This window comes from Pseudolabrys taiwanensis (assembly GCF_003367395.1).
Taxonomy (GTDB): Bacteria; Pseudomonadota; Alphaproteobacteria; order Rhizobiales; family Xanthobacteraceae; genus Pseudolabrys; species Pseudolabrys taiwanensis.
Genome location: NZ_CP031417.1, coordinates 2372144 through 2429814, shown reverse-complemented (window position 1 = coordinate 2429814; position 57671 = coordinate 2372144). Strand labels below are relative to the sequence as shown.

Annotated in this window: 52 protein-coding genes, 1 tRNA gene, 1 pseudogene and 1 riboswitch (2 of these 55 running past the window's edge); of the genes and pseudogenes, 36 read left to right on the top strand and 18 right to left on the bottom strand. The window is 65.2% G+C overall.

Annotated elements, in window-relative coordinates; all coding sequences use genetic code 11:
• Positions 1–748, bottom strand: partial view of a helix-turn-helix domain-containing protein gene (locus DW352_RS11660; protein ID WP_115691413.1) — the 5' portion only. It extends 212 nt beyond the left edge of the window; the window shows 748 of its 960 coding nt (coding positions 1–748); its start codon is at positions 746–748; the stop codon falls past the left edge of the window.
• A gap of 16 nt (positions 749–764) precedes the next feature.
• The gene (locus tag DW352_RS11655) at positions 765–1757 is read right to left on the bottom strand and encodes an NADPH:quinone oxidoreductase family protein (protein ID WP_115691411.1); all 993 of its coding nucleotides are present in this window, start codon (positions 1755–1757) and stop codon (positions 765–767) included.
• 249 nt (positions 1758–2006) lie between these two features.
• Here DW352_RS11655 and DW352_RS11650 point away from each other — a divergent pair, with 249 nt between their 5' ends.
• Genes DW352_RS11650 through DW352_RS11640 form a run of 3 tightly spaced genes read left to right on the top strand, consistent with a single transcriptional unit; the run spans position 2007 to position 5646 of the window.
• On the top strand, positions 2007–2861 hold the full coding sequence (locus DW352_RS11650; protein ID WP_115691410.1) for an FAD binding domain-containing protein: 855 nt from the start codon (positions 2007–2009) through the stop codon (positions 2859–2861).
• Entirely contained in the window at positions 2858–3340 is a 483-nt protein-coding gene (locus DW352_RS11645; protein WP_115691408.1) for a (2Fe-2S)-binding protein, read from the top strand. Before DW352_RS11650 ends, DW352_RS11645 begins: the two co-directional genes overlap by 4 nt.
• Entirely contained in the window at positions 3337–5646 is a 2310-nt protein-coding gene (locus DW352_RS11640; protein WP_115691406.1) for a xanthine dehydrogenase family protein molybdopterin-binding subunit, read from the top strand. Before DW352_RS11645 ends, DW352_RS11640 begins: the two co-directional genes overlap by 4 nt.
• A gap of 119 nt (positions 5647–5765) precedes the next feature.
• Here DW352_RS11640 and DW352_RS11635 read toward each other — a convergent pair whose 3' ends face one another.
• The 6 genes from DW352_RS11635 to DW352_RS11610 form a co-directional block, all read right to left on the bottom strand.
• Complete coding sequence (locus DW352_RS11635) at positions 5766–7265, bottom strand: tripartite tricarboxylate transporter permease (protein WP_115691404.1); 1500 nt, start codon at positions 7263–7265, stop codon at positions 5766–5768.
• Positions 7266–7273: 8 nt separating this feature from the next.
• Positions 7274–7738 (bottom strand): tripartite tricarboxylate transporter TctB family protein, encoded by a 465-nt coding sequence (locus tag DW352_RS11630; RefSeq protein ID WP_115691402.1) that lies wholly within the window; start codon positions 7736–7738, stop codon positions 7274–7276.
• Positions 7739–7781: 43 nt separating this feature from the next.
• Positions 7782–8753, bottom strand: a complete 972-nt coding sequence (locus DW352_RS11625; protein ID WP_115691400.1) for a Bug family tripartite tricarboxylate transporter substrate binding protein — start codon at positions 8751–8753, stop codon at positions 7782–7784.
• Between the two features lie 54 nt (positions 8754–8807).
• Positions 8808–9770 (bottom strand): ABC transporter substrate-binding protein, encoded by a 963-nt coding sequence (locus DW352_RS11620; protein ID WP_115691398.1) that lies wholly within the window; start codon positions 9768–9770, stop codon positions 8808–8810.
• 174 nt (positions 9771–9944) lie between these two features.
• Positions 9945–10364 (bottom strand): PaaI family thioesterase, encoded by a 420-nt coding sequence (locus DW352_RS11615; RefSeq protein WP_115691397.1) that lies wholly within the window; start codon positions 10362–10364, stop codon positions 9945–9947.
• Positions 10361–12013, bottom strand: a complete 1653-nt coding sequence (locus DW352_RS11610) for a class I adenylate-forming enzyme family protein (RefSeq protein WP_115691395.1) — start codon at positions 12011–12013, stop codon at positions 10361–10363. Before DW352_RS11610 ends, DW352_RS11615 begins: the two co-directional genes overlap by 4 nt.
• A 173-nt stretch (positions 12014–12186) precedes the next feature.
• Here DW352_RS11610 and DW352_RS11605 point away from each other — a divergent pair, with 173 nt between their 5' ends.
• The 9 genes from DW352_RS11605 (at position 12187) to DW352_RS11565 (ending at position 23094) form a co-directional block, all read left to right on the top strand.
• A complete protein-coding gene (locus tag DW352_RS11605) occupies positions 12187–12888 on the top strand; it encodes a class II aldolase/adducin family protein (protein WP_115691393.1) in 702 nt (233 codons plus the stop codon).
• A gap of 51 nt (positions 12889–12939) precedes the next feature.
• Positions 12940–14352: an FAD-dependent tricarballylate dehydrogenase TcuA gene (tcuA, locus tag DW352_RS11600; RefSeq protein ID WP_115691391.1), complete on the top strand. Its 1413-nt coding sequence runs from the start codon at positions 12940–12942 to the stop codon at positions 14350–14352.
• Entirely contained in the window at positions 14339–15469 is a 1131-nt protein-coding gene (tcuB, locus tag DW352_RS11595) for a tricarballylate utilization 4Fe-4S protein TcuB (protein WP_115691389.1), read from the top strand. Before tcuA ends, tcuB begins: the two co-directional genes overlap by 14 nt.
• A gap of 162 nt (positions 15470–15631) precedes the next feature.
• On the top strand, positions 15632–16843 hold the full coding sequence (locus tag DW352_RS11590) for a pyridoxal phosphate-dependent aminotransferase (protein WP_115691387.1): 1212 nt from the start codon (positions 15632–15634) through the stop codon (positions 16841–16843).
• Positions 16844–17013: 170 nt separating this feature from the next.
• Positions 17014–17487, top strand: coding sequence for a formate dehydrogenase subunit gamma (locus tag DW352_RS11585; RefSeq protein WP_115691385.1), 474 nt, complete (start codon positions 17014–17016; stop codon positions 17485–17487).
• On the top strand, positions 17484–19037 hold the full coding sequence (locus tag DW352_RS11580; RefSeq protein ID WP_115691383.1) for a formate dehydrogenase beta subunit: 1554 nt from the start codon (positions 17484–17486) through the stop codon (positions 19035–19037). Before DW352_RS11585 ends, DW352_RS11580 begins: the two co-directional genes overlap by 4 nt.
• A gap of 147 nt (positions 19038–19184) precedes the next feature.
• Positions 19185–22061, top strand: a complete 2877-nt coding sequence (gene fdhF, locus DW352_RS11575) for a formate dehydrogenase subunit alpha (RefSeq protein ID WP_115691380.1) — start codon at positions 19185–19187, stop codon at positions 22059–22061.
• Positions 22062–22064: 3 nt separating this feature from the next.
• Positions 22065–22889 (top strand): formate dehydrogenase accessory sulfurtransferase FdhD, encoded by an 825-nt coding sequence (fdhD, locus tag DW352_RS11570; protein WP_115691378.1) that lies wholly within the window; start codon positions 22065–22067, stop codon positions 22887–22889.
• Positions 22873–23094, top strand: coding sequence for a formate dehydrogenase subunit delta (locus DW352_RS11565; protein ID WP_115691376.1), 222 nt, complete (start codon positions 22873–22875; stop codon positions 23092–23094). Before fdhD ends, DW352_RS11565 begins: the two co-directional genes overlap by 17 nt.
• Here DW352_RS11565 and selD read toward each other — a convergent pair whose 3' ends face one another.
• The 6 genes from selD to DW352_RS11535 all read right to left on the bottom strand — a co-directional run bounded on the left by selD (position 23095) and on the right by DW352_RS11535 (position 27689).
• Complete coding sequence (gene selD, locus DW352_RS11560; RefSeq protein WP_210209966.1) at positions 23095–24159, bottom strand: selenide, water dikinase SelD; 1065 nt, start codon at positions 24157–24159, stop codon at positions 23095–23097.
• Between the two features lie 15 nt (positions 24160–24174).
• Complete coding sequence (locus DW352_RS11555; protein WP_115694371.1) at positions 24175–25329, bottom strand: cysteine desulfurase family protein; 1155 nt, start codon at positions 25327–25329, stop codon at positions 24175–24177.
• A 15-nt stretch (positions 25330–25344) separates the two neighbouring features.
• Positions 25345–25587 (bottom strand): sulfurtransferase TusA family protein, encoded by a 243-nt coding sequence (locus DW352_RS11550; protein WP_115691374.1) that lies wholly within the window; start codon positions 25585–25587, stop codon positions 25345–25347.
• A gap of 58 nt (positions 25588–25645) precedes the next feature.
• Positions 25646–25945: a hypothetical protein gene (locus DW352_RS11545; protein ID WP_115691372.1), complete on the bottom strand. Its 300-nt coding sequence runs from the start codon at positions 25943–25945 to the stop codon at positions 25646–25648.
• A 120-nt stretch (positions 25946–26065) separates the two neighbouring features.
• Positions 26066–27166: a transglutaminase-like domain-containing protein gene (locus DW352_RS11540; RefSeq protein ID WP_115691370.1), complete on the bottom strand. Its 1101-nt coding sequence runs from the start codon at positions 27164–27166 to the stop codon at positions 26066–26068.
• Positions 27153–27689, bottom strand: a complete 537-nt coding sequence (locus DW352_RS11535) for a TlpA disulfide reductase family protein (RefSeq protein ID WP_115694370.1) — start codon at positions 27687–27689, stop codon at positions 27153–27155. Before DW352_RS11535 ends, DW352_RS11540 begins: the two co-directional genes overlap by 14 nt.
• Before the next feature lie 442 nt (positions 27690–28131).
• On the opposite strand from DW352_RS11535, the gene fdnG reads away from it, so the two are divergent.
• The 16 genes and pseudogenes from fdnG (at position 28132) to DW352_RS11460 (ending at position 45837) form a co-directional block, all read left to right on the top strand.
• Positions 28132–31206 (top strand): formate dehydrogenase-N subunit alpha, encoded by a 3075-nt coding sequence (gene fdnG / locus DW352_RS11530; protein ID WP_115691368.1) that lies wholly within the window; start codon positions 28132–28134, stop codon positions 31204–31206.
• 12 nt (positions 31207–31218) lie between these two features.
• Positions 31219–32166 (top strand): formate dehydrogenase subunit beta, encoded by a 948-nt coding sequence (gene fdxH, locus DW352_RS11525; protein WP_115691367.1) that lies wholly within the window; start codon positions 31219–31221, stop codon positions 32164–32166.
• Positions 32163–32831: a formate dehydrogenase subunit gamma gene (locus tag DW352_RS11520; protein WP_115691365.1), complete on the top strand. Its 669-nt coding sequence runs from the start codon at positions 32163–32165 to the stop codon at positions 32829–32831. The genes fdxH and DW352_RS11520 overlap by 4 nt, the downstream gene beginning before the upstream one ends.
• A gap of 85 nt (positions 32832–32916) precedes the next feature.
• Positions 32917–33831, top strand: a complete 915-nt coding sequence (gene fdhE, locus DW352_RS11515; RefSeq protein ID WP_115691363.1) for a formate dehydrogenase accessory protein FdhE — start codon at positions 32917–32919, stop codon at positions 33829–33831.
• 8 nt (positions 33832–33839) lie between these two features.
• A complete protein-coding gene (gene selA, locus DW352_RS11510; protein WP_115691361.1) occupies positions 33840–35258 on the top strand; it encodes an L-seryl-tRNA(Sec) selenium transferase in 1419 nt (472 codons plus the stop codon).
• A complete protein-coding gene (locus tag DW352_RS11505; RefSeq protein WP_115691359.1) occupies positions 35258–36055 on the top strand; it encodes a tetratricopeptide repeat protein in 798 nt (265 codons plus the stop codon). Before selA ends, DW352_RS11505 begins: the two co-directional genes overlap by 1 nt.
• Positions 36052–37884, top strand: a pseudogene (selB, locus tag DW352_RS11500) (selenocysteine-specific translation elongation factor); the annotation flags it as partial. The gene DW352_RS11505 and the pseudogene selB, both read left to right, overlap by 4 nt.
• Positions 37885–38001: 117 nt before the next feature.
• Positions 38002–38097, top strand: a tRNA-Sec gene (locus DW352_RS26770).
• Positions 38098–38114: 17 nt separating this feature from the next.
• Positions 38115–38570 carry a hypothetical protein gene (locus DW352_RS11495; RefSeq protein WP_115691356.1) on the top strand — a complete coding sequence of 152 codons (456 nt, stop codon included), beginning with the start codon at positions 38115–38117 and terminating at the stop codon, positions 38568–38570.
• Positions 38557–38955: a DsrE family protein gene (locus tag DW352_RS11490; protein ID WP_245434409.1), complete on the top strand. Its 399-nt coding sequence runs from the start codon at positions 38557–38559 to the stop codon at positions 38953–38955. Before DW352_RS11495 ends, DW352_RS11490 begins: the two co-directional genes overlap by 14 nt.
• Before the next feature lie 152 nt (positions 38956–39107).
• The gene (locus tag DW352_RS11485; RefSeq protein WP_115691352.1) at positions 39108–39548 is read left to right on the top strand and encodes a biotin/lipoyl attachment domain-containing protein; all 441 of its coding nucleotides are present in this window, start codon (positions 39108–39110) and stop codon (positions 39546–39548) included.
• A 96-nt stretch (positions 39549–39644) separates the two neighbouring features.
• Positions 39645–39743: riboswitch (glycine riboswitch) on the top strand.
• 150 nt (positions 39744–39893) lie between these two features.
• On the top strand, positions 39894–41177 hold the full coding sequence (locus tag DW352_RS11480) for a D-amino acid dehydrogenase (RefSeq protein WP_115691350.1): 1284 nt from the start codon (positions 39894–39896) through the stop codon (positions 41175–41177).
• Between the two features lie 200 nt (positions 41178–41377).
• Positions 41378–42610, top strand: a complete 1233-nt coding sequence (gene egtB, locus DW352_RS11475; RefSeq protein WP_115691348.1) for an ergothioneine biosynthesis protein EgtB — start codon at positions 41378–41380, stop codon at positions 42608–42610.
• A 22-nt stretch (positions 42611–42632) separates the two neighbouring features.
• Positions 42633–43625 (top strand): L-histidine N(alpha)-methyltransferase, encoded by a 993-nt coding sequence (gene egtD / locus DW352_RS11470; RefSeq protein WP_115691346.1) that lies wholly within the window; start codon positions 42633–42635, stop codon positions 43623–43625.
• A 166-nt stretch (positions 43626–43791) separates the two neighbouring features.
• Positions 43792–44667 (top strand): fumarylacetoacetate hydrolase family protein, encoded by an 876-nt coding sequence (locus DW352_RS11465; RefSeq protein WP_115691344.1) that lies wholly within the window; start codon positions 43792–43794, stop codon positions 44665–44667.
• A gap of 198 nt (positions 44668–44865) precedes the next feature.
• Entirely contained in the window at positions 44866–45837 is a 972-nt protein-coding gene (locus tag DW352_RS11460; RefSeq protein WP_115691342.1) for a Bug family tripartite tricarboxylate transporter substrate binding protein, read from the top strand.
• 21 nt (positions 45838–45858) lie between these two features.
• Here DW352_RS11460 and DW352_RS11455 read toward each other — a convergent pair whose 3' ends face one another.
• Positions 45859–46479: a nuclear transport factor 2 family protein gene (locus tag DW352_RS11455; RefSeq protein ID WP_115691340.1), complete on the bottom strand. Its 621-nt coding sequence runs from the start codon at positions 46477–46479 to the stop codon at positions 45859–45861.
• Positions 46480–46603: 124 nt separating this feature from the next.
• Between DW352_RS11455 and DW352_RS11450 the strand changes: the two genes are divergently transcribed.
• The 5 genes from DW352_RS11450 (at position 46604) to DW352_RS11430 (ending at position 51086) form a co-directional block, all read left to right on the top strand.
• A complete protein-coding gene (locus DW352_RS11450) occupies positions 46604–47362 on the top strand; it encodes an SDR family NAD(P)-dependent oxidoreductase (protein WP_115691338.1) in 759 nt (252 codons plus the stop codon).
• Between the two features lie 169 nt (positions 47363–47531).
• Positions 47532–48590: a gentisate 1,2-dioxygenase gene (gene gtdA, locus DW352_RS11445; RefSeq protein ID WP_115691336.1), complete on the top strand. Its 1059-nt coding sequence runs from the start codon at positions 47532–47534 to the stop codon at positions 48588–48590.
• Positions 48591–48732: 142 nt separating this feature from the next.
• Entirely contained in the window at positions 48733–49521 is a 789-nt protein-coding gene (locus DW352_RS11440) for an alpha/beta fold hydrolase (RefSeq protein ID WP_115691334.1), read from the top strand.
• 148 nt (positions 49522–49669) lie between these two features.
• Positions 49670–50455 carry a hydroxypyruvate isomerase family protein gene (locus DW352_RS11435; RefSeq protein WP_115691332.1) on the top strand — a complete coding sequence of 262 codons (786 nt, stop codon included), beginning with the start codon at positions 49670–49672 and terminating at the stop codon, positions 50453–50455.
• A gap of 70 nt (positions 50456–50525) precedes the next feature.
• Positions 50526–51086: a hypothetical protein gene (locus DW352_RS11430; RefSeq protein ID WP_115691330.1), complete on the top strand. Its 561-nt coding sequence runs from the start codon at positions 50526–50528 to the stop codon at positions 51084–51086.
• Between the two features lie 333 nt (positions 51087–51419).
• Here DW352_RS11430 and DW352_RS11425 read toward each other — a convergent pair whose 3' ends face one another.
• Positions 51420–52301: a metallophosphoesterase family protein gene (locus tag DW352_RS11425; RefSeq protein ID WP_115691328.1), complete on the bottom strand. Its 882-nt coding sequence runs from the start codon at positions 52299–52301 to the stop codon at positions 51420–51422.
• A gap of 128 nt (positions 52302–52429) precedes the next feature.
• Positions 52430–53389, bottom strand: a complete 960-nt coding sequence (gene mbfA / locus DW352_RS11420) for an iron exporter MbfA (protein WP_115691326.1) — start codon at positions 53387–53389, stop codon at positions 52430–52432.
• A 152-nt stretch (positions 53390–53541) separates the two neighbouring features.
• Here mbfA and DW352_RS11415 point away from each other — a divergent pair, with 152 nt between their 5' ends.
• The 3 genes from DW352_RS11415 to DW352_RS11405 all read left to right on the top strand — a co-directional run bounded on the left by DW352_RS11415 (position 53542) and on the right by DW352_RS11405 (position 55370).
• Entirely contained in the window at positions 53542–54018 is a 477-nt protein-coding gene (locus DW352_RS11415; RefSeq protein WP_245434408.1) for an NUDIX domain-containing protein, read from the top strand.
• The gene (locus DW352_RS11410) at positions 54015–54620 is read left to right on the top strand and encodes a Crp/Fnr family transcriptional regulator (RefSeq protein ID WP_210209965.1); all 606 of its coding nucleotides are present in this window, start codon (positions 54015–54017) and stop codon (positions 54618–54620) included. Before DW352_RS11415 ends, DW352_RS11410 begins: the two co-directional genes overlap by 4 nt.
• Before the next feature lie 66 nt (positions 54621–54686).
• The gene (locus DW352_RS11405; protein WP_115691322.1) at positions 54687–55370 is read left to right on the top strand and encodes a hypothetical protein; all 684 of its coding nucleotides are present in this window, start codon (positions 54687–54689) and stop codon (positions 55368–55370) included.
• Positions 55371–55428: 58 nt separating this feature from the next.
• Here the strand turns inward: DW352_RS11405 and DW352_RS11400 are convergent, their stop codons facing one another.
• Positions 55429–57671: the 3' portion of an EAL domain-containing protein gene (locus tag DW352_RS11400; protein ID WP_115691320.1), read on the bottom strand. It continues 655 nt past the right edge of the window; 2243 of the gene's 2898 nt are visible here — the last part of the coding sequence; its start codon lies off the right edge, out of view; its stop codon occupies positions 55429–55431.

Here is a 57671-nt window from a genome sequence, read left to right as displayed (position 1 = left end):
CGACGCGCACGTTGGGCTCGCCGCCGAGGCGGAAGGGGCTGAGCACCAGGATCTTGCGGTCGGGCTGGCGGAAGAGCTGGAAGCCCGAGTGCGGCAACGTATCGGTGACGATACCGATCTGCACGCCGATCGGCGGCTCCTCGAGCAGGTTGGCGAAGTGCTCGATCTCGGCGCGCGCCAGCGCCTTGCGCTGCGCCACGACATCCTCGGGCAGGCCGCTGCGGCCGATCAAGCCGTGATGCAGGAAGCGCTCGATCTCCATCGCCGACATCAGGTTGACGATGTTCGGGCGCCGGCGCCGGTACATTGCCTTACGCTCGCGCAAGATCTGCATGATCTTGGGAATGTCGGCCAGCGCGCGTTCGCGGTTGACGACGTTCTTGGTGACGTTCTCGGTCAGAACCTCTTCGAGCGTCGCCTCGAAGTTATCCGATGCGAGCAGGAACGAGATCGGACCGGACAACACCATGAGGTGCTCGGCCGTTTCCTCGATCTGCCGCATGCGCTCGAAATAAGTGACGGCGGAAGGGATGTATTCGATGCCGACGCCGAGCAAGGACGGGATCGACACGCCGAGCAGGTCGGCGAGGCGCTCGAGCGTCTCGATCTTGGCGAGTTCGCCCTTCTCGAAGCGATAGAGCGCCGTGCGCGAAATGCCGAGCTTGTGCGCGATCTCGTCCGCACTCAGGCCAGAACCGAGACGATAGGCCTTCAACCGGTTGCCGATCTCGTCGTAACGGAAAGCCATCGCCGTCTCCCAGGTATCAAGGGTTAGGCAGCAGCACGATGCGGCCGCTGACGCGCCTATCTACAATGTCCTGCAAGGCCTTCGCAAACGCGTCCAGCGGATAGGTGACCGTCGCCGCGGGCTTGAGTTTCCCCGCTTCGTACCAGGCGAAAATCTCTTTGAGGCACTGTGCCATCAGCTCAGGCATGCGCTTACGGTAGTCGCTCACCTGGAGGCCGCTCACCTCGATGTTCTTGACCAGGAGGTAGTTGACCTTGACGGTCGGGATGCGGCCGGCGGCGAAGCCGATGACGACCAGGCGGCCGCGCCAGGCAAGGGCGCGCAGCGCCGCGTCGAAGGGATCGCCGCCAAGCGGGTCGATGACGATATCGACGCCCTTGCCGCCGTTTTTGGCGAAGACCTGCTCACGCAGCGAATCGCGCAGATTGTCTTGGGACAGGTCGATGATGTCGTCGGCGCCGGCCTCCAGCGCCAAAGGCGCCTTGCTGGCATTGGATACGCCGGCGAGCACCTTGGCGCCCATCGCCTTGGCGAGCTGGACCGCGGCAAGGCCGACGCCGCCGGTGCTGCCGAGCACCAGCACGCTGTCGCCCGCTTGGATGCGCGCGCGTTCGCGCAGCGCAAACCACGAGGTATCGTAGACCAGCGCCATCGACGCGGCGTCGACGAAGCTCATCGCGTCGGGGAGCTTGAAACACTGCTTGGCGTCGACCGCGACCTGCTCGGCATAGCCGCCTTGTTCGGCCAAGGTGAGCACGCGGTCGCCGACCTTGAGCGTCGTGACGCCACTGCCGACGGCGCTGACAATGCCGGCCGGCAGCTTGCCCGGCGCAAAGGGTCGCTCAGGCAGGAATTGGTATTTGCCGGTGACGACGAGGCTGTCGACATAATTGACGGCCGTCGCTTTGATGGTGACGAGGACCTCGCTGGGCCCAGGCTGTGGGGTCGGCAGGTCGCCGACGGTGTGGCTGAGGATGGGCCCGAATTCTTTGACGACGGCGGCGCGCATGAGGTCCTGGGGTCTCGGGAAACGACTATCTCATTTTTAGTACAGTGGCCCCGATGGCGCAACATAAACACACGTCAGGGATGCGTCGGCTCAGACCAATCTGACAAATAGATTAGGAAATATGGTGCTTTACCGGAGTTTAGAAGTGTGCGACGTTAGTCCTCGGAATTTGTCTCAATAAGTGTACAGACGGCGCCAAAGCGGCTCTGGCCGGCATGGCGCTGTCTGCCGCACATTAAAGTCCGCGCCATGAAACCTGCCTCCTTCAATTATCACGCGCCGCGCTCGGTCGACGAAGCGGTCGCGCTGCTGGCCGAGTTCGGCCCGCAGGACGGGCGCGTCCTCGCCGGCGGCCAGAGCCTGGTGCCGACCATGGCGTTCCGCATGGCGCGGCCGACCCATCTCATCGACATCAACGGCATTGCCGAATTGGCCAGGCTGACGGTCGACGGCGACCGGCTCAGCATCGGCGCCTGCGTGCGCCACGCCGCGTTCGACAGCGATACGGTGAAAGGCGCGACCGGCGACCTCCTGCGCAAGGTCGTGCACAACATCGCGCATTATCCCATTCGTACGCGTGGCACGTTCTGCGGCAGCGTCGCCAATGCCGATCCGGCTTCCGAATGGTGCTGCGTGATGGCGGCGCTCGACGGCATCGCCGTGCTGCGCAGTCAGCGCGAGACGCGCCGCGTGCCCGCCGCCGACTTCAATCAGGGTGTGATGATGACCGATTTGCAGGAGGACGAGATGGTCGTCGCCTGCGAATTGCCGCTCCTGCCGGAAGGCACGCGCAGTGGCTTCGTCGAGTTCAGCCGGCGCAAGGGCGATTTCGCCATTGCCATGGCGCTGGTCGCCTACCGGCTCGAGAACGGTCTGATCGTCGAGCCACGTGTGGCCGTCGGCGGCGCCGAGCCGCATGCGCGGCGCATCGCCGAAGCCGAGGACGCGCTGCGCGGACAGGCGCCCGGCGCGGATGTTTTCGCGGCTGCGGCGGAAGTGGCCGCGCAAGTGGTCGATCCCATGGAAGACATCAACAACACGGCCGCCTATCGTCGCGGTCTGGTGCGGACGCTGACCGAGCGTGCGCTGGAGAGCGCAGCATGAGCGACCGGCGCGAGATCACGCTGACCATCAACGGCACGGCCCATAATGTGACGGTCGAGCCGCGGCGCACTTTGGCCGATGTGATTCGCGACGATTGCGGCCAGACCGGCACGCATATCGGTTGCGAGCATGGGGTGTGCGGCGCTTGCACGGTGCTGGTCGACAACGAGCCGGTGCGCTCGTGTCTGATGTTCGCGGTGCAGGCGGAGGGCCGCGCCATCCGCACGGTGGAAGGTCTGCAACAGGGCGACAAGCTGCATCCGATGCAGGAAGCCTTCATGCGGCATCACGCCTTGCAGTGCGGCTTCTGCACGCCGGGTTTCCTGATGCTGGCGGTCGGCGCCTTGGAGAAGAAGCCGGACCTCAGCGACGAAGAGCTGGTCGATATTCTCTCGTCCAATCTTTGCCGCTGCACCGGCTATGAGAACATCATCAAGGCGGTGCGCGCGGCCGCCGCGGACATGAAGGCAACAGCGTGAGCGCCAAGCCGGCATCCTGGATCGGCGCTTCGGTCGAGCGGCTGGAGGACCGGCCGCTGGTCACGGGGCAGGGCCGCTTTGCCGGCGACGTGTCGTTCCCGCATCAACTGCACATGCGCATTGTGCGGTCGGCCTATGCGCATGGCCGGCTCCGCGCGATCGACACGGCGCAGGCGCGCGCGTTGCGCGGCGTCGTCGCCATTTGGACCGCCGCGGATATCGCGGATCTGTCGCCGATCGATTTTCGCGAGGGCCCCAACGAGAAATTGGCGCCGTTCCGCCAGCCGGTGCTGGCCAGGGACATGGTGCGCTATGCCGGCGAGCCGGTGGCGGCGGTGTTCGCGACCGACCCTTACGTCGCAGAAGATGCAGCCGACCTGGTCGAGGTCGATATCGAAGAGTTGGACGCCGTCACCGATGCGTCGCTGCCGGTGAGCGAGTTCGCAGCTGGTCTGACCACCGAGCCGACCATCTGCCGCCAGGGCTATGGCGATATCGCCGATGCCTTCAAACAGGCTGCGACCGTTGTCGAGCTCGACCTTTCGGTCGGCCGCCATTCCGGCGTGCCTCTCGAAACGCGCGGTGCCATCGGCCGCTACGACGCGGCGCGCGACGTGCTGGAGCTGCACGGCGCCGCCAAGGTGCCGCACAAGAACCGCGAGTCGCTGGCGCGCATGCTCGGGCGCAGCACCGCCGGCATCCACCTCTATGAGGGCCATGTCGGCGGCGGCTTCGGCATTCGCGGCGAGATCTATCCGGAAGACATCCTGGTGCTGGTGGCGGCGATGCGGCTCGGCCGTCCGGTCAAATGGCTGGAGGACCGCCGCGAGCACATGATCGCGGCCAACCATTCGCGCCAGCAGCGTCACCGGATCCGCGCCGCGGTGGACGCCGAAGGCCGGCTCATAGGCATCGACGACGACTTCTTCCACGACCAGGGCGGTTATATCCGCACGCATGGCACGCGTATCGCCGACACCGCTTGCGGCATTCTGCCGGGGCCTTACCGCTTGCCGCATTTTCGTGTGAACGGTCACTTCCGTCTCACCAACAAGACGCCGGCGGCGACCTATCGCGCGCCCGGCCGCTACGAGACCAATTTCGTGCGCGAGCGTCTAATGGACGCGATTGCGCGTGAGCTCGGCCTGTCGCGCATTGAGGTGCGCCGGCGCAATCTCATCAGCCCGGACGAGATGCCGTATGAGCGACCGCTGGTCGCGCTGGGTGACGAGGTCGTGCTCGACTCCGGCGACTATGCCGGCCTCCTCGACAAGGCGCTGGACCGTTGCGGCTGGGACGAGCTCGAACGCAAGGTGCGGGCGCGGCGCGAGGCCGGCGAATATGTCGGCCTTGGTCTCGCGATGTATGTCGAGAAGAGCGGGCTCGGGCCGACCGACGGCGCCCGCGTCAATGTGCATACCAGCGGCGAGGTCGAGGTCATCACCGGCGGCGCTTCCGTCGGTCAGGGCTTCGAGACCGTCATTGCCCAGGTCTGCGCGGACACACTCGGCGTCGACTACCGGCGCGTGCGTGTCGTGCACGGCCGCACCGACCGTATCGAATACGGCATCGGCGCGCATGCGACGCGCGCGACGGTGATGACCGCCAATGCAACGGCGGTTGCGGCGGCGAAGGTGCGCGACAAGGCGCTCGACATGGCGGCGCAGCTTCTGCAGGCGGATGCCGCGCAACTCACCATCGCCGACGGCAATGTCATGCGTCGGGATGGCGCCGGCGCCACCATCGGTCTCGGCGAGCTTGCGCACCATCTGCGTCCGGTATCGCCGACGCGTGGCGAGCGTGATCCCGGTCTCGCGGCCGAAGGCTGGTTCACCACGGATCACATGACGTATCCTTACGGCGTGCAGATCGCGCAGGTGGCGCTCGATGCCGGGACCGGCGCCGTGCGCATCGAGAAGATGCTGATCGCTTTCGACGTCGGCCGCGCCATCAATCCGATGCTGGTGCGCGGTCAGCTCGTCGGCGGCTTCGTGCAGGGGCTTGGCGGCGCGCTGTTCGAGGAGTTTCAGTATGACGAGCGCGGCCAACCGTTATCGGTGACCTTCGCCGACTATCTGATGCCGACGGCGCATGAAGTGCCGGAGGTCGACATCCTGTTGGCCGAGGATGCGCCGAGCACCTGCAATCCGCTCGGCATCAAGGGCGCGGGCGAGGGCGGCGTCGCAGCCGTCGGCGCCGTGATCGCTTCGGCGGTCGACGATGCGCTGGGCGGCAAGGGATTGATCACGCAGATTCCGATCACGCCGCAGGCCGTCAAGGCGATGATCGACGCACAGCGCAACTAATTGTAATCCGCGAGAGCCGAAACATACTCCGCTCATTCCCGCGCAAGCGGGAATCCAGGGCGGCATTTGCCCATGGAGTCAGCGCTGGGTCCCCGCTTTCGCGGGGACGAGCGGTGAAATTACTCCTGCATCGCTTCGTCGCGCGTTTTGCGGATCGCCGGGAGTGCGATGACCAGCAAAAGGCCGAGCGAGGCGATCAGGAAGGCGAGGCTGATCGGCTCCTGAAGGAAGACCATGAAGTCGCCGCGCGAGATCAGCAGCGTGCGGCGCAGGTTCTCTTCCATCATCGGGCCGAGCACGAAACCGAGGATTAGCGGCGCCGGCTCACATTCGAGTTTGACGCAGATGTACCCAAACGCTGCAAAGAAGGCCATCACGTAGACGTCGAACAGGTTGCCGTTCACCGAATAGGTGCCGATGCAGCAGAATATGACGATGGACGGAAACAGCATCCGGTACGGGATGCGCAGCAGCTTCACCCACATGCCGACCAGCGGCAGGTTGAGGATGACCAGCATGAGGTTGCCGATCCACATGCTGACGATGAGGCCCCAGAACAGTCCGGGACGGTCGGTCATCACGCGGGGGCCGGGCGAGATGCCGTGGATCATCATGGCGCCGATCATCATCGCCATGGTCGGGTTGGACGGAATGCCAAGCGTCAGCATCGGGATGAATGAAGTCTGCGCGCCGGCATTGTTGGCGGATTCCGGCGCCGCGACGCCGCGGATATCGCCGTGGCCGAAACGTCGCGGCTTCTTCGCCACCTTCTTCTCCAACGTGTAGGCGGCGAAGGCGGCGAGCAGCGCGCCGCCGCCGGGCAGCACGCCGAGAATCGAACCGAGGCCGGTGCCGCGCAAGATCGCCGGGATGCAGAACTTGATGTCCTCCCAGCTCGGCCAGACATTGCCGATCCGCTTTTCGACCTGCGCCTCGTCTTCCTTCTTCTCAAGATTGATGGCGATGTCGGCGAGGCCGTAGATCGCCATGGACAGCGCGACGAATTCGATGCCGTCCGCCAGCCCGTTGAAGCCGAAATTGAAGCGGCGGATGCCCGAATTGATGTCGGTGCCGACGATGCCGAACAGCAAGCCGAGAACGACCATGCCCAGCGCTTTGACGACCGATCCGTGCGCAAGCACGATCGCGGCGATGAGGCCGCAGACCATCAGCGAGAAGTATTCGGCCGGCCCGAAATTCAGCGCGATCGACGCAAGCGGCGGTGCGGCGACGACGATCAGCACTGTGGCGACACAGCCGGCGAAGAACGAGCCAAGCGCGGCGATGCCGAGGGCAGGGCCGGCGCGGCCGGCGAGCGCCATCTTGTGGCCGTCGATGGTCGTGACGACGGACGAAGCTTCGCCGGGAATATTGACCAGGATCGCGGTGGTCGAGCCGCCGTACTGGGCGCCGTAATAGATGCCGGCCAGCATGATCAGCGCCGACTCGGGCGGCAGCGTGAACGAGAAGGGCAGCAGGATCGCGACGGTGGTGACCGGGCCGATGCCCGGCAGGACGCCAACGAGAGTGCCGAGCAGCACGCCGCCGAAGCAGTAAACGAGATTGACGAGGGTCAGGGCGACGCCGAAGCCCGCCGAGAGGTTCGCGATAAAATCCATCGATGGTTTCAGCCGGCAGCAGTGAGGAAAGAAGGCAGGATCGGCAGCGGCAATTGCAGCGCGTAGTAGAAGACGCCGACCGACAAGGCGGCGAGGCCGACCGCGAGTATGACGGTCTCGATCAGCTTCGTCTCGCGGCTCGCCAGCGCCGCGATCGCCAGCGTCAGCAGCAGCGACAAAACGAGCCCGAGCGGTTGGATCGTGACGCCGAAGGCGATGACGGCGATAGCGAGAAACAACAGCGGCCGGATCGAGAGATTCGGCAGCTTTTCGTCGCCTGTCACGAGCGCCCGCACGACGAGCAGCAGGCCGAGCAGGCCGAGAACGATCGCGAGCAGGATCGGGAAGTAGCCCGGGCCCATCTTGCCGGCGGAGCCGAGCGAATAGCCCCGGGCGATGTAAAGTGCGACCGCGGCGAAACAAAGAAACATGACCCCGGACCAAAAGTCCTTACCGGTCTTGACCTTCAGCATGGGTATTGTCCCAATTTTTCGCCGCAGCGGGATTATGGTCGGACTAGAGCTTGATCTTGCCGTCGACGATGACCTTCTTCCACTTCTCGAAGTCGGCCTTGACGAAGGCGGCGCCTTCTTCCAGCGACGTGCCGCGCGGCGTTACGCCGACCTTGGCGAAAGCGGCCTTCAGTTCGGGCTTCGCCAGCGCCGTCTTGATGGCCTCGTTCAGCTTGGCCTTGACCGGCGCGGGAACGCCGGCCGGCGCGAAGACGGTCAGCCACAGGTCGACGCTGAAGCCCTTGATGCCGGCTTCCTGAACGGTCGGCTTGTCCGGGTAAACTTCGCTGCGCTTGTCGCCGGTCGTGGCCAGCGGAATGACGCGGTTGTCTGTGGTGAAGGGCAGGGCGCCGGCGATGCTCGAGAACGCGAACTGAACTTTGTTCGCCATCATGTCGGTGTAAGACGAGCCGATGCTCTTATAGGGCACGTGCGTCGCGACGATGCCCGTGGCCTGCATGAACATTTCGCCGCCGAGATGCGGCGTGGTGCCGACGCCGGCGGACGCGAAGTTGAGCTTGCCGGGGTTGGCCTTGCCGTAGGCGACGAATTCTTCGAACGTCTTGACGCCGAGCTGCGGCGAGACGACCAGCACTTCGGGCGAGGAGGAAACCACGGAAACCGCCTCGAGCTGCTTGAAGAGGTCGTAAGGCACGCTTTCCTGCAGCGTCGGGTTGATGACGATCGCGGGATCCATCAGCAGCAGCGTATAGCCGTCGGGAGCCGAGCGAGCGACCGTGTCGGTGCCGACGATGCCGCCCGCGCCGGGACGATTTTCGGCGACGACCGGCTGGCCAAGCGCATCGCCGAGATGCTGTGCGAGCGTGCGGCCGACATAGTCGACGATGCCGCCGGGGCTGTAGGGCAGGATCAGTCTGACCGGTTTCGTCGGAAAGGACTGCGCGAAGCTGGCAGTGGAGAACAGCGTCAGGCCGATCGCCGCGGCGATGGCCGACAGTCGCATTTTTACGGTCATGGCTGAGTTCCTCGTTTCAATCTCGATGTGGGTTCGCGGCGGATCAAATGGCGGTCAGGGCTTTGGCGGAATCTGAATGAGTTCGGACAGCTGTTGCTGGGACAGTGGCGCGGCCAAGGTCTTGAACGTGACGGCGTCGGCCATGATCGCGTCGGTGCCCGACACTTTTTCCGGCGACATGACGGCCTTTGGCATGAACGTGTCGCGAATCTGGACTGCCAGGGCTTCGGGCACCTTGCTGTATTCGGAGAAGACGCGAACGCCGCGGGGATCGGTGTAGAGGAACTCATAGCTTTCGCGATATGCGGCCATGAAGCGCTTCATGACATCGGCCCGCTGCTTCAGCGCATTGGCATTGACGATGTGCACCCGCACGGTCTGGTTCACCATCGACGGCGCGTCGTTGCCCCGCGCGATCAGGCGGATTTTGCCGTCCTGTAATTGCTGCAGCCCGAAAGGAGGCGAAGCCCAGCCGACATCGATCTGGCCTGACATCACCTGCGTCAACGTCACCGCGCCGGCGCCTGTCGCCACGGCCTTGGTCGTGGTGCCAAAGTGCTTGATGAGCGCGAGCAGCGCGATGTGCGTTGAAGCGCCGACCGTCGAGAAACCGGCGGTCTTGCCGTTCGTGTCCTTGAACGACTTGATCGGCGAATCCGCCGGCACATACCAATAGAGATCGCCGGCGCCGGTGGTGCCGGCCGCGAGGATGCGGACCGGCGCGCCTTTGGCGAAAGCGCCCATCACCGCCTGCGTACCCGCCGCGATGCCGATATCGACGCTGCCGGAGATCACGGCTTGCATCGTTTCGCCGCCGCCTTGCGTATAGAGAATGTCGAGCTTCAAACCATGCTTGGCGAAGATGCCGGCGCGCTGCCCGATCTCCGGTATCGACGTGTCCCAATTATTCGGCGCGCCGACAGCGAGGCGAAGCGTGTCTTCGGCCTGTGCCAGATGCGGGGTTGTCGCCAGCGCTATTGCGCCGAACAAGACTCCGAGGAAGCGCGAAACGGACATTCCCAATCCCCCCTCACGCGACAGGCTGCCTGTCGCGGACGTACCAATAACGTTGCACTGTACCAATATAAATACAGTTCGATTTTAGTAGCAAGCGAAGTGCTGCGTAAATGCGCGGCAGAAGGAGAGCCACGCTGCACCAATTTTGGTGCAATGCACGTAATCGAGGCGACGTCAGGCAGTGCTGAAGGTACCACGCCCCAGGGCGACAGTTCGATCCTTCGTGTCGCGCACGTCGATATCGACACGCGCGACGGATCGTCCCGCTTTGAGCAGTCGGGCATGCGCGAACAATGCGTCGCCTTCGGCCGGACGCATGTAGTCGATGCGCAGATCGATCGTCGGCGCCATCCGTCCGATTTTCACCGCGGCGGCGGCGTGACCGGCGAGATCGATGAGCGACGCAATGACGCCGCCATGAAAGGCTTTATCGCCTTTCGCGCGCGCGAGTTCATCGCGAAACGAGAGCTTGATGGTGACGGTGCCGGTGTCGGGATCGGCGTCGACCGGCTCGGGCCGCAGGAGGTGATGGAAAGGCGGGCCTTCCATCTCCTCGCGAAGTCGCGCAAGTGCTTGGTTGCGCGCCTCGCTCATCCGGCCTTGGCCTGAAAGCGTACGGCTTCCGGCTTGACGCGGCCTTCGGCGATCCAGTCGGCCACGTCGCGCTTGCGCACTTTACCGCTTGCGGTGAGCGGGATCTCGTCGACGCGCAGGAAGAACTCGGGCATGTCGTATTTCGACAGGCCGACATCGTCGAGGTGCTTGAGAATGTCCTGCGGCTCGATCGACATGCCCGGACGCACCATCACCGCGAGGCAGACGCGCTCGCCGAGGCGCTGATCCGGAACAGGGACCGCCGCGACACGCTGAATGGCGTTGTGCGTCGAAGCCAGCGCCTCGATCTTTGCCGGATAAATGTTGTGACCGCCGCGGATGATGACATCCTTCTTGCGGCCCGTGATGCGCAGATAGCCTTGCTCGTCGACCCAGCCGAGATCGCCGGTCATGAACCAGCCGTCGCGGTTGAAGGACTCTTCCGTCGACTTCTGATCGTCGAAATAGCCGAGCATCAGGCTGGCGCCGCGGCCGCCGATCTGGCCGATCTGCCGCGGCGGCACCTCGCGGTTCGGATCTTCGCGGTCGAAGATGCGGATCTCGTAGCCCGGGCAGGAGCGGCCGCAGCTTTCGACGATCAGCTTCGGATCGTCGTTGGGCAACGTGTATTGATGCGAGCAGGTCTCGGTCATGCCGTAGCCGCTCTGCGGGATGATGCCGCGCGCGATCAGCTCGGCCACGAGTTCCTGCGGCGCCTGCGCGCCGGAAATGCGGAAGCCCTGCAGCTTGCCGATGCCGGACAGGTTGCGCGCTTTCACTTCGGCGAGCAGATCGATCGCGTGCGTCGGCACGCCGACGAGGAACGTTGCCCCGGTGTCGATCAGGCGATCGATCAGGCTGGCGCCGCGCGGCAAATCGTGAATGACGATCTGGCCGCCCATGCCGAGCGCCATGATCATCGCGCCAAAGCCGAGATTGTGGCTGAGCGGGCTGAGCGAATAGACGACGGATGTTTCGTTGATGCTCCAGTCGGCCGAGAGCGCGCGCGCATTGGCGAGTAGCGTATTGTCGCTGTGCATCACGCCTTTCGGCGTGCCGGTCGTGCCCGAGGTGAACGCAAGATAGAGAATGGTATTGGGATTGCCCTTCGGCGGCGGCGCCGGCGTTGCAGCCGGCGCGACGATGGCGTGCGTGCGGCCGGCCGCGCTCTTTTCCAGGCGATAGATCTTGCGCAAGGTTTCGACTTCGCCGAGCCGCGCGAAGAGGTCGTGCTTGTTGGCGTCGGCGCCGTAGCCCACCTCGGCGACGATGGCCGCGGCGCGCATGCGGTTCAGAAGATCGAGGATGTCGCCGACCGTATGGTCGCGATGCAGCGACGGGCAGCAGATATAGCCGTTCCGGCTGCAGGCGAGCAGGGCGACGATCGTTTCCGGCCGGCTCGGCAGCCACACCGCGACGCGCTGGCCTTGCGCAAGTCCGGCTGCGGCGAGGTCGTCGGCGAAAGCGTCAACGAGCTTAATGAGCTCGCCATAGCTGATATCGCCGGTGCCGCTGCGGACGGCGATGCGATCCGGCGTGCGCCCGGCGTGGGCTTGCACCAGATCGTAGAACGTCTCGTCGCGCCAGAAGCCCGCGCGGCTGTAGTCCTCGAGGCGGTCGGTGTTGAATAGCGTCAGGAGCGTATTCATGCGCGCTTGCCCGCGTCGCGGGCATTTCCACTTTCGATACAGTGGTCCGGGGGCATTTGGACCAATATCAGAGGCTCCTATGGGCAGGCGGGCCAATCCACAGGAGAAGGTGTTCCATTTTTTATACATTGCTCTATAAGATTACAAGTCGGTCAGTTTCGATTGTCCCCCGCATGTCACCTGATAGTCCGCAGACGCTGGTCTCCCTTGCCAACCGCATGCTCGCGCGGGAGGGCGTGTTGGATGCTTTCGGCCATGTCAGCATGCGGCATCCGGCGGACCCGACGCGGTTCTTTCTGTCGCGCTCGCTGGCGCCGGAGCTGGTGAGCGAAGCGGACGTGCTCGAATACGACCTTTCAGGCGAGCCGGTCGTCGCGACCAAACAGGCGCTTTATTCGGAGCGTGTCATTCACTCGGTGCTCTACCGCATGCGGCCGGACGTGAACGCGATCTGTCATCATCATGCGGCCTCCACGATGCCGTTCTGTCTCGCCGACCTGAAGCTGCGCGTCGTCACGCAACTGGGGGCGAGCATCGGCAAGACCGTGCCACTCTGGGATCAGCGCGACGAATTCGGCGCGACCAACCATCTCGTCACGCGCGACGCCGAAGCGATATCGTTGGCCAAATGCCTCGGCGCCAACAACATGGTGCTGATGAAGCGCCATGGCGTGACCGTCGTGGGCGCCACGCTGCGCGAGCTGGCCTTCCGCTCGATCTATAGCTGCCGCGACGCCGAACTGCAGTTGCGCGCGATGAGCCACGGCGACATCAGCGTCTTCACCGACGAGGAGATCGCGCTCGCCGAGAAGTTCCCGGAGGCCACATTGGCGCGCGCCTGGGACTACTGGCGTTCGCGATTGCCGAATGCTTAAAAGCCGCGCGAAGCAAACAAGACGCGCCAACGCGCGAAACCTGGGGGAGTGATGGCCGAGCTGAGTAGTTTCGACCCGACGCAGCAGTACGACGTGCTGGTGGTCGGCGGCGGCAATGCGGCGCTGTGCGCGGCGATTGCGGCGCGGCGTGAGGGTGCGTCGGTGCTGGTGCTGGAAGGCGCGCCGAAGTTCTATCGCGGCGGCAACACGCGCCACACCCGCAACATCCGCTGCGCGCACGACAGCGCCACAGAGACCCTGACCGGTCCCTACAGCGAGGAAGAGCTGTTCGAGGATCTTTTGCGCGTCACCGGCGGCAAGACGGACGAGCCGCTCGCCAAGCACATGATCCGCGAGTCGAAGGAAGTGCTGGTGTGGCTCACCGAACAGGGCGTGCGCTATCAGCCTTCGCTCGGCGGCACGCTGACGCTCGGCCGTACCAACGCATTCTTCCTCGGCGGCGGCAGGGCGATGCTCAATGCGCTCTACCGCACGGCCGAGGAACTCGGCATCGACGTCATGTACGACGCGCCGGTCACCGCGCTCGAGATCGACAACGGCATGTTCGTGTCGGCGACGATGACGCATGGCGGCGCGTCGCATCAGGTGCGGGCGCGCACGCTGGTTGCGGCGGCCGGCGGTTTTGAATCCAACATCGAATGGCTGAAGGAGTATTGGGGCGAGGCGGCCGAGAACTTCCTCATCCGCGGCACGCCGCATAACCGCGGCACCGTGCTCAAAATGCTGCTCAATGCCGGCGTGCAGGAGACCGGCGATCCGACGCAGTGCCACGCGGTGGCGATCGACGCCCGCGCCCCGAAATACGACGGCGGCATCATCACGCGGCTCGACTGCGTCGTGTTCGGCGTCGTCGTCAACAAGAACGCCGTGCGCTTCTACGACGAAGGCGAGGACATCTGGCCCAAGCGCTACGCCATCTGGGGCCGCCTCGTCGCGCAGCAGCCGGACCAGATCGCCTACATCATCTTCGATGCCTCGTCGCTGAAGCTGTTCATGCCGTCGCTGTTTCCGCCGATCACGGCGCCGACCATCCGCGAACTGGCCGGCAAGCTCGAGCTCGATCCTACCGTGCTGGAGAAGACCATCGGCGATTTCAACGCCGGCGTGCGGCCGGGCACGTTCAACCACGCCGATCTCGACGACTGCCGCACCGAGGGCGTGACGCCGCCGAAGTCGCATTGGGCGCGCAAGATCGAGGCCGCGCCGTTCTATGCCTATCCGGTGCGGCCGGGTATCACCTTCACCTATCTCGGCGTGCGCGTGAATCTCGAGGCGCGCATGCTGATGCAGGACGGCACGCCGGCCGCCAACATGTTCGCCGCGGGCGAGATCATGGCCGGCAACGTGCTGACCAAGGGCTATGCCGCCGGCATCGGCATGACGATCGGCAGCGTCTCCGGGCGCATGGCGGGACGGGGAGCGGCCAAGAATGCGCGCAATTGACATGCACACGACGACGACGCATCCGACCGAGGCGTTGCGCGAAGCCGACCGGCTGATGGTGGTCTGCAACTCGTGCCGCTACTGCGAGGGCCTGTGCGCGGTGTTCCCGGCGATGGAGCGGCGGCGGCTGTTCAACGACGGCGACCTCAACTATCTCGCCAATCTCTGCCACAGCTGCGGCGCCTGCTATTCGGATTGCCAGTTCTCGCCGCCGCACGAGTTCGCCGTCAACGTGCCGAAGACCTTGGCGCAGGTGCGCGGCGACTCGTACCGCGCTTATGCCTGGCCGGGCGCGCTGTCCGGCCTGTTCGCGCGCAACGGCCTGGCGATCAGCCTGATCGCGGCCTTGAGCGTGGCGCTGTTCGTGCTCGGCTTTGTCGCCTATCGCGATCCGGATGTGCTGTTCGGCACGCATGCCGGGCCCGGCGCGTTCTATAAGTTGATGCCGCACAATGCGATGGCGGCCTTGTTCGGGGCCGTGTTCGTCTATGCGGTGCTGGCGCTGACCTTGTCGATGCGCGCCTTCTGGCGCGACATCGCCGGCAACACACCGGCTGGCGGCCTCGCGGCCTTCTTCCAGGCGGCGAAGGATGCCGGGCGCCTGCGCTATCTCGACGGCGGCAAGGCCGGCTGCATGAACGACGACGCCGAAGCCCCGACGGACCGGCGCAAGCATTATCACCACGCGACGTTCTACGGCTTCCTGCTTTGCTTTGCCTCGACGTCGGTGGCGACGCTCTATCACTATCTGCTCGGGCGCGAGGCGCCGTATGCGTGGTGGGATCTGCCGGTGGTGCTCGGCACGCTGGGCGGCATCGGCCTCGTCGTCGGCCCGATCGGATTGCTGGCGGCGAAGTTCAAGCGCGCGCCGGAGCTGCTCGACGAGAACCGCTTCGGCATGGACGTGGCCTTCATCGTCATGCTGCTGCTGACCAGCGTCACCGGGCTCGCGCTGCTGCTGCTGCGCGCAACACCGGCAATGGGCATTGTGCTCGCCATCCACCTCGGCGTCGTCTTCGCGCTGTTCCTGACCTTGCCCTACGGCAAGTTCGTGCATGGCCTCTATCGCTTCCTCGCACTCGTCCAATACGCGCGCGAGAGCAAGGCGGGGCATTAAGGCGCGCTTAGTTCGCAGCCCTGCGAAGCATGATCGGGAAGCGGGCGACGGGCCCGCTTCGCGGCCAATATTGACGCGGCACGGGTGATTGGGCACATGCTTCGGCACGTTGGAGTGACGAAGTTCTGGCGCCCAACAAATATTCCAACCGTGCAGGCCGCTATGTCGACGAATGACAGGTTTGACGCTCTCGCTACCGATTTCGCTCCCGGTCAGGAGGTGCGGCAAGGTGAGGGCAATATTCGCGGCCTCATGCGCGGAGATGTGATCCCCGGCCGGCTCGTCGATTTTTCGCATGGCGATGTCGATGCGTTCACGCCGACGCCGGGATCGTTCGAGCTGTTTTCGGAGGCCGTTTCGGCCGGCGGGCGCCAAGCCTATACCGAATACAGAGGATCGGCCGACATTCGCGCCGAACTTGCCGACAAGCTTGCGCGCTTCACCGGTGTGCCGGTCAACGCCGAGGACGGCACAATTCTCACGCCGGGCACGCAAGGCGCGCTGTTCCTCGCCGTCGCGGCGGTCGTGAACCAGGGCGACAAGGTTGCGATCGTTCAGCCGGATTATTTCGCCAATCGAAAGCTGGTCCAGTTCTTCGGCGGACAGGTCATGCCGGTTGCGATGGACTACATGGCTTCGCAGGCGGATGCGGGCCTCGATCTCGCACAGCTTCGCGCCGCCTTCGAGGCCGGTGCCAAGGTTTTCCTGTTCTCGAATCCGAACAATCCGACCGGCGCCGTCTACTCCGAACGCGAGATCAAGCAGATCGCCGCGCTGGCGAAGGAGTTCGGCGTAACGATCATCGCCGACCAGCTCTATTCCCGTCTGCGCTATGAAGGTGAGTCCTACACGCATATGCGGGCCGCCGGTCTGCCCGACGATCAGGTCGTCACCATCATGGGTCCGTCAAAGACGGAGTCGCTGAGCGGTTACCGGCTCGGCGTGGCGTTCGGTTCGCCGCGCGTCATCGCGCGGATGGAAAAGCTGCAGGCGATCGTGACGCTGCGCGCGCCCGGTTATAATCAGGCCGTCTTGCGGTGCTGGTTCAGTGAGCCGGCCGGCTGGATGGACGAGCGGATCCGGCTGCATCAAGCCATTCGCGACGACCTGATGACGATCTTCAGCGAGGGCGGCTTCGCTTGCCGCACGTCGCAGGCCGGCAGTTATGTGTTTCCGAAGCTACCGCCGCTGGCGGTCGATCTGCATGACTTCGTCAAGCTGCTGCGGCATCAGGCCAACGTCATCGTCACGCCCGGCACCGAGTTCGGCCCGCACCCGCACAGCGTCCGCTTGAATTTCTCGCAAGACCACGCGGCGGCCACGGATGCGGTGCGCCGGCTGGTCGAGATGGCGAACCGTTATCGGACCAATTAACGCGCATTCGCGCAGCCGCACTGCTTATGCAAGACGGCCCACTCAAGGCCTGGCATAGCCTTGGGCTATCGCTTTCATTGATTATTCCAATGAAGGCATTTGAGTTACGTCCTTGATCCCATCAAACGGTGCGCGCTTATTGACGCCGATTGCATATGGCAAGGTCGTCAATGAACAAGCATCAAGGGTGGAATGCCGACGTCGTCACGGAGGTGATTGCCGGGCACGCGGGCCAGGAAGGCTCCTTGTTGCCGATCCTGCACGATCTGCAGGAGGCGTTCGGCTATATCCCCGAAGCGGCCGAGCCGATGATCGCGCAAGCGCTCAATATCTCGCGCGCCGAGGTGCATGGCGTCGTCACCTTTTATCATGATTTCCGGCATGAGCCGGCCGGTCGCCATGTGCTCAAGCTGTGCCGTGCCGAGGCGTGCCAGTCCTGCGGCGGCGATGCCCTGGCGGCGCACGCGGAGCAGAAGCTCGGCGTCAAGCTCGGCGAAACGACTGGCGACGGTCGCGTCACGGTGGAAGCGGTCTACTGCCTCGGACTCTGCGCCACGGCGCCGTCGGCCATGATTAACGGCCGGCTGGTCGGTCGCCTCAACGACAAGAAGCTCGACAAACTCTTGGCGGAGGTCGCGCGATGACCTTGCGCATCTATGTGCCGGGCGATGCCGCCGCCGTGGCGTGCGGCGCCGACGAAGTCGCGATGTCGCTCGAGGCGGCCGCCTTCAATCGTAAAGTCGATATCAAGCTCATCCGCAACGGCTCGCGCGGCATGCATTGGCTCGAGCCGCTGGTCGAGGTCGAAACCGCGCGCGGGCGCATCGCTTATGGTCCGGTCGAGCCCGGTGATGTGGAATCGGTGTTTGCTGCCATTGCCGCCGACGCGGGTCCGCATGCGCTTTGCCTCGGTCCGACCGACGACATTCCCTGGCTGAAGAAACAAACGCGCCTGACCTTCGCCCGTTGCGGCGTCGTCGATCCGCGCTCACTTGAAGACTACCGCGCGCATGGCGGCTATCGCGGTCTCGATCGCGCGTTGGCCGATCCGGCGAACATCATCAACGAGGTCACGCAGTCCGGGCTACGCGGCCGCGGCGGCGCGGGCTTCCCGACCGGCATCAAATGGAAGACGGTCGCCGAGGCGAAAGCCGAGCAGAAATACATCGTCTGCAACGCCGACGAGGGCGACTCCGGCACCTTCGCCGACCGCATGCTGATGGAAGGGGATCCCTTCGTCCTGGTCGAAGGCATGACCATCGCCGGCATCGCCGTCGGGGCCACCAAGGGTTACATCTACATCCGCTCCGAATACCCGCACGCGATCGCCGTCATGAACGACGCGATCCGCACCGCGCGCCGCATGGGCATGCTGGGACCGAGCGTGTGCGGCACGGCGTACGCCTTCGACCTCGAGGTGCGAATGGGCGCCGGCGCCTATGTCTGCGGCGAGGAGACGGCGCTGCTCGACAGCCTCGAAGGCAAGCGCGGCCAGGTGCGCGCCAAACCGCCGCTGCCGGCGCATAAGGGCCTGTTCGGCAAGCCGACGGTGATCAACAACGTGCTGTCGCTCGCCACCGTGCCGATCATCATGGACAAGGGCGCCGAGTTTTATAAGAACTTCGGCACCGGCCGCTCGCGCGGCACCATGCCGATCCAGCTCGCTGGCAACATCAAGCACGGCGGCCTGTTCGAGACGGCCTTCGGCATCACGCTCGGCGAACTGGTCGACGACATCGGCGGCGGCACGTTGTCGGGCCGGCCGGTGCGAGCGGTCCAGGTCGGCGGGCCGCTCGGTGCCTATTTCCCGCGCGCCTTGTTCGACGCGCCGTTCGACTACGAGGCTTTCGCCGCGCGCGACGGCCTGATCGGCCATGGCGGCGTCGTCGTGTTCGACGATACGGTCGACATGGCCAAGCAGGCGCGCTTTGCCATGGAGTTCTGCGCCGTCGAATCCTGCGGCAAATGCACGCCGTGCCGTATCGGCTCGACGCGCGGCGTCGAGACGGTCGACCGCATCATGCAGGGCATCGAGGTGACCAAGAACCTCGAAGTGCTGGAAGACCTCTGCAACACCATGAAGTTCGGTTCGCTCTGCGCGCTCGGTGGCTTTACGCCCTATCCGGTGATGAGCGCGCTCACCCATTTCCCGGAAGACTTCGGCCGCGCGCCACGTCTTCAAGCGGCTGAGTGACATGAGGGCGCTTGTCAAATACTCAGCGTCATGCCCGGCCTTGTGCCGGGCATCCACGTCGTTCTTTTTCAAGGGCGTGGATGGCCGGGACAAGCCCGGCCATGACGTCGTTGAGATGCGCTCACTCTTCGATCAAGGAGACCTCTAATGTCTCTCGTCCATGAGATCGATTACGGCACGCCGAGGCCGAAGACGGACAAGACCGTCACGCTGACCATCGATGGCATGTCGGTGACGGTGGCTGAGGGCACCTCGATCATGCGCGCGGCGATGGAGATGGGCACGCAGATTCCCAAGCTCTGCGCGACCGACATGGTCGATGCCTTCGGCTCCTGCCGCTTGTGCCTCGTCGAGATCGAAGGCCGCGCCGGCACGCCGGCCTCGTGCACCACGCCGGTCGCGCCGGGCATGGTCGTCAAGACGCAGACCGACCGGTTGCAGCGCCTGCGGAAGGGCGTGATGGAGCTCTATATCTCCGACCATCCGCTCGATTGCCTGACGTGCTCGGCGAACGGCGATTGCGAACTGCAGGACATGGCCGGCGCTGTCGGCCTGCGCGACGTGCGCTATGGCTACGAGGGCGAGAACCATGTGTTCGCCCGCAAGGACGGCAAACCCAACGATAATTGGCTGCCGAAGGACGAGTCGAACCCGTATTTCACCTACGATCCGTCGAAGTGCATCGTCTGCTCGCGCTGCGTCCGCGCCTGCGAGGAAGTGCAGGGCACTTTCGCGCTGACCGTCGCCGGCCGCGGCTTCGACAGCCGCGTGTCACCCGGCATGGAAGAGAGCTTCCTCGGCTCCGAGTGCGTGTCCTGCGGCGCCTGCGTGCAGGCCTGCCCGACGGCGACGCTGAACGAGAAGAAGGTTATCGAGATCGGCAAGCCCGAGCACTCGGTGGTGACGACGTGCGCTTATTGCGGCGTCGGCTGCGCCTTCAAAGCCGAGATGCGCGGCGAAGAGCTGGTGCGCATGGTGCCGTACAAGGACGGCGAGGCCAACCGCGGCCATTCCTGCGTCAAGGGCCGCTTCGCCTGGGGCTATGCGACCCACAAGGAGCGTATCCTCAATCCGATGATCCGCTCGTCGATCCACGAACCGTGGAAAGAAGTGAGCTGGGACGAGGCGATCGGCTACGCCGCGTCCGAGTTCAAGCGCATCCAGAAGAAATACGGCAAGGATTCGGTCGGCGGCATCACCTCGTCGCGCTGCACCAACGAAGAAACCTTCCTGGTACAGAAGCTGATCCGCGCGGGCTTCGGCAACAACAATGTCGACACCTGCGCCCGCGTGTGCCACTCGCCGACCGGTTACGGCCTCGGCCAGGCTTACGGCACCTCGGCCGGCACGCAGAACTTCGACTCGGTCGAAGATTCTGACGTCATCGTCGTCATCGGCGCCAATCCGGCGGCGGCGCATCCGGTGTTCGCCTCGCGCATGAAGAAACGGCTGCGCCAGGGCGCCAAGCTGATCGTTATCGATCCGCGCCGCACCGAGATGGTGGAATCGGCGCACGTCAAGGCCGACTATCACCTCGCGCTCCTGCCAGGCACGAACGTCGCCATCGTCACGGCGCTGGCGCATGTCATCGTCACCGAAGGCTTGTTCGACGAGAAGTTCATCCGCGAGCGCTGCGACTGGGATGAATTCCAGCACTGGGCCGAGTTCGTCTCGCTGCCGCAGAATTCGCCGGAGGCCGTGGCCAAGCTGTCGGGCGTGCCGGCGGAGACCATCCGCGGTGCCGCGCGCCTCTACGCCACCGGCGGCAACGGCGCGATCTATTACGGCCTCGGCGTCACCGAGCACTCGCAGGGCTCGACCACGGTCATGGGCATCGCCAATCTGGCGATGTGCACCGGCAATATCGGCCGCAAGGGCGTCGGCGTGAACCCGCTGCGCGGCCAGAACAACGTGCAGGGCTCCTGCGACATGGGTTCGTTCCCGCACGAACTCGCGGGCTATCGCCACATCTCGCTCGACGAGCCGCGCCAGCTCTTCGAGAAGGATTGGAACGTCATCCTCGACAAGGAGCCGGGCCTGCGCATCCCGAACATGCTCGATGCCGCGGTCGAGGGCACGTTCAAAGGCATCTACATTCAAGGCGAGGATATTCTGCAGTCCGATCCCGACACCAAGCATGTGTCGGCCGGCCTTGCGGCGATGGAATGCGTGGTGGTGCAGGACCTGTTCCTGAACGAGACCGCGCGCTTCGCGCATGTGTTCCTGCCGGGTTCGACCTTCCTGGAGAAGGACGGCACCTTCACCAATGCCGAACGGCGCATCCAGCGCGTGCGCAAAGTGATGTCGCCCAAGAACGGCTATGCCGATTGGGAAATCACCGTGTTGCTGTCCAACGCGCTCGGCTATCCGATGCACTACAGCCATCCCTCGCAGATCATGGATGAGATCGCGCGGCTGACCCCCGGCTTCGCCAATGTGTCCTACGACATGCTGGAGAAGCGCGGGTCGGTGCAGTGGCCGTGCAACGACAAGGCGCCGGAAGGCTCGCCGATCATGCACGTCAACGGTTTCGTGCGCGGCAAGGGCAAGTTCATCATCACCGAATACATCGCGACCGACGAGAAGACCGGGCCGCGCTTTCCGCTGCTGCTCACCACCGGCCGCATCCTGTCGCAGTACAATGTCGGCGCGCAGACCCGCCGCACCGCCAACTCGATGTGGCATGCCGAGGACGTGCTGGAGATCCATCCGCACGACGCCGAGCAGCGTGGCGTCAAGGAAGGCGACTGGGTCAAGCTCGCCAGCCGCGCCGGCGAGACGACGCTACGCGCCACGATCACCGACCGCGTGGCGCCGGGCGTCGTCTACACGACGTTCCACCACCCGGACACGCAGGCCAACGTCATCACCACGGACTATTCCGATTGGGCGACCAACTGCCCGGAATACAAGGTGACGGCGGTGCAGATCTCGCTCTCGAACGGCCCGACGCCGTGGCAGGAGGAATACGAGCGCTTCTCCAAGGAGACGCGCCGCATCGTTCCGGCGGAGGCTGCGGAGTAGGCCGTGACCGATCCGGTTCGCATCGTCGAACGTATAGCCTGGCGCGGCGGGCGCCTCGCGCCGGGCGAACGCGCGATTCCGGAAGAGGCGGCCATCGCCTTCACCTATAACGGTTCGTCCTATGCCGTGATGATGGCGACGCCGCAGGATCTCGAGGACTTCGCCGTCGGCTTCAGTATCACCGAAGGCATCGTCGCGTCGCCGCATGCCATCGAGCAGCTCGAAGTCATCGAGCAGGACATCGGCATCGAGTTGCGCATGCGCCTCACCGAGCCACATGCCAGCGCCTTTCACGAGCGCCGGCGCTATCTCGCAGGGCCGACCGGTTGCGGCCTGTGCGGCATCGAATCGCTCGACGAAGCGATGCGCGCGCCTGCCTCCATCGCCGATAACGTCATGTTCGCGCCTCAGGACATCATGCGCGCGCTTGCCGCGCTTGAAAGCCAACAGGTGCTTAACGCGCAGACGCGGGCCGTGCACGGCGCCGCCTTCTACACGCCGTCGCAAGGCCTCGTCGCCGTGCGCGAGGATGTCGGCCGCCATAATGCGCTCGACAAGCTGGCGGGTGCGCTGGTGCGCCGCGGCGTCTCGGGCGCCGAGGGCTTTGCCGTCGTCACCAGCCGTCTGTCGGTCGAGATGATCCAGAAGGCGGCAGCGCTGGGCATTCCGATGCTGGTCGCGGTGTCGGCGCCGACGGCGCTGGCGGCGCGCACGGCGCAAGCCGCCGGCATGACGCTGGTCGCGGTGGCGCGTCACGACGGCTTTGAAATCTTCACCCATCCGCAGCGGATCAAGGAAGAGCGGACGCTCCATGTCGTCGCCGGATAAGCTCGTCTATATGGCCAACCAGATCGGCAAGTTCTTCGTCTCGCAGGGCGAGAAGGAGGCTGTCGAGGGCGTGGCGACGCACATCAGGAAGTTCTGGGAGCCGCGCATGCGCAACAAGATCTTCGCGCATGTCGATGCCGGCGGCGCCGGGCTCGATCCGCTGGTGCGCAAGGCGCTTGATACGTTGCGCCAGCCGGCGTCCTGATCACGCTTCCACGACAACCTGTGGCTTGCCGTCGCTCACCGTGCCGATGATGCGTGCGGCAGGATAGCCGGCCGCCTGGATGGTGTCGAGGATGGCGCCAGCGCGCTCGGCGGCGCAGGAGACGAGCAGGCCGCCCGAGGTCTGCGGATCGCACAAAAGCTGCCGCTGCCAGTCGGGCGTGCCATCCGGCAGCACGACGCTGGTGTCGTAGCTCTTCCAGTTGCGGCCCGAGGCGCCGGTGATGAAGCCTTCCTGGGTCAAACGTGCCGCGTCCTTGAGGAACGGCAGCGCCGCGGCTTTCACCGTTACCTTCTTGTTCGAGCCGCGCGCCATTTCGAGCGCATGGCCGAGCAGGCCGAAGCCGGTGACGTCGGTCATCGCATGCACGGCGCTGTCCTTGGCGAGCTTGGCGCCGACGCGGTTGAGCAGGGTCGTCGTCGCCATGAACTCGTCATAGGCCTCGCGCGACAGCGCGCCTTTCTTGAACGCCGCTGAATAGATGCCGACGCCGAGCGCCTTGGTGAGAATGAGCGCGTCGCCGGCTTTGGCGTCGGCGTTGCGGCGGATGTCGCTTTTCACCGCCGTGCCGATGACGGCGAGGCCGTAGATCGGCTCCGGCGAGTCGATGGAATGGCCGCCGGCGATGGGAATGCCGGCGGCTTCGCACACCGCCGCGCCGCCTTCCAAGATCTGCCGCACCATCTCCGGCGGGATCTTATCGACCGGCATGCCGAGGATGGCGAGTGCCATGATCGGCGTGCCGCCCATTGCGTAGACGTCGGAGATGGCGTTGGTGGCGGCGATGCGGCCGAAGTCGCGCGCGTCGTCCACCATCGGCATGAAGAAGTCGGTGGTGGCGATGATGCAGGTGCCCGAGGGATTGTCCTTGTCGAGCTCCCACACCGCGGCGTCGTCGCCGGTTTCGACGCCGACCAGCAATTGCTTGTAGGGCGAGACCGTCGGATGGCTGGACAGCAATTGCTGCAGCACCGATGGCGCCAGTTTGCAGCCGCAGCCGCCGCCGTGCGAGAGGTGACTGAGACGGATCGGCGTCTGAATGTTCACGGCATATCTCCTTGATCAGCTGGCCACGCGCTCGCGCTTGGCGGGATAAAGGTCGCGCCACGCGGCGGCGAGCAACGTGGCGGCGGTGTCGATGTCTTCGGTCGTCGTATGGCGGCCGACCGAGAGGCGCACGGTGCCGAGCGCGGCTTCGCGCGGAATGCCGAGCGCCAGCAGGATCGCCGATGGCTCCTCGCTGTCGGCGTGGCAGGCCGAGCCGTTGGACGCGAGCACGCCGCGGCAGGTGGCGAGCAACTGCCGCCCCGATACGCCGGGGAACAGCACGTTCAGCGTGTTCGGCAGCCGCGCCGTCGGATGGCCGACCAGGATCAGGCCGGGGATGGCTTCCTGCAGCCGCGCGAGCAGGCGGTCTCGTAGCATGCGCATGCGCGGTTCGGCCTCGGCCAGGGCCAAGCGGGCGCGCCGGCAGGCTTCGCCGACGGCGACGATATAAGGCACGTTTTCGGTGCCCGGGCGGCGGCCGCGTTCCTGGCCGGCGCCGACCAGCAGCGGCGGCAGCGCAACGCCGCGCCGCATATAAAGAACGCCGATGCCTTTCGGCGCATAGAGCTTGTGCGCGGCGATCGATAATAGGTCAGCGCCGAGCGCGTCGACATGCACCGGTATTTTGCCGACCGATTGCGCCGTGTCGACATGGACCAGCGCGCCCGAAGCATGTGCCTGTCGCGCGATCTCGGCGACAGGCTGTAGCGTGCCGATCTCGTTCTGCGCATGAATGACGGTGACGAGCGCGGTGTCGTCGCCGAGCAGCGACGCCGCTTCAGCCGTGTCCACGAGCCCATCGGCTCTCGCTTTCAAGCGACGGATCGGATGGCCGGCGCGTTCCAGCAAGGCGCAGCAGGCATCGGTCGCCGGATGCTCGATGTTCGTCGTGACGACCGCGCGCCGCGCAGTATTTATGACGGCGGCGCCGCGGATCGCCATGTTACTCGCTTCGGTGCCGCCGCTCGTAAACACGATCTCGTCGGGCGACGCGCCGATCAGCGCCGCGACGTCCTCTCGCGCGCGTTCGACCGCGTCGTGCGCCGGTCCGCCGAGGGCATGGGCGGAAGAGGGATTGCCGAAGCGCTCGCGCAGATAAGGCAGCATCGCTTCGAGCACGTCCGGATCGATCGGCGTCGTGGCGTTGTTGTCGAGGTAGACCGGCTGCATCGGCGCTCCCATGGCTCAAGCCCGCTTCACGATCGTAAAGACGTATAGCGCGTCCTTGCGCTCCTGCGCGGCGAGGCGATGGCCGGTCTGGTTGCAGAAATGGGGAACGTCGATGACCGTCAGCGGGTCGGTGCATTCAAGCACCAGGCTCTCTCCCTCCGAGAGGCTCCGCAACGCCTTCTTCGCGCGCAGCACCGGCTGCGGGCATCGGAGACCGCGCATGTCGAGGACGAGCGCCGCGGGCGGAGGCGCGCTCATGGCGCCACCTGTGCGAGCGCGGCGCGGCGCCGCCTAGCGAGCGGAAGGGAGGAAGCCGCTACTCCGGCGTTTTGCTCGGAGGAAATTGGGCGGGAGGACCTTTCAAGTCTTCGCCAGTGGCGACCCAAGGCTGCGTTTTCGCCGCGTCCTGATCGTGAATCTGGACACCTTGACCCGTCGTTTCGCTGCTCGGCTTGCCCGGCTCGACGGTCGCGCCACCGGTCTCCGGATGCGCGCCGGTCCAACCGGTCGAGCCTTTGTTCTGCGGCGAATCGCCGCCACCGCCGGAGGCGTTCTGCGCCAACGCGGCCGACGAAAGCGCCAAAGACAGCGCTGCTGCCATCACAATAAACCGCATGTCCGTCTCCCGTGGATGGGATGACGGGAAATGCCCGAGCCGATCGCAAAGTTCCGCTTCGCACGGCAGACATGCGCGAACGCCGGGGAAACGGCGTTCGCGTGTTGATCGTCGCGTTGCTCACGCCGCCGTCACTTCCTTTGCCGTGATGGTATATTTGAACGTATCGGGATCCAGGCAGTCGAGCCGGTTCGGCCCGCATTCCGCCTGCGGATACATCAAAAAGCCGAGCTTCGGCCCGCTCGACCCCGGCAGCGCGACATCGTGCGCGAAGTTATAGGCGAGCCAGTTGCCCTCCCAGGCGCCGAGCAGGGCCTTGCGGGCGTCGACCACCTTCGGGTTGTCGATGGCCAGGTTGCCCGGCGGCTCTTCCAGCACGACCTTGCGCACGTCGGCAGGATCGCTGGCAATCCAGCCGATGCCGGCGATGAAGGTCTCGGCGCGGCAATGCTGCGCCTTGGTGATCACCGCCGAGCCGGCGCCGAGGCTCTTGTAGCCGAACTTCGATGGCGCCACGCGGATGCCATAGACGTCGCGCGCCGGCAGGCCGCTGGCGCGCGCCAGTCCGACATAAAGCGCGTTCAGATCGGCGCATTTGCCGGACAGGTTGCCGGTCTTGAGCATCGAGGCGATATCGCCGATGCCGCAGCCGCGCGTCTTGGGGTCGCGGAAGGTGTTATCGACTACCCACTCGTAAATCGCGCGTGCCTTGTCGAGGTCGGTCTTGGCGCCGGCGGTAATCTTTTCGGCCGTCTGCTTCACGATGCCGTCCGTGGGGATCAGCTCGGTGCCTTCGGTGTAGTGCTTGCGCGCGGCGTCCGACAGCGCCGGCGCGTTGCCGCTGCCCGTGAGATCGGCGGCGCGGTCGCGCGTCGACATCCTGCTGACGACCTGGATGACCGGCGAGGCCTCGCCGTCCTTCCACTCCACATGCACGAATTCGGCGCCGTACTTCGCCTCCCGCTTCAGGCTCGCCGTGCCATTGGTGGTCCATTCGCTGCCCAGCGATTTGAACCAATCCGCCTCGTTGACCGCGGGGACCGGCACCCAGGCCTGCGTCTTGCCCTCGGGCTTGGCGATTTCAAGCTTGGTCACGATCTCGAACGTCCGCCACGCGCCGGGCTGCGGATTGAAACCGGACGCGGACGCGAACCGGGGTAGTCCCGCCGCCAGCGAAACAGCTGCACCGGCCTTCAAAAGTGTGCGCCTATCGAAGTTCATTGTCGTGCCCCTCCCTGTTTTGCGTGAGTGACTGTTGCGGTTGTTGGGTGTCGTTTCGAGATGCGCGGGCGATCAAGAACTGCGGATCGATGGTGTCCCAGGCATAGTCCGCCTCGACCACGAGCTTGGGCGCGAGCCTGGCGTCCAACACGACGGTCGTCGGCAACGAGGATACGTGCCATGCCTTCGCCACCGCGCGGTCCCGGTCGAGCAGGACCGGAAAGCCCACGGCCATCGGTTCGATGAAACGTTGCACGCGCGAATCCACCTCGGCGACCGAGATGGCGATCACCTTCAGGGCGGGAGCGCCGCGCTTGGCCAGACGTACCAGGGCCGGAAGCTCCTCGCGGCAGGGCTCGCACCAGGTGGCAAAGAAATGCACCAGCACGGTTTCGCCGGGACGAGACGTCAGTGCGACGGTGTTGCCGTCGAGGCTGGGCAGGGTGAAGGCGGGGGGCGATGCTTCAGTCCAGGGTGCAAGCTCCGCTGCGCCGGCTGGACAAGCGGCAACAGCAAGCAACACGGCCGCGCTTAAGCACGCGGCGGACCGGCGGAAAGATAATTCGCCCCGAACCTCGGGAGCCGTGTGTTTGACCACTGCTTAATACTGCGCCGCTTGGCCTTCTGCGGTCAATCGCCAGCGAACGGCACAGGCTGCAGCGGACCTAGAAAGCAGATCACATAGTTGTGCGCGGCGCAGCATAGCGAATGCCTATCGTCGCCAGCCGGCATATATCGCGGTGCAATATATTTCGCGGCAATTTCGAACAAGAAGCGCCCGGATATTCAATACCGACCGGCCACAACTTCCTGTGACATTTTGGTCCGTGGTTTGACATCTTTCTAATTCAAAAATACTTTTTCGTTATGTGCGAATAATGCGCATCGCGTCGGCGGCTGGAAGAGTCGCCGTCATGCTGAACGTCCCCCGGCGGGGGCAAACGCTCTCAGAGGAGGGCAGTTAGATGAATATGGAGCTCTCGCGGCGCCAGTTTATGAAGGGCGCTAGCGTGGGTATTGCCGGTACGACACTCGGCGCGCTCGGCTTCGGAGATATTGAAGAAGCCTTCGCTAGCTCAATCCGACCCTGGAAGCTTGCGAACCTGACCGAGACCCGCAACACCTGCACCTATTGCTCGGTCGCCTGCGGAATCATCATGTATTCCAAGGGCGATCTGAAGAAGGGCGAAAAGGCCGACATCGTCCACATCGAAGGCGATCCGGACCACCCGACCAACCGTGGCACTTTGTGCCCGAAGGGCGCCGGCCTTCTCGACATCGTCCACGCCAAGACGCGCACGCTTTATCCGCAGGTCCGCAAGCCGGGCTCGGACAAGTTCGAGCGCATCTCCTGGGATCAGGCCCTCGACCGCATCGCGCGGCTGATGAAGGACGACCGGGACAAGAACTTCGTTGCCAAGAACGCCGACGGCGTCACCGTCAACCGGTGGCTGACCACGGGCTTCCTGGCTGCGTCCGCGACCACCAACGAGACGGCCTGGGCCACCTACAAAGTGGTGCGCTCGACCGGCATGCTGGCGTTCGATAACCAAGCGAGAGTCTGACACGGACCGACGGTGGCCAGTCTGGCCCCAACATTCGGTCGCGGTGCGATGACTAACTCTTGGACGGACATCAAGAACACCGACCTCGTTGTCATCATGGGTGGCAATGCGGCGGAAGCCCATCCTTGCGGCTTCAAGTGGGTCACGGAGGCGAAAGCCAACCGTGGCGCCAAGCTGATCGTCGTCGATCCGCGTTTCACGCGCTCGGCCGCGGTCGCCGACTATTACGCGCCGATCCGCCAGGGCACGGACATCGCTTTCCTGCTCGGCGTCATCAACTACTGCATCCAGAACGACAAGGTGCAGTGGGAGTACAACCGCAATTTCACCAACGCGACTTACGTGGTGAAGGAGGGCTTCGGCTACCAGGACGGTCTGTTCACCGGTTATGACGAGACCCGGCGCGACTACAACCGCGCCACCTGGGACTACGAACTGGGCGAGGACGGTTATGTCAAATCCGACATCGACCATCCGCGCAGCGTCTGGAATCTGCTGAAGCAGCACGTCTCGGTCTACACGCCCGAGATGGTCGAGCGCATTTGCGGCACGCCGAAGGACAAGTTCCTGAAGGTGGCGCAGATGATCTCGGAGTGCTCGACGCCGACCAAGACGATGACGTCGATGTACGCGCTCGGCTGGACGCAGCACTCGAAGGGCTCGCAGAACATCCGCGCCATGGCGATGCTCCAGTTGATCCTGGGCAATATCGGCGTGCGCGGCGGCGGCATGAATGCCTTGCGCGGTCACTCCAACATCCAGGGGCTGACCGACCTCGGGCTCATGTCCAACCTGATCCCGGGCTATCTGACGATCCCGACGGAGAAGGAGCCGACCTTCGACATCTATATGTCGACGCGCGGCTTCAAGCCGTTGCGGCCGAACCAGATGAGCTACTGGCAGAACTACAAGAAGTTCATGGTGAGCTTCTTGAAGTCGATGTGGGGCGACGCCGCGACGGCGGACAACAGCTTCGCCTACGACTACCTGCCCAAGCTCGACGTGCCCAGCTACGACGTGCTGCGCATCTTCGAACTGATGCACGAGGGCAAGGTCAACGGCTACTTCTGCCAGGGCTTCAACCCGCTGCTGTCCTTCCCCAACCGGAAGAAGCTGACGGCGGCGTTGTCGAAGCTCAAGTTCCTCGTCGTCATGGATCCGTTGCAGACGGAGACGGCGCGGTTCTGGCAGAACCACGGCGAATACAACGACGTGAACTCGGCCTCGATCCAGACGGAAGTGATCGAACTGCCGACCACGTGCTTCGCCGAGGACGAGGGTTCACTCACCAACTCCGGCCGCTGGCTGCAATGGCATTGGGCTGGCGGCACGCCGCCGGGCGAAGCCAAGCACGACACCTGGATCATGGCGCAGATCTTCCTGCGTCTGAAGGCGCTGTACGAGAAGGAGGGCGGTGCGTTCGCCGACCCGATCCTCAAGCTCGACTGGCGCTACAAGGACCCGGGCGAGCCGTCGCCGGAAGAGCTGGCGAAGGAGATCAACGGCTCCGCCGTCGCCGACGTGCCGGACCCGAACGACCCGACCAAGCTGGTGCTGCAGAAAGGCAAGCAGCTCGTGTCCTTCGCCGCCCTCCGCGACGACGGCACGACCGCCTGCGGCTGCTGGATCTACTCCGGCTGCTTCACCGAAGCCGGCAACCAGATGGCCCGTCGCTCGACCACCGATCCGGATGGCACCGGCGCTTACCTCAACTGGTCGTGGTCATGGCCGGTCAATCGCCGCATCCTCTACAACCGGGCGTCGGCCGATCTCAACGGCAAGCCGTGGGACGACAGCCGCAAGCTGTTGTGGTGGGACGGCGCCAAGTGGACCGGCTACGACGTGCCGGACATCGGGCCGACGATGAAGCCGACCGAGGTCGGTCCGTTCATCATGAATCCGGAGGGCAGCGCGCGGCTGTTCACCCGCGGCATGATGCGCGATGGACCGTTCCCGGCGCACTACGAGCCGTTCGAAGCGCCGATCGCCAACGTGTTGGCGCCGAAGGTCCGTGGCAACCCGGCCGCCCGTGTGTTCAAGGGCGACATGGAGCAGTTCGGCGACGCCAAGGAGTTCCCCTACGCGGCGACTTCCTACCGGCTCACCGAGCACTTCCACTTCTGGACCAAGCATTCGCAATTGAATGCGTCCATGCAGCCCGAGTTCTTCGTCGAGATCAGCGAACAGCTGGCCAAGGAGAAGAACATCAAGGGCGGTGGCTGGGTCAGGGTGTGGTCGAAGCGCGGATCGGTGAAGGCGAAGGCCGTCGTCACCAAGCGCATCCAGCCGCTCATCTGCGACGGCAAGACCGTGCATGTGGTCGGCATTCCGCTGCACTGGGGCTTCATGGGCGAGACCAAGAAGGGCTTCGGTCCGAACTCGCTCACGCCCTATGTCGGTGACGCCAACATCGAGACGCCGGAATACAAGGCGTTCCTGGTCGATATCGAGCCCATCACCGGGCCGGTGGCATAAGGGGAGGGAGCGATGGCCAATTTCGAATTCGTTCTTCCCCCCGCGCCGACCAAGGACATCAAGGTCGGTCTCAGCGAGGCCGATCTCGTGCGGCGCTCGGCCTCGAACATCACGCCGGCGGCCAACAAGCTGCCGGAAGTGGCCAAGCTCATCGACGTGTCGAAGTGCATCGGCTGCAAGGCGTGCCAGGTGGCGTGCCTGGAATGGAACGACAAGCGCATCCCGGTGGGCGAGAACGTCGGGACCTACGACTTCCCGCCGGACCTGACGCCGAACATGTTCACGGTCATGCGGTACACCGAGTGGGTGAACCCCGAGAGCAAGAACCTCGAGTGGCTGATCCGCAAGGACGGCTGCATGCATTGCGAGGACCCGGGCTGTCTCAAGGCCTGCCCGGCGCCCGGCGCCATCGTGCAGTACTCCAACGGCATCGTCGACTTCGACCACGACAAGTGCATCGGCTGCGGCTACTGCGTGAAGGGTTGCCCCTTCAACATCCCGCGCATCAGCGAAGTCGACCACAAGGCCTACAAGTGCACCTTGTGCTCGGACCGCGTCGCCGTCGGTCAGGGTCCGGCCTGCGCCCATGCCTGCCCGACACATGCGATCGTGTTCGGCACCAAGGACGAGATGAAGCAGCACGCCGAAGGCCGCATCAAGGACCTGAAGTCGCGTGGCTTTGCCAATGCGGGCCTCTACGATCCGCCGGGCGTCGACGGCACGCACGTGATGTACGTGCTGCAGCACGCCGACAAGCCGGAGATCTACGCCAACCTGCCGAACAATCCGCGCATCAGCCCGATCGTCGAGCTGTGGAAGGGCGTGACCAAATACGCGGGTCTGGCGGCGATGGGTGCTTTCGCCGTGATCGGTCTCGTCCACCATGTCGTGACCGGTGCTAACCGCGTCACGCCGGAGGACGAGGAGAACGCCGAGAAGCTGACCGGGAGCAAGTCATGACGGCCTATGACGTCGAGTCGGGCGATCAGGTCCATCCCGGCAAGCCGGTGACGGTCGACCGGTATACGGCCGGCGCGCGCGTCAACCACTGGATCACGGCCATTTCGCTGGTGCTCTTGGCGCTATCGGGACTGGCTCTGTTCCACCCGAGCCTGTTCTTCCTTACCGGGCTGTTCGGTGGCGGGCAGTGGACGCGAACCATCCATCCGTGGATCGGCGTCGTGCTGTTCGTCAGCTTCCTGGGCCTGTTCTTCCGTTTCTGGCACGCCAATCTGTGGAAGGCCGAGGACGGGACCTGGCTCGCGCGGCTGCGCGACGTCATCGGGGGCCACGAGGAGCGGCTGCCCGAAGTCGGCAAATACAATGCCGGTCAGAAGGTGGTGTTCTGGAGCATGTCGCTGCTGATCATCGTGCTGATCGTCAGCGGCTTCCTCATTTGGGACCAGTACTTCGCTCCCTATTCGACGATCGAGACCAAGCGCATCGCGGTGCTCGTCCACGCATTGGCCGCGATCGCGATCATCTGCGTCTGGATCGTCCATGTTTACGCGGCGATCTGGGTGCGCGGCACCATCGGCGCCATGACCAAGGGGCAGGTGACGGGCGGCTGGGCCTGGCGCCACCACCGCAAATGGCTGCGCGAGCTGGTGGTCGGCAAGAAGTGATTTGACGAAGGGGAACGGCGGCCCTCTGCTGCCGTTCCCAGTAGACTACACCAAGTAACCACGTGACCCGGAGGGTTCGTGACTCATGAGTAGCGTCGGCGCGCCTCGGCCTGATCCCGTCCCAATCGGGGAAATCGCAGAGCCGCCGTTTGTTCGCCTTCCCGATCCATCCGCGCTGTTTGCGACGCGAGCCCACCGGCTGGTTGCGCTGGCCGAGGGCCATCAGCTCGCGCCTTACCTGCGTTTCCTCGCGGCGTTGAGCGCGGCCCAACACAATGTGCAGGAAGGTCTGGCCGAGCCGGAAATGCCGGCCGATGACGCGCGCGCACGAGCGCGCGAGTTTGGCATGCCGCCGCTCGACCGCGGCAAGTTCACCGCCGACGCCGCCTTCGACTCGACGCTCGACCGGCTGTTCTCGCTCGCCGCCACGATCGACATGCCGGGCGAGGCGCGCGCGGCGCTCGAGCGCGCGACCGCGGCCGATGCGGGGCTTCGCACCGACATGGTGCGGGCCGTGCTCGACGATGCCATTCCGGTCGAGGCGCTGGCCGATCATTTGTTTGTCGCCGCCGCGCTGCAGGTGCATTTCGCGCGTCAGGCGGCCCGGCTCGACGGCAAGAGCCTGGTGCCGGTCGGCGACGGTGCCTGTCCTTCTTGCGGCGGACCGCCGATCGCCTCGCTCGTGGTCGGCTGGGCCGGCGCGCATAATTCGCGTTTCTGCGTCTGCTCGCTTTGCGCCACGCAATGGAATTACGTGCGCATCAAATGCACGCTCTGCGGCTCGACCAAGGGCATCAGCTACCAGCATGTCGAGAGCGACAAGCTGGTCCGCGCCGAGACCTGCGATACCTGCCACGGCTATGTGAAGATCATGCAGCAGGTGCAGAATCCCGCGCTCGATCCCGTGGCCGACGACGTCGCGAGCCTCGCGCTCGATCTTTTGGTGCGCGAGAAGGGCTACCGCCGCGGCGCGGTCAATCCCTTCATGCTCGGTTATTGAGGCGCGCGATGGATGAGCGCACCGCCAAATCCGCGCCGAAAGCCGCCGCGCTGCGCAAGCTGCCGTCGGTCGACGAGGTGCTGCGCACATCCGTCGCTGCGGCGGCCGTCGAGCGCTTCGGCCGCAGCATGACGGTGGACGCGGTCCGCGCCGCATTGGCCGATGCGCGCGCGAAGGGCGAAGCCCCGGGCGATGCCGAGGCTTTCGCGCGCGCCGCAACCGCACGGATGGAATACGAGGCGCAGCCGAACCTCAAGCCGGTGTTCAACCTCACCGGCACGGTGCTGCACACCAATCTTGGCCGCGCGCTGATCGCCGAAGCCGCCGTGGCGGCCGCGACGATCGCGATGCGTAACGCGGTGGCGCTGGAATTCGATCTCGGCGGCGGCCGGCGCGGCGAGCGCGACGAACTGGTGCGCGACCTGCTGTGCGAACTCACCGGCGCGGAGGATGCGACCGTCGTCAACAACAACGCGGCCGCGGTGCTGCTGACGCTCAACACCTTCGCCAGGGATCGCGAGGCGATCGTGTCGCGCGGCGAATTGATCGAGATCGGTGGTGCCTTCCGCATGCCGGAAATCATGAGCAGAGCCGGCGCCAAGCTGCACGAAGTCGGCACCACCAATCGCACGCATATGAAGGACTATGTCGGCGCGCTCGGTCCCGACACCGGTCTCATTCTCAAGGTGCATACGTCCAACTACCGCATCGAGGGATTCACCAAGGAAGTCGACGCGCGCGACCTGGCGAAGCTCGCGCACGAGCACAAAGTGACTCTCGTCAACGATCTCGGCTCCGGTACCTTGGTCGATCTCGCGCGCTTCGGCCTCAAGCACGAGCCGACGGTGGCCGAGGCGGTCGCCGAAGGCGCCGATCTCGTCACCTTCTCCGGCGACAAGCTGCTCGGCGGACCGCAGACCGGCTTCATCGTCGGCCGCAAGGCGCTGATCGAGAAGCTCAACAAGAACCCGATGAAGCGCGCCTTGCGCGTCGACAAAATCCGTTTGGCGATGGTCGAGGCGACCTTGCGCCTCTATCGCGATCCCGACCGCCTGACGCAGACGCTGCCGACCTACCGGCTGCTGGCGCGGCCGATCGAGGAGATGCAGGCCGTCGCGCAACGCATCATGCCGGCGCTGCGCGACAAGCTCGGCGCCGGCTTTTCCGTCGCGACCGCGCCGTGCAGCAGCCAGGTCGGTTCCGGCGCGCTGCCGGTCGAGACCTTGCCCAGCCTCGCGGTCGCCATCGCGCCGGTCAAGAGCGGCGGCGGTCGGCTCAATGCGCTGTCCGACACCTTGCGCAAATTGCCGGTGCCGGTCGTCGGTCGTATCGAGAAAGACGCGCTGCTGCTCGACCTGCGCTGCCTCGACAATGTCGACGGCTTCATCGCCAATCTCACGACACTAGAAGTGCCGGAGGCCGCCTGATGGGCCTCTTCGATGCGCTCGTGAAAAAGAAGTCCGAGCCATCGGTGGCCGAACGTATGGCAGCGGCCTACGACGCGGCCGATCGCGGCGATTACGAGACGGCGCTGTCGATCTGGACGCCGCTCGCGCATGCCGGCGTTGCCCGCGCCGCCAACAATATCGGCGCCTGCTTTTCGGAGGGCCTCGGCGTCGCGCGCGATGCCAAACTTGCCGAACGTTGGCTGGGTCTCGCGGCCGAAGGCGGCGATTCGGTCGGCCAGCGCAATCTCGCCTCGCTCTATTTCAAGGGCGAAGGTGTGGCGCAGGATAACGCGCGGGCGCTGGCGCTCTACCGCGCCGCCGCCGCGCAGGGCGACGGTCCGGCGCAGGACATGTTGAGCTGGATGCTGCTGGAAAGCGATGCTGTCACGCCGGACTATCTCGAGGCGCGGCGCTGGGCCGAGGCTGCGGCGGCGCAGGGCATCGCGCCGGCGATGACGCGGCTCGGCATGATCTTCCACAACGCCCTCGGTGTCGAACGCGATGCCGCGCAGGCCGCGCAGTGGTGGCAACGCGGCGCGACGCGCGGCGATGCCGACGCACAAGCGATGTTGGGCGCCGCGTATCATCTCGGTATGGGCGTCGCGCGCGATGCCATGGCGGCGATGACCTGGCTGCTGCGCGCCCGCGCCGGCGGCAGCCCGCTCGCGCCGCGCTTCTTCGATGTGGTGCGGGCGACTTTATCGCCCGCCGATATGGCCGAAGCCGAGCGGCGCGCCGCGCTGCCGTTGGAGTCTGCGCAGGACTCTTCCGCATGATCGTCGGCACCGCGGGCCATATCGATCACGGCAAGACCACGTTGGTCCGCGCGCTCACCGGCGTCGATACCGACCGCCTCAAGGAAGAGAAGGCGCGCGGCATCTCCATCGATCTCGGCTTTGCCTATCTGCCGGCGCCCGACGGCTCCGTGCTTGGCTTCGTCGACGTGCCGGGCCATGAGAAGTTCGTGCAGAACATGCTGGCCGGCGCGACCGGTATCGACTTCGTGCTGCTGGTTGTCGCGGCCGATGATGGCGTGATGCCGCAGACGCGCGAACATCTGGCGATCGTCGATCTGCTCGGCATCGAGCGCGGCATCGTGGCGCTGACCAAGGCCGATCTCGTTTCGCCCGAGCGCCGCGCGGCGGTGGTCGAGGAAATTCGTCAGACGCTCAGCACCACGACGCTCGCCGCCGCCGATATCCTGCCGGTATCGACCGTGACAGGCGAGGGCGTCGACGATCTGCGGCAGCGCTTGTTCGCGGCCTCGCAGACGATCCATGTGCACAGCGCGCAAGGCCGCTTTCGGCTGGCGGTCGATCGCTGCTTCACCTTGCCCGGTACCGGCACGGTGGTCACCGGTACGGTCTTGTCCGGCGCCGTCTCGGTGGGCGACCGGGTGGTCGTCAGCCCCGTCGGCCTCGACGCGCGCGTGCGCTCGATCCACGCGCAGGACCGGCCGACCGAACGTGGGCTGGCCGGTCAGCGTTGCGCGCTCAATCTTGCCGGCGATGGCATCACCAAGGATGCCATCACGCGCGGCGCCATGGTGCTCGATCCGGCCTTACACATGCCGACGGATCGCATCGATGCGGTGTTCAAGCTTTTGCCCGGCGAGGCAAAGCCGGTGACGCAATGGATGCCGGCGCGTCTGCATCATGCGTCGGCCGAGGTCGGCGCGCGCATCGTGCTGCTCGGCGATGCGCCTATCGCGCCCGGCACCGAGGCGCCGGTGCAACTTGTGCTGGAGAAGCCGATCGCCGCGGCGGCCGGCGATCGCTTCGTGCTGCGCGACACCACGGCGCAGCGCACCATCGGCGGCGGCAGGTTTCTCGATCTGCGTGCGCCCGCGCGCAAGCGCCGCACCCCGGAACGTCTCGCGCAACTCGCCGCCTATGCGCTTGCCGACCCGCAGGCGGCGCTCGCCGCTTTGTTGGAGCGGCCGCCTTATTACGTCGACCTGTCGTCGTTCGCGCGCGACCGCGCTTTGGCCGAGGACGATGTGGCGCGGCTGATCGAAGCCAGTCAGGCGACGGTCGTGCCGGCGCCGCAGGCGATGCTGATGTTGTCGGCGGCGCGAGCGTTGTCGCTGAAGCGCGCGCTCCTCGACACGCTGACGCACTTTCACGCCGATCATCCGGACCTGCCCGGCATCGGCCTCGAACCCTTGCGCCTGCAATTGTCGCCACGGCTGCCGGCGCCTGGATTCATCGTTTTTCTTCAGGGGCTTGCCAAGGCGGGCGAGATCGCCCTCGACGGCGCCTGGGTGCGCCTCGCCGGCCATGAGGTGCGGCTCACGCCCGAGGACGAAACGCTCTGGCGTCGCATTGCGCCGCTCATCGGCGGCGACGAGCGCTTCCGGCCGCCGCGCGTGCGCGACCTTGCCTGTAGTCTCGACGTGCGCGAGCCGGACGTGCGCCGCTTGCTCAAGCTCGTCGGTCGGATGGGCAAGGTCGACGAAGTCGCGCATGACCATTTCTTTCTGCGCGCGACGGTCGCGGAGATGGTGGAGATCATCGTCGATTGCGCGGGCGCCGCGCCCGACGGTCAATTCACCGCCGCGCAATTCCGTGACCGCGTCGACAACGGCCGCAAGGTCGCGATCCAGATTCTCGAATTCTTCGACCGCCACGGGGTGACCTTGCGCCGCGGCGATCTGCGTCGCATCAATAAACATCGGCTCGATCTGTTTCGCCGTCCGAGCGAAGCCGAGCCATCCGTTGTTGGAAGAGAATCGTCCCCGGTGGGGCGTCCGGACTTCAAATCCGGGAGGGGCCGCGAGCCGGTCCTTGGTGGGTTCGACTCCCTCTCTCTTCCGCCACGTTCCAGGAGCGCGCGATGACGCCGGCTTCGTCTTTCCTCGACGCGCTGAAGACCGCGGCCGACGATGCCGCGCGCACCGAGGATGATTTCCGCCGCGAGATCGCCGAGCGCACGAAAGCACTCGAACGCGAACGCGCTTACGCCCATCGGCGTCTGAACTTCATGCGTGCCGTCGCCGACGCGGTGGCGAGCGCGGAGGACGAAGCGATCGCCGTCGCCGCCGCCAATGCGGTGGTGCAGACGAAACTCGGTTGGGCGAACGACAGCGAGGCGCGCGGCGAGGTGCTGGACCGTTTCGTGCCGGTGGCAAAGGCCGTGTTCGGGAGCCTCGATGCGGAAGAGCCGGCGTCGCCGGCCGATGTCGTTTCCGCACTGCGCGATTTCGAGACCTGGTATCGCGGCGCGCGTGGCAGCGCCTTCTGGGTGCTGTTCGAGAACTACATGCCGGAGACGCCGCGTGTCGACTTCTGAGCGCGGGACCAAGCGTCGTCTCGTCGTCATGCTCGTGAACACCGATCCGCGCAATCCGGAAGAGCTCGCGGCGCCGTTCTATTACGCCGCCGTCGCGGCGGCGATGGATTACGAAGTCGATCTGTTATGCTCGGCGACCGCTGGCAAGTTGATGTTCAAGGGCGTCGCCGAGACGCTGCACGTCAAGCCGGGCGATCCGAAGACGGTCTACGACTGGATCCGGGAGGCGCGCGACCAGGGCGTGCGATTGTGGGCCTGTCCGGCCAATCTCGAGCTGTTCGATAAAGACGAGGCCGACTTGATCCCGGAGTGCAACGGCATGATGGGTGCCGCCGCCGTGATCCAGACGATCATGGACGACGACTGCCGCGTCCTGACTTTCTAGGCGCCGGCTGTGATGGGTTGGAATTGCCTCGTTGTCCGCTCGTCCCCGCGAAAGCGGGGACCCAGCGCGAGGGTGCAAATTCGTTAGGCCTGCTGGACTCCCGCGTTCGCGGGACTGAGCAGTGTTTGAGACGATCTATGTAAAGGTGCGCGGTGGCTCTCGTCCAAGGATACGAATTTCCCGAAGACCTGCTCTACGACATCGAGAACCAGGTCTGGTACGCGCCGCTGCCCGACGGCACGTTGCGCACCGGCTTCACGACCTGGGCGGCGTCGCTCATGGGCGAGGTGCTGGTGTTCACGCCCAAGCGTCTCGGCCATGCCTTCGAGAAGAACCGTTGGTTCGCGATGGTGGAGGGCGGCAAGTGGATCGGCGCCGCCCGCGCCGGCTTCGACGGCACCGTGGTGGCGCACAACGAGACCCTTGTCGACAAGCCCGAGCTCCTGAACGCGGACCCCTTTGGCGCCGGGTGGATGCTGATCGTGCGGCCGGGCGTCGAGGACTGGCGGGCCGGGCTGGTGACCGGGCCGGGTCTGGGCGCGGCGATCGAGGAATGGATCGCCACGGGCTCGTATAAGAGCCGGACCGGTTAGGTCATCGGCGACCGTGCGGGACGGCCGTCCCGCGCCGCCGCTCACGTTTTGTTGCCTTGCGGGAAACGCGAATCGATCGTATTTTCCTATCGTATAATAGGCGATGCGGGAGAGATCGGTACGGGCGTGCCCGGACCGGCGCCGACGGAGCAACCGCCCCGGAAACTCTCAGGCACCAAGGACCGCATCGCTGGACAGTCTGGAGAGAGGCGCTTTCGAGGCGCCCACCGAAGGGGATATCCGGCCAACTGCCGGGTTAAGCTCTCAGGTACCGCGACAGACGGGGACCCATCGACTGGCACCAGCGTGCCGGTCCGGTCCCTCTAACGCGCGGGAGATCCCCTCGTGGCTCACATCGCTATCATCGGTGCCGGTATCACCGGCGTCACCACCGCTTATGCTCTGATCGAACGTGGACACCGGGTCACGGTGTTCGAGCGCCATCGCTATCCGGCGATGGAAACATCCTTCGCCAATGGCGGTCAGTTGTCGGTCAGCAATGCCGAGGTCTGGAACAACCCGGCGACTTTGCTGAAGGGCCTGAAGTGGATGCTGCGCAGCGACGCGCCGCTGCTGCTCAATCCGTCCCCAAGCTGGCACAAGTATTCCTGGCTTGCCGAGTTCGTGGCGCAGATTCCGCGCTATCGCGCCAACACCATCGCCACGGTGAAGCTTGCCTTGCAGGCGCGCGAACATCTGTTCGCGATGGCGGCGCGCGAGGGCATCGACTTCGATCTCGAGACGCGCGGCATTCTGCACGTCTACAAGAGCCGCGCCGACTTCGAGCAGGCCACGCGCGTCAACAAGCTGTTGCACGAAGGCGGTCTCGAGCGCCGTGCCGTGACGCCGCAGGAAATCAAGGCGATCGAGCCGACGCTCGGCGGCGATTACGATTACTATGGCGGCTTCTTCACGCCATCGGATTCGACCGGCGATATCCACAAGTTCACGAAGGGACTTGCCGCCGCCTGCGAGCGGCGCGGCGCGCGCTTCCAATGCGACACGACGGTCGACGATGTGGTTGCGACCGACGAGGGCGTCATTGTCTCGTGGCGTTCCGGCGCGCGCGCGCTCGTCGAGCGGACCGCGGCGGATGCGATCGTCGTCTGCGCCGGCGTCGAGAGCCGCCATTTCGCGGCGATGCTGGGCGATCGCGTCAACGTCTATCCGGTGAAGGGCTATTCCATCACGGTGCAGCTCGACGACGAGACCAGCCGCAACGCCGCGCCGTGGGTCAGCCTGCTCGACGAAGCGGCGAAGATCGTCACCAGCCGCTTGGGCGCCGACCGTTTTCGCGTCGCCGGCACCGCCGAGTTCAACGGCTTCAACCGTGACATCCGCAGCGACCGCGTGCAGCCGCTCGTGGATTGGACGCGCCGTTTGTTTCCCGGCGTGTCCACCGAACGCGTGGTGCCCTGGGCCGGGTTGCGGCCGATGATGCCCAACATGCTGCCGCGTGTGTCGGGCGGCCGTCGCGCCAATGTGTTCTACAATACAGGGCACGGTCATCTCGGCTGGACGTTGTCGGCGGCGACGGCGCAGGTCGTTGCCGGCCTGGTCGACGCAAGGTTGCGGTCTGCGTCGGGCACCATCGCGGTCCCGGCAGGGGCCGTCGAACAGGCGGGCTGAGACTCCTCAAATTAATTTGAACCATTCGCTCGGCGCGGCGTTAACACTGCCGCGCCGAAGCATTTGTATCGCCTGCGGGGCCGAGCGAAGGACATAGGGTTGCTCCACATGGCCGATGGTGGAACAATTGCATTCATCGTTCGTATCCATACGTACATCGACTGCCGCATCCCTTTGCATTTGCCTACGGAGGCACCTCAATGCCATCCCATGCAGCTTCGGCGCGCACGTCTGCGCCGACAGTCGATGATTTCCGCCTCTTCTGGCGCGATGCCTTCCGCCGCGTGAGGGCGGATACCGAATCGCGTGCCGCGCATTTGTCGGCCGAGGATCAGATCATCCAGTCGATGGCCGATGCCAGCCCGACCAAATGGCATCGCGCGCACGTCACCTGGTTCTTCGAGCAGTTTCTGCTGCGCGAATATCTGCCGGGTTATCAGCCCTTCGACGAGCGCTTCTCGTTTCTGTTCAACTCCTATTACGTCGCCGCCGGTCCGCGCCATGCGCGCCCGCAACGCGGCCTGATCACGCGGCCGAACGGCGAGGAAGTCACCGCGTATCGCGCGCATGTCGACGCCGCGGTCGAGCGGCTGATCGAACAGGTGCCGTTCGCGCAAGCCAAGCTCGTGTTCGAGATTCTCGAGATCGGTCTGCATCACGAGCAGCAGCATCAGGAGTTGCTGCTCACCGACATCCTGCATGCCTTCGCGCAGAATCCGACCGATCCCGCTTACGATCCGAACTGGCAGCCGCCCAAGCCGGCGCAGGGACCGCGCGGCTTCGTCGAGGTGCCGGCCGGCATTCACCCGATCGGCCATGACGGCGAGGGCTATTGTTTCGACAACGAGCTGCCGCGCCACGACGAACTGATCCCGCGCGTGCGCATCGCGCGTCATCTCGTCACCAACGGCGAGTGGCTCGATTTCATGGCCGCGGGCGGCTATGCGACGCCATCGCTCTGGTTGTCGGACGGCTGGGCCACCGTGCAGACCGAAGGCTGGCAAGCGCCGGGTTATTGGCGCGAGGACGACGGCGGCTGGACCGTGATGACGCTCGGCGGGCGCAAGCCGGTCGATCCGAACGCTCCGGTCGCGCATATCAGCTATTTCGAAGCCGATGCTTTCGCCCGCTTTGCCGGCAAGGACCTGCCGAGCGAAGCGGAGTGGGAGACGGCGGCGCGGGCGGGCTTGTTGGCCGACGCCTTCGGCGCCACTTGGCAATGGACCCGCAGCGCCTATCTACCGTACGCCGGGTACCGGGCGGCTGAAGGGGCTCTCGGCGAATACAACGGCAAGTTCATGGTCAGCCAGATGGTGCTTCGCGGCTCCTCGCTGGCCACTCCCGAGGGCCACGCCCGCGCGAGCTATCGCAATTTCTTCTATCCGCCGGCGCGCTGGCAGTTCAGCGGCGTGCGTCTGATCGAATTCATCTAACGTGAAGCGTTAAGAGGCAATCATGAGCGCGTTGGCACGTACGTCCCGCAAGCAGCCGCAGCAAGGCGAACTATCGCCGTTCGCGGCCGAAGTGCTGGAAGGATTGAAGGCGACGCCGAAGCGCATCGCTGCCAAGTATTTCTACGACGAGACAGGGTCCGCCCTGTTCGACAAGATTACCGACCAGCCCGAGTATTATCCCACGCGCTGCGAGATGCAGGCGTTGCGCGACCACGCGGCGGAGATCGCCAAATTGATTCCGGAGGGCGCCGCGCTGGTCGAGTTCGGCAGCGGCTCGAACAAGAAAGCGCGCATCCTGCTCGATGCCGTGCGGCCTCTGGCCTGTTACGTGCCGGTCGATATCAGCGGCGAGATGCTGGCCGGCGAGGCGGCCGAGCTGCGCGCCGATTATCCCAATCTGAAGGTGCTGCCGGTCGTCGCCGACTTCTGTTATCCGTTCGATCTGCCGGAAGAAGCGCGCACCGCGCCGGTGCGCGTCGGCTTCTTTCCGGGCTCGACCATCGGCAATTTCGAGCCGCACGAAGCGGCGGCGTTCCTGCGCAACGCGGCGCGGATCCTCGGCTCGAAATCGGTGCTCATCGTCGGCGCCGATCTGATCAAGGATGCCGAGATCCTCAACGCCGCTTATAACGATGCGGCCGGCGTCACCGCCGCGTTCAATCTCAATCTGCTCACCCGCATCAATCGCGAGCTCGACGGCAACATCGATCTCGCCTCGTTCGAACACCACGCTTTCTTCAACCGCGAGCGCAATCGCATCGAGATGCATCTCGCGAGCCTCAAGCGGCAGAAGGTGAAGGTGCTGGGCGACACGATCGAATTCCGCGCCGGCGAAACCATCCACACCGAGAACAGCTACAAATACAGCCCGGACTCGTTGCGCGCTTTGGCGCGCGGCGTCGGCTGGCTGCCCGACGGCATGTGGACGGACAAGCAGGGCTATTTCTCGATCCAGGCCTTCACCCTGACGCAAGAGCCGCGGCCCGCCTCGTAACGCGGGCGCACGGCGTCCGGGCTCGCATCGGCGCGCTGTCGGAATTTCTCATATTGTGAGGAATTCGGACCCGCGCGCCGGCCCGCTTCCCGCGCGCCGGAAATTGCTCTAAGCCTTGCCGCGCCCGGCCGAAAGCGGGCGGGGAGTAACGGCAAGGCAGGTATTCATGAAAATCGTTGGCTTTGAAACGAACAATGGGGCGCGGTTCGGCGTCGTCGAGGGCGATAATGTCATCGACATCCAGGCGGTGGACCCGAGCATTCCCTCCGATCTCGGCGAATATCTGCGCTCGACCGACGGCGACCTCAAGGGCCTCGCCGACATCGCCAAGAAGGCGCCGGCCTCGGCCAAGAAGCCGCTCACGAGCCTGAAATTCACCCTGCCGGTCGCCAAGCCCGGCAAGATCATCTGCCTCGGCCTCAATTATCTCGATCACGTCAAGGAAGGCCCGCAGAAGGACAACATCCCGAAATTCCAGTCGATCTTCTTCCGCATGCTGTCGTCGCTGACGGGGCATCTGCAGCCGCTGATCCGGCCGAAGAAGTCGATCCAGTTCGACTACGAAGGCGAACTCGTCGTCATCATCGGCAAGCGCGCCAAGCATCTGACGCTGGAGAACGCCTGCGACATCGTCGCCGGTTACACCGTCGGCAACGAAGGTTCGATCCGCGAATATCAGCGCCACACCACGCAGTGGGGCATGGGCAAGAACTTCGACCAGTCCGGCTCGATCGGTCCGTGGATGGTCACGGCCGATGAACTGCCGCGCGGCGCCAAGGGTCTGAAGATCGAGACCCGCCTCAACGGCAAGACCATGCAGTCGGCGAACACCGACATGTTCATGTTCCCGGTCGCTGAATCGCTGGTCTATCTCTCCGAAGGCATGACGCTGGAGCCGGGCGACATCCTGTTCACCGGCACGCCGTCGGGCGTCGGCCATGCACGCAAGCCCGAGCCGGTGTGGATGAAGGCGGGCGACGTGGCCGAGGTCGAGATCCAGGACATCGGCGTACTGCGCAATACGATCGAAGACGAGAAGTGATCTGTCATTCCGGGGCGCGGGCTGAAAGCCCGCGAACCCGGAATCCAGAAACAACCGCGCTGCATCCTCTTCCGGATTCCGGGTTCGCACCTTCGGTGCGCCCCGGAATGACCCATTGACAACATAGCGTCCCGCCACGTTCCCTGTGATCTCCTGAGGCGCGCCGTAAGAGCGTGCCCTGAGCCTGTGGGGAACGCCATGAATCACATCGTAAAGACGGTGCTTGTGGCCGCTTGCTTGGCCGGCTTTGCCGCGAGCGTCGACGCCGCGGAGTGGCCAAGCGAAAGGCCGATCCGCGTGCTCGTCGGCTTTGGTGCGGGCGGTGGTACCGACATCGTTTCGCGGGTCGTCGCCCAGCCTCTGTCGGAACTGCTGCATCAATCGGTCGTGGTCGAGAACAAGCCCGGCGCCGGCGGCTCGATCGCTTCCGAGCAGGTCGCCAAGGCGGCGCCGGATGGCTACACCGCGTCGATGCTGAGCGCCGGCCACGCGATTTCAGCCGTGATGCTCAAATCGCTGCGTTATGACTCCGTGAAAGACTTTGCGCCGGTGTCGTGGGTGGCCGACTCCGCGTTCGTCGTCGTCGCGCGCAAGGACTTTCCCGCCAACGACATCAAGGGCCTCGTCGCGCTTGCGAAGGCTTCGCCCGGCAAGCTCAACTTCGCCAGCGTCGGCGTCGGCTCGACCCAGCATTTTGCCGGCGAGCTGCTGCGGCAGATGACCGGCATGGACGTGAAGCACATCCCTTATCGCGGCACACCGGCCGTGGTCGCCGCCTTGCGCGCCGGCGAGGTGGATTATGCCGTCGAGCTGGTGCACGCCGTGCTCGGTCAGGTGCAGGCCGGCGATTTGAAGCTTCTTGCCGTGGCGACGCCGCAGCGCTGGCCCATCATCCCCGATACGCCGACCGTCGCGGAGTCTGGTGTGCCCGGTTACGCGGTCTTGAGCTGGTATGGCTTTGTCTATCCTGCCGGCACGCCGCAGCCGATCGTCGACAAGACCAATGCGGCGCTGAAGGAAATTTTGTCGCGGCCGGATATCCGCGAGAAGCTCGCCAAGGTCGGCGCGGTGGTTCATGTCTCGACGCCGGCCGAGTTCGGCGAACACCTGGCGGCCGACGTCGTCAAATGGAAGGACGTGCGGGACAAGGCCGGGCTGCAGCCGGAATAACAGTTGGCGGCCGGCTTGCCGTTAAGACGCGCGCGGGACGAGATCGATCGCGCCGCCGTTCAGCCACGTCTCGCCCTGCGCATACAGCGCTTCAAGCTCGGGACCGGCAAGGCCGGGCAGGTCCCTTTTGACGTCGTAGCCGACTTTGGCTTGTAGATAAGCGAGGTGGCGGTAGCCCTCGGGATATTTGGCCAGCAGGTGCGGGTCGAGCCGCGGCATGGTGCCGGGATCGACCGGGAAGATGCGGTCCTTCTCGTAGATGTGCCGGCGCAGCACGATGCCCCATTTGCCGCCCCGCTTCTCGAGGAAGTCGTAAGCGCGGCCGGTGCATTCGACGTCGCACAGCACGCCTTCGATCGGCGCGCGCTGGTTGATGGCGATCTTGCTCTGCGCGATGGCGCGGGTGCCGGCGAAGTCGATGGTGGTGCCGCCCATCATGTGGACGATGCGCGCGCCGCGATCGAAGCCTTCCTGGCTGACCTTGATGAACTCTTCGTAGGTGCCCTGAAACCAGGTTGCCCACATCCGCCCTTCCGGATGCCACAGCGTGCGGAAACGGTCCCACCGGCGCGCGTCGCGCCACAGCACCCAGTTGTCGACCAACTCGCGGATTTCAAGGCGGTCGGTGATATCACCCGGCATATGCGTCAACCTCCATCATGCCCGCCTTGTGCCGGGCCTCTCCCTTGGGTTACGCACAGTGCTCGCCTAAGCGGGATCGTCGGGTCAAGCCCGGCAGAACAAAAGAATGTGGGAGCGATACGCAATGGCTAAGCTCGCAAACAAGGTTGCGCTCGTCACCGGCGGCGCGCGCGGCATCGGGCGGCATTATGCGCTGGCGCTGGCCGCCGAAGGCGCGCGCGTGATGATCGCCGATATCGCGGATGGGGCGCCGGTGGTGGCCGAGATCGCGGCCAAGGGCGGCAGCGCGGCGAGCGCGACCTGCGACGTCAGCGACGAGGCGCAGGTGAAAGCGCTGGTGGCCGACACGGTCACGCGCTTCGGCCGCATCGATATCCTCGTCAATAACGCCGCGCTTTATGCGACGCTCGCCCCGCGCAATTTCAATGAGTGGGACGTCGAGGTGTGGGACAAGGTGATGGCGATCAATGTGCGCGGGCCGTATCTGATGGTGCGGCACGTGTCGCCGCACATGATCGCGCAGAAGAGCGGCAAGATCGTCAACATCGCCTCCGGCACGGCCTACAAGGGCACCCCGCGCATGCTGCCTTACGTGGTCTCCAAGGGCGCCATGCTGGCCTTCACGCGCTCGCTGTCGCGCGAGTTGGGGGCGCACGGCATCGCTGTGAATACGCTTTCGCCGGGCTATATCCTGTCGGACACGGGGCTCGGCAACACCCAGCACGTCGAGGAGGAGCGGGAGAAGGTGCGCAACACGCGCGCCTTCAAGCGCGACGGCTACCCGGAAGACCTGACCGGTGCGCTGCTGTTCCTGTGTTCCGCCGACAGCGATTTCGTCACCGGGCAGTCGCTGGTGGTTGACGGCGGTTCGGTCAACAACTGACCGCGCGGCTGAATAGCAAAATTCGCAATATGTGAGAAATTGCCGCGCACCCGTGACATCGCGCGGCGGTGGGTAGATACTTAAATGGAGAGAGGAAACAGCGTCGGCCCTGGGTTCGTTAACCTGTCGGCGCTGGATAGAAACAGTTCGAAAATCACGGAGCAACGCCATGGCGGTCGCCACCGCAGAAGCCAATCCCAAACACAATCTGCAGCTCGCCCGGCAGGCCTATTACGACAAGATCTCGGGCTACAACCTCGCCCCCCTGTGGGAGGTGCTGAAGAATCTCGTCACGCCGGAGCCGAAGACCCAGATTGTCCCGCACATCTGGAAATTCCCGGACGTCGAGAAGCTGATGCTCGAGGCCGGCGATGTCATCACCGCCGAGGAAGCCGAGCGCCGCGTGCTCGTGCTCGAGAACCCGGGCGATCCCGGTAAGGCGCGCATCACCAACACGCTCTTCGCCGGCATCCAGCTGATCATGCCGGGCGAGATCGCCGACGTGCACCGTCACGTCGCCTCCGCCATCCGCTTCGTGCTCAAGGGCAACGGCGCCTACACCGCGGTGGAAGGCGAGAAGGCCGAGATGGCGCACGGCGATTTCATCATCACCGCCAACTGGGCGCCGCACGATCACGGCAATCCCGGCAAGGAGCCGGTGATGTGGCTCGACGTGCTCGACATGCCGACCATCAACCACTTCCAGACGTCGTTCGCCGAGCACTTCACCGAGAAGATGCAGAACGTGAACCACGAGGATGGCGACTCGTTCGAGCGTTACGCCTCGGGCGTGCTGCCGGACGGCGCGCCGGCGCACATGAACCGCTCGCCGGTGATCAACTATCCCTACGCCAAGATGCGGCCGATCCTGGAGCGTCTGAAGAAGACCGGCGACGTCGACAAGCGCTTCGGCGCGCGCGTGCGCTACGCCAACCCGATCAACGGCGGCCCCGTGCTGCCGACGATGGGCGCCAACCTGTCGCTGTTCCCGAGCGGCTTCAAGGGTGAGGACTATCGCTCGACCGACGCGGCCGTGTTCGCGGTCGCTGAAGGCAAGGGTAAGACCATCGTCGACGGCAAGGCGATCGAGTGGGGCGTCAACGACGTGTTCGTGGTGCCGCCGTGGAAGCGCTACCACCACGAGGTCGCGGGCGAAGATGCCGTGCTGTTCTCGATCTCCGACCGCCCGGCGCAGGAAGCCCTCGGCATCTGGCGCGAGGGGAAGTAAGGGACCGTCGCGTTAACGGGACCAATGCGGAGGCCGCGTCCATTGGGCGCGGCCTTTTGTTTTTTGACGTCCCGCATGGTCGAATAGCCGCCTCCCGGCGTTATAATCGTCTGGAACTCGGCAACGGGCGTGAGGAGAGACCATGCAGATGGAAGAACTGAGCGCCGCGCACGGCGCGCTGAAAGCGGTCCGCGCCGGCGCGGGGCGCGACATCGTCTTGCTGCATTCGCTGCTCGCCGACCGCCACGCTTTCGATCCCGTGCTGCCGGCGCTTGCCGAGAAGCACCGGGTGACGGTGATCAACCTGCCGGGCTTCCACGGTTCACAGTCGCCGATGCTGCCGCTGCTCGACGCTTATGTGGCGACGGTCGAAGACGGCTTCGACGAGTTCGGCATCGGCAACGACGCGGTGCTGATCGGCAATGGCTTCGGCGGTACGGTGGCGCTCGCCTTCGCCCTCTCGCATCCGGAGCGCATCGCCAAGCTCGTCGTCTGCGACGCCGCGGCCACGTTTCCCGAGGAGGGGCGGCAGCAGTTCGCCGGCATGGCCGACAAGGTCGCCGCCGGCGGGCTCGGTTCGATCGCCGAGATCGCCGCGAAACGCGTGTTCTCGCCTGCTTATCTCACGGCGCATCCCGAGAAGATCGAGGAGCGCAAGCAGGTGCTGCTTGGCATCGAGCCCAAGGCTTTCCAAGCCGCGTGCAAGATCCTGCAGGAGGCCGATCTCGTGCCGCTCCTGCCGCACATGCGGGTGCCGACCTTGGTCGTCTGCGGCGAGTTCGATCAGGCGACGCCGCCGGCGCTGAACAAGCAGGTCGCCGAGAAGATTCCCGGCGCGCGTTACGTCGAATTGCCCGGCTGCGGCCATTGTCCGCCGCTCGAGCAGCCGCAGGCTTTCGTCGCCGCGATCAAGGATTTCGTGGGGCTCTAGTCGTCTGAAGCGTTTCCGCATACTCCGCTCATTCCCGCGCAAGCGGGAATCCAGCGCTGTCGTTCCGACAGCTAAGGCTGCGCTGGGTCGCCGCTTTTGCGGGGACGAACGGATATAATCGTGCGGCAAGTCAAAGGGGGGAGAAGACATGCCACGTTTTTCCGCGCATCTCGGCTATCTGTTCACCGACCGGCCTCTGCTGGCGCGGATCGACGCCGCGGCGGCTTGCGGTTTTCAAGCGATCGAAGGACGCTTTCCGGATGTCCCGGCCGCCGATTTCAAGCACGCGGTCGAACGTAACAATCTCAAAGTGCTCGGCATCAACACGCCGCAGGGCGGCCCGGACGACTTCGGTCTTGGCGCGTTGCCCGGCCGCGAACGCGACTGGCGGGCGATTTTCGCTCAGACGCTCGATTATGTGACGACCGTCGGCGGCCTTGCCATCCACTGTCTTGCCGGCAAGGTCGCGCCGGAGCATAGGCGCGCGGCGGAGACGACGTACGTTGAAAACCTGAAATGGGCCGCCGACCAGGCGGCAGCGCGCAACGTCAAGCTCTATCTCGAGCCGATCAATCCGCGCGACATGCCGAACTATTTTCTGAGCGAGCTTGCGCACGCGGCCGACATCATCGGCCAGGTCGGCAGCGACAACGTATTCATCCAGTACGATTTCTATCACATGCAGATCGTTGGCGGCGATCTCATCGAGCGCTTCAAGAAGTACCAGCCGCTGATCGCGCATGTGCAATGCTCGCAGGTGCCGGTGCGGCACGAGCCGGACGGCGATGGCGAGATCAACTATCCCTTCGTCTTCGCCGAGATCGACCGGCTCGGCTATCCGCATTGGATCGGTGCGGAATACAAGCCGCGGACGGCGACCGAATCGGGTCTTGCCTGGGGAGCGGCCTATGGCCTGCACGCCCCCGGTGGTTAACCAGGAAAGCTATTGAAAAGTCACACTGATCCGCTTTGCCTCATGCCCACAGGCCTGCTATTATTAACGAATGGTCGGACCGGGTAAGCAAACCGAGGCTGAAGCGGCAACCCCGCTCAAGGATGCCGTGCGGGAAGCGCGCATCGAGGCGGCCGAGCGTTCGGCCGTCGTCGTCGATCTGCGCGACGCTGAACTCGCCAGGCTCGAGCTGTTGAACGAGGCGCTCGATCCGCTGTTCAAGGACATTCCCGACGACGTCGAGCTGTTTGACCGTGGCGTCTCGCGCGGCGACGTGCCCCGCCTCTGGATCGACGTGGTCGCGCATGTCGAGATGGGCCGCGACAAGCGCCAATACCGTTTCGTGCAGGACACCCGCTATGGCCGCGCCGTGCTCGCCGAAAGCTACGACGTGCCGGACATGGTGCAGGAGGTCACGCGCTATGTCGCCCGCCGGATGGTCGAGCGCGAACGCGCCTTGGCCGACGACGCGGGGCGGCCGCTGGCGCAAACCGTTATGCGCACGCAGCGCCGCCGTAACCGCTGGCGCGCCATCCGCGCCTTTATCTACGGCCTGATCGTCGGCATCGGCGCGCTGTTCGTGCTGGCGCTGCTGCAGGGACCGCGGCCTTAATAGCGCATTCTCGAGCGCGATGAAGACGCCACACGCTCGGCGTCATGCGTGGGCTTGACCCGCGCATCCGTGTCCAAATCCGCAAGTGAGAGCTGTACGGACCGTTGTGCGAGCGGCACAGCCTCATGGATTGCCGGGTCATAAGGGCGTTCACGCCCATCTTCGACGGGCTAAGCCCGGCAATGACATGGGAGAGAGGGCGTGCCGCGGCCGCGACAGTTCTTGTCGTCCCCGCGAAGGCGGGGGCCCATCGCCGTGTCCTCTCGATAGACTGCGGCGTATCGGTCCCGGGTCTCCTTCGCTATCGCTCAGCCGTCCGGTGACGACGGACAGCTACTCCACCATCATCCGCTTCTCTTCGACGACATCGCCTTGAGCCGTGACGCCGCGCGAGATCAGTTCGATGCGCGAAGCGCCGGGTTGGCTGTCGATGACATAGAGATGATAGGCCGCCGCGTCCTTGTCGGTGCCGGGCACGGCCGAGGCCGACGGCACACCGATCGCCGGCACGCGCGTCTCGTCCGGACCGTACAGCCAATTGATCATGTGCAGATGATCGTGGCCGTGCAGGATCAGCTCGGCGCCGTGCCGCGATATCACCTGGCGGAAGACGGAGGCGTCCAGCAGCTGCTTGTGCCGCGCGGCCTTAGTCACCGGCGGATGATGAATCATCACGACGCGGAAGAAGCCTTCGTTCTTCAGCGTCTCGAGCTGCGCGGCCAGCGCCGTGAGCTGCGTCGTGCCGATCCAGCCGGTGGCGAGGAAGGGCGCGGTCGGCACGCCGCTCGAGACGCCGATCAGCGCGATGTTGCCGCGCTTGCGGACATAAGGAAATCCGGGCGTGCCGGCGTCGTCCGTCATGTAGCTGCCCCATTGCCGCGCGGCGAACAGCGCGGCTTCCGGGACATAGATGTCGTGGTTGCCGGGCACGAGGCTGACGTCGCGCGAGGAGCCGAGATGTTCGAGCCAGTCGCGGCCGCGGGCAAACTCCGCCGCCAGTGCGATATTGGCGAGATCGCCGGTCACGGCGATGTGGTCGGGCGCCTGGCGCTTGAGATCGTCGATGAGCCGCTCCAGCACGGCGCCATCGTGAATGAAGCGCCGCTTACGCCGCCAGTTGATGTAGCCGGTGACGCGTTTGCCGAGCAGTTCCTGCCAGGTCGGCTCGGGCAGCGGCGGAATATGCGGATCGGAAAGGTGGGCGAGGGTGAACATCGGCAGATCAATTTCAGACTGTCATGCCCCGCGCAAGCGGGGCATCCAGTACTCACTGTCGCGCCCATTGACGCGCGCACCGGGGATACTGGTTCGCCCGCTTTCGCGGGCGATGGCGGTGGCGGTTATCACGAACTCCCGATCAAGATGCCGGCGAGGAACACCAGCACGCCGCCGACCACCACCTGGAACGCGGCCTGCAGGAACGGCGTATCCATGAACTTGGTGCGGATCCACGAGATCGCCCACAGTTCGGCGATGACGACGACGAACGAAATGATCGTCGCGATGTAGAAATCGGGAATGAGGTAGGGCAGCGTGTGGCCGAGACCGCCGACGGTGGTCATCAGGCCGCAGACCGCGCCGCGCAGCCACGGCGTGCCGCGGCCGGTCAGCGAGCCGTCGTCCGACAAGGCCTCGGCAAAGCCCATCGAGATGCCGGCGCCCACCGACGCCGCCATGCCGACGAGGAACGTCTCCCACGTGTTGTGTGTGGCGAAGGCGGCCGCGAACAACGGCGCGAGCGTCGACACCGAGCCGTCCATCAGGCCGGCGAGGCCGGGCTGCACGTATTGCAGCACGAACATGCGCCGCGCCGTCTCGTCTTCTTTCTCGCGCGCACCCTTGGTGAGGATGCTTTCGGAGAGCTTCTGAGCCAGCGATTCATGGCCGGCTTCGGCCTCGGCCAGGTCGACCAGCAGCTGGCGCACCGAGGCGTCGCGCGCCTGTTCGGCCGCGCGCCGATAGAAGCGCTCGGCTTCGAACTCCATGCTTTCGGCGAATTTGCGCACTTCCTCGAGGCCGAGCGGCCGCATCAGCCAGAGCGCCGATTTGTGATGGATGAAGCCCTTCACGTCCTGGCGGCGGATGAGCGGCAGGTATTCGCCGAATTTCTCCCGGTACATCTCGAAAAGCCGGGTGCGGTGGACCACCTCCTCGTCCGCCATCTGGTCGAACACTTTGGCGGAGGACGGAAACTGGTCGCGCAGGCCCTCGGCGAAACCGCGGTAGATGCGGCTGTCCTCTTCCTCGTTGGTGATGGCCAGGGCCAGCACTTCCTGCTCGGTCAGGTCGGAAAATCGCTTCACGGAAGGCCTCTTCTGGGCAGGACGGTATGACGGGGCGTGGCTCTCTATATTAGAAATATTCTAAACTAGGCAAGAGGCAGCGGCGAGGTTTGATCGTGCTTCCGCCGCGGACAATCGCCCTCTAGAACGGCATTGGACCAAGGAGACGCGGATTGGACGAGTGGCGTCGCAAGCTGGAACCGCTGCTGCGGCGGCTGTTCCACCTCTATTTCCGCTTCGCCCGCGGGGCGACCTTGGGCGCCGTCGGCATGGTGATCGACGGCTCCGACCGCGTGTTCCTGGTCAAGCACTCCTACGTCTCCGGCTGGCACCTGCCGGGGGGCGGCGTGGAGACCGGCGAGACGCTGTTGACGGCGCTGACCCGTGAGCTCGAGGAGGAAGGCAACATCGTCCTCACCGGCACGCCGACGCTGCACGGCATGTTTCACAACCGGCGTGTTTCGCGTCGCGATCATGTCGCGCTCTACATCGTCCGCGACTTCCGCCAGGACACCCCGCCCACGCCCAACCGTGAGATCGTGGCGCACGGCTTCTTCCCGATCGATGCGCTGCCGTCGGATACGACGCGTGCGGCGCGCGCGCGGATCGCCGAGGTCTTCGCCGGCGCGCCGGTGAGCGAACTGTGGTGAAGCCGGCGCACGATTGGCTGCCGGCGCCGGTGCGCGCGGCTGCCATCGAGCGCAAACTCGAAGCGGGCGAGGCGCTGTTCAGGCTGGGCGACAAGGCGGCGGGCCCGTGCGAGATCGTCAGCGGCCGCGTGCGGCTGGCGCGTGTCGATGCCGGCGGGCACGAGACGGTTCTGCATGTCGCGGGTCCGGGCGACACCGTCGCCGAGGCGTCGTTGTTCTCGCCCGCCTATCATTGCGACGCCATCGCCAGCACGCCGGCTATTGTCCGCCTTTATCCGAAGAAGGTCATGCTCGACGCCTTCGCGCGCGATCCGCGGGCAGCGCAGGCTTTCACCGCGATGCTGGCGCGTCAGGTGATGAAGCTGCGCGCGCGCCTCGAACAGCGCAATATCCGTTCCGCGCGCGAGCGCCTGCACCATTACCTCGTGCTCAATGCCGGCGCGGACGGCCGCACCGTCGCGCTGCGCGGTACCTTGAAGGAATTGGCCGCTGAACTCGGCCTGACGCATGAAGCGCTCTACCGCACCTTGGCGGCGCTCGAGCGGGCCGGCGAGATCAAGCGCGGCAAAGGCAGGATCGTCCTCGCCCGCGCGTATGATTAGGATCATAGGCGGGGTGCGCCCGCCGCGCTAATAAGCGAGCCGGGGCAGAACGCGAAGAGGCATGCGATGACGATTATGACCTGGAAGACGCTGGCGATCGGTGCCGCGGTGCTCGGCGTTTCGGCCTACGCCTTCGCCCAGTCGAACGACGGACCGATGGGCATGCACGGCCAGATGCATCAGCAGATGATGCAGGGTGGCATGTCAAAAGGGCCGATGATGCAAGGCGGCATGGGCGGCGGCATGCATGGCCGGATGATGCAGGGCGGGATGATGCACGGCCCTGGCGTCGCTCAGGAGGAGGGCGGGGTGCCGACCGCGCCGGGGCAGGATGCCTTCGGCGCCATCCAGGAAGTGGTGCGGATTCTCGAGAACGATCCGAAGACCGATTGGTCGAAGGTGAACATCGGCGCGCTGCGCGAACACCTGATCGACATGAACGAAGTGACGTTGCATGCGGCGGCGAACGAGCGCGTGCTCGACAACGGCATCGAAATCGCGGTGACCGGCGAGGGCCGTACGCTGGCCGCCATCAAGCGCATGGTGCCAGCGCATGTGCATGAGCTCGCGGCGCTCGGCTGGGACGCGAAGACCGCGGACCTGCCGAACGGCGTGACGCTCACGGTGCAGGCGAGCGCGGCGCAGCCGCTCGTCAAGCTGAAGGCGCTCGGTTTCATGGGCATCATGGTGCAGGGCGCGCATCACCAATATCACCATTTGATGATGGCGAAGGGCGCGTTCGTGCACTGAGGCTGTTCATGCCGCGCGCGTAAAGCGCTCGGCATTTGGTGGCGCTTCGCGCCTGCCGTTACTCGGAGCCGACGACCTTCAAGAGCGGGCGGCGCTGCGGCTGCGTGCCGATGAGATCGCCGGCCGCTTCCGCGCTCATCGGCTCGCCGAAGGCGAAGCCCTGCGCGTATTCGCAGCCGAGCTGATAGAGCTCGACCGCATCGCCGTCGGTCTCGGCGCCTTCCGCCACCACTTCCATGCCGAGATCGTGCGCGAGGCCGATGATAGAGCGCAGGATCACCGGCCGCGTGCCGCGCGATGTCGTGCGCACGAATGACTGGTCGATCTTGATCGTGTCGAACGGAAAGCGCTGCAGGTAAGCGAGCGAGGAATGGCCGGTGCCGAAGTCGTCGAGCGACAGGCCGGCGCCCAGCTCCTTGATGCGCGTCAGCATCTGCGCCGCGTGCTCCGGGTTCTCCATCACCAATGACTCGGTGATCTCGAGCTTGAGCGTGCCGCGCACCAGCGCGGTGCGGCCGAGCACGCCGCGCAGGTCCTGGATCAGATCGTGACGCAGCAGCTGCCGCGACGACACGTTGACGCTGACGAACATCGGTTCGCGGCCACGGTTCGCCGCCTGCCACTGCGCGAGCTGCTTGGCCGAGCGGTCGAGCACGAACAGGCCGAGGTCGACGATGAGCCCGATCTCCTCCGCGATGGAGATGAATTCCGACGGCGACAGCCGGCCGAGCTTGGGATGCTCCCAGCGCGCGAGCGCCTCGAAACCGGCGATGGCGCGATCCTCGAGCCGCACGATCGGCTGGTACTGCACCTTGATCTCCTCGCGCTCGATGGCGCGGCGGAGTTCGGACTCGATGGTGAGGCGGTCGGTCTTGCGCGAGCGCATGGCCGGCTTGAACACTTCGATGCGGTCGCCGCCGATGCGCTTGGCGTGATACATCGCGAGTTCGGCGTCCTTGAGCACTTCCTCCGGCCGGTGCGCCTGGTTCTCGGCGAGCGCCATGCCGATCGAGGCGGTGAGGAAGATTTCGCGGTCGTTGAAGGCGATCGGCGCGCGCAAGGTGCGGCGCATGGTTTCGGCGAAGGCGACGATGCGCGCGGGCTCGCGCTCCGACATCAGGATCAGCGCGAACTGATCGCCCGACAGACGCGCCAGCGTGTCCTGCGGCTTCAGCAGGCGCGACAGCCGCCGCGCCAGCGTCAGCAGGATGGAGTCGCCGACGGCGATGCCGACGGAATCGTTGACCTGTTTGAAGCGGTCGAGATCGATCACCAGCACGGACGGACGCAATTGCGAGTCCGAGCGGGCGAAGGCGAACGCCGCCTCCATACGGTCGAGGAACAGTTCGCGGTTCGGCAGGCCGGTGAGGTTGTCGTGCACGGCGTCGAACAGCAGCCGCTCTTCCGCATTCTTGAAATCGGTGACGTCGCTCAGCGTGCCGACGAGGCGCACCACTTCGCCGTCGGAGCCGACCACCGGCCGCGCCTTCAGCGACAGCCAGACGTAATGGCCGTCCGGCGCGCGCAAGCGGAAATCCTGGGTAAGGCGACCGCGGCGCTGCTCGACCGCGTTGTCGAGCGCGGCGCGGAAGCGGTCGCGGTCGAGCGGGTGCAGCACGTCGAGCCAGACGGCGGCGGGGCCTTCGAGCGCGCCGCGCTTCATACCGAGCAGATGTTCGGTTTCGGGGCTGGTGTAGACCTTGTCGGCCGAGACGTCCCAGTCCCAGATCATGTCGCCGGCGCCGGTCAGCGCGAGCGCCCGTCTTTCGATGTCGGAGACGATGCCGTGGGTGATGCCGCCGGCAAAGGCGTGTTGCATCACCGTGAAGCCGATCAGCATCACGATCAGCACCAGGCCGCCGAGCAAGGCGGGGCCGATGATGTCGTTGGTGATGAAGCCGCTGACGGCGAGCGCGGCGGCGAAAGTCCACACCACCAGCAGGAGCCAGGTGGGGATGAGCAGCACGGCGCGGTCGAAGCCGTGCGTCGAGAGATAGATCACCAGCGCCAGGCCGCACACGGCGATGAGTGCGAGCGAGATACGGGCGATGCCGGCGGCGACCGCCGGATCGAACACCGCGACGGCGATCAGCGCCGCCAGCGCCGCGAGCCAGGCGATGGTGATGTGCGCATAGCGCACGTGCCAGCGCGAGAGATTGAGATAGGCGAACAGGAACACCAGCAAGGTCGCCGACAGGATCGCCTCGCCGCAGGCGCGCCACACGCGCTCGGCGCCGGCCGACATGTCGAACACCTTGCCCCAGAAGCCGAAGTCGATGCCGATATAGATCAGCACCGCCC

Excerpts from the sequence above, each read along its gene's own strand:
- DW352_RS11655 (WP_115691411.1), bottom strand. The coding sequence starts at position 1,757 with ATGCGCGCCGCCGTCGTCAAAGAATTCGGGCCCATCCTCAGCCACACC.
- DW352_RS11650 (WP_115691410.1), top strand. The coding sequence starts at position 2,007 with ATGAAACCTGCCTCCTTCAATTATCACGCGCCGCGCTCGGTCGACGAA.
- DW352_RS11645 (WP_115691408.1), top strand. The coding sequence starts at position 2,858 with ATGAGCGACCGGCGCGAGATCACGCTGACCATCAACGGCACGGCCCAT.
- DW352_RS11635 (WP_115691404.1), bottom strand. The coding sequence starts at position 7,265 with ATGGATTTTATCGCGAACCTCTCGGCGGGCTTCGGCGTCGCCCTGACC.
- DW352_RS11630 (WP_115691402.1), bottom strand. The coding sequence starts at position 7,738 with ATGCTGAAGGTCAAGACCGGTAAGGACTTTTGGTCCGGGGTCATGTTT.
- DW352_RS11625 (WP_115691400.1), bottom strand. The coding sequence starts at position 8,753 with ATGACCGTAAAAATGCGACTGTCGGCCATCGCCGCGGCGATCGGCCTG.
- DW352_RS11620 (WP_115691398.1), bottom strand. The coding sequence starts at position 9,770 with ATGTCCGTTTCGCGCTTCCTCGGAGTCTTGTTCGGCGCAATAGCGCTG.
- DW352_RS11615 (WP_115691397.1), bottom strand. The coding sequence starts at position 10,364 with ATGAGCGAGGCGCGCAACCAAGCACTTGCGCGACTTCGCGAGGAGATG.
- DW352_RS11610 (WP_115691395.1), bottom strand. The coding sequence starts at position 12,013 with ATGAATACGCTCCTGACGCTATTCAACACCGACCGCCTCGAGGACTAC.
- DW352_RS11605 (WP_115691393.1), top strand. The coding sequence starts at position 12,187 with ATGTCACCTGATAGTCCGCAGACGCTGGTCTCCCTTGCCAACCGCATG.
- tcuA (WP_115691391.1), top strand. The coding sequence starts at position 12,940 with ATGGCCGAGCTGAGTAGTTTCGACCCGACGCAGCAGTACGACGTGCTG.
- tcuB (WP_115691389.1), top strand. The coding sequence starts at position 14,339 with ATGCGCGCAATTGACATGCACACGACGACGACGCATCCGACCGAGGCG.
- DW352_RS11590 (WP_115691387.1), top strand. The coding sequence starts at position 15,632 with ATGTCGACGAATGACAGGTTTGACGCTCTCGCTACCGATTTCGCTCCC.
- DW352_RS11585 (WP_115691385.1), top strand. The coding sequence starts at position 17,014 with ATGAACAAGCATCAAGGGTGGAATGCCGACGTCGTCACGGAGGTGATT.
- DW352_RS11580 (WP_115691383.1), top strand. The coding sequence starts at position 17,484 with ATGACCTTGCGCATCTATGTGCCGGGCGATGCCGCCGCCGTGGCGTGC.
- fdhF (WP_115691380.1), top strand. The coding sequence starts at position 19,185 with ATGTCTCTCGTCCATGAGATCGATTACGGCACGCCGAGGCCGAAGACG.
- DW352_RS11565 (WP_115691376.1), top strand. The coding sequence starts at position 22,873 with ATGTCGTCGCCGGATAAGCTCGTCTATATGGCCAACCAGATCGGCAAG.
- DW352_RS11555 (WP_115694371.1), bottom strand. The coding sequence starts at position 25,329 with ATGCAGCCGGTCTACCTCGACAACAACGCCACGACGCCGATCGATCCG.
- DW352_RS11550 (WP_115691374.1), bottom strand. The coding sequence starts at position 25,587 with ATGAGCGCGCCTCCGCCCGCGGCGCTCGTCCTCGACATGCGCGGTCTC.
- DW352_RS11545 (WP_115691372.1), bottom strand. The coding sequence starts at position 25,945 with ATGCGGTTTATTGTGATGGCAGCAGCGCTGTCTTTGGCGCTTTCGTCG.
- DW352_RS11540 (WP_115691370.1), bottom strand. The coding sequence starts at position 27,166 with ATGAACTTCGATAGGCGCACACTTTTGAAGGCCGGTGCAGCTGTTTCG.
- fdxH (WP_115691367.1), top strand. The coding sequence starts at position 31,219 with ATGGCCAATTTCGAATTCGTTCTTCCCCCCGCGCCGACCAAGGACATC.
- DW352_RS11520 (WP_115691365.1), top strand. The coding sequence starts at position 32,163 with ATGACGGCCTATGACGTCGAGTCGGGCGATCAGGTCCATCCCGGCAAG.
- fdhE (WP_115691363.1), top strand. The coding sequence starts at position 32,917 with ATGAGTAGCGTCGGCGCGCCTCGGCCTGATCCCGTCCCAATCGGGGAA.
- selA (WP_115691361.1), top strand. The coding sequence starts at position 33,840 with ATGGATGAGCGCACCGCCAAATCCGCGCCGAAAGCCGCCGCGCTGCGC.
- DW352_RS11505 (WP_115691359.1), top strand. The coding sequence starts at position 35,258 with ATGGGCCTCTTCGATGCGCTCGTGAAAAAGAAGTCCGAGCCATCGGTG.
- DW352_RS11495 (WP_115691356.1), top strand. The coding sequence starts at position 38,115 with ATGACGCCGGCTTCGTCTTTCCTCGACGCGCTGAAGACCGCGGCCGAC.
- egtB (WP_115691348.1), top strand. The coding sequence starts at position 41,378 with ATGCCATCCCATGCAGCTTCGGCGCGCACGTCTGCGCCGACAGTCGAT.
- egtD (WP_115691346.1), top strand. The coding sequence starts at position 42,633 with ATGAGCGCGTTGGCACGTACGTCCCGCAAGCAGCCGCAGCAAGGCGAA.
- DW352_RS11465 (WP_115691344.1), top strand. The coding sequence starts at position 43,792 with ATGAAAATCGTTGGCTTTGAAACGAACAATGGGGCGCGGTTCGGCGTC.
- DW352_RS11460 (WP_115691342.1), top strand. The coding sequence starts at position 44,866 with ATGAATCACATCGTAAAGACGGTGCTTGTGGCCGCTTGCTTGGCCGGC.
- DW352_RS11455 (WP_115691340.1), bottom strand. The coding sequence starts at position 46,479 with ATGCCGGGTGATATCACCGACCGCCTTGAAATCCGCGAGTTGGTCGAC.
- DW352_RS11450 (WP_115691338.1), top strand. The coding sequence starts at position 46,604 with ATGGCTAAGCTCGCAAACAAGGTTGCGCTCGTCACCGGCGGCGCGCGC.
- gtdA (WP_115691336.1), top strand. The coding sequence starts at position 47,532 with ATGGCGGTCGCCACCGCAGAAGCCAATCCCAAACACAATCTGCAGCTC.
- DW352_RS11440 (WP_115691334.1), top strand. The coding sequence starts at position 48,733 with ATGCAGATGGAAGAACTGAGCGCCGCGCACGGCGCGCTGAAAGCGGTC.
- DW352_RS11435 (WP_115691332.1), top strand. The coding sequence starts at position 49,670 with ATGCCACGTTTTTCCGCGCATCTCGGCTATCTGTTCACCGACCGGCCT.
- DW352_RS11430 (WP_115691330.1), top strand. The coding sequence starts at position 50,526 with ATGGTCGGACCGGGTAAGCAAACCGAGGCTGAAGCGGCAACCCCGCTC.
- DW352_RS11425 (WP_115691328.1), bottom strand. The coding sequence starts at position 52,301 with ATGTTCACCCTCGCCCACCTTTCCGATCCGCATATTCCGCCGCTGCCC.
- DW352_RS11405 (WP_115691322.1), top strand. The coding sequence starts at position 54,687 with ATGACGATTATGACCTGGAAGACGCTGGCGATCGGTGCCGCGGTGCTC.